General features: G+C 72.3%; 55 protein-coding genes (1 of these 55 only partly in view). 26 read left to right on the top strand and 29 right to left on the bottom strand.

Annotation, left to right across the window (positions count from 1 at the left end; genetic code table 11):
• From VA596_RS49525 to VA596_RS49535, 3 genes are all read right to left on the bottom strand, one after another.
• The coding region (locus VA596_RS49525) for a glycosyltransferase family 2 protein (RefSeq protein ID WP_323337780.1) at nucleotides 1-615 on the bottom strand (615 nt) is incomplete at its 3' end.
• The gene (locus VA596_RS49530; RefSeq protein WP_323337781.1) at nucleotides 612-1,880 is read right to left on the bottom strand and encodes a bifunctional PIG-L family deacetylase/class I SAM-dependent methyltransferase; all 1,269 of its coding nucleotides are present in this window, start codon (nucleotides 1,878-1,880) and stop codon (nucleotides 612-614) included. The genes VA596_RS49530 and VA596_RS49525, both read right to left, overlap by 4 nt.
• Nucleotides 1,877-2,878, bottom strand: a complete 1,002-nt coding sequence (locus tag VA596_RS49535; protein ID WP_323337782.1) for an acyl-CoA dehydrogenase family protein — start codon at nucleotides 2,876-2,878, stop codon at nucleotides 1,877-1,879. Before VA596_RS49535 ends, VA596_RS49530 begins: the two co-directional genes overlap by 4 nt.
• Nucleotides 2,879-2,945: 67 nt before the next feature.
• Here VA596_RS49535 and VA596_RS49540 point away from each other — a divergent pair, with 67 nt between their 5' ends.
• The 4 genes from VA596_RS49540 (at nucleotide 2,946) to VA596_RS49555 (ending at nucleotide 8,250) form a co-directional block, all read left to right on the top strand.
• The gene (locus VA596_RS49540) at nucleotides 2,946-4,049 is read left to right on the top strand and encodes an FUSC family protein (RefSeq protein WP_323337783.1); all 1,104 of its coding nucleotides are present in this window, start codon (nucleotides 2,946-2,948) and stop codon (nucleotides 4,047-4,049) included.
• 304 nt (nucleotides 4,050-4,353) lie between these two features.
• On the top strand, nucleotides 4,354-5,451 hold the full coding sequence (locus VA596_RS49545) for a substrate-binding domain-containing protein (protein ID WP_323337784.1): 1,098 nt from the start codon (nucleotides 4,354-4,356) through the stop codon (nucleotides 5,449-5,451).
• 61 nt (nucleotides 5,452-5,512) lie between these two features.
• The gene (locus tag VA596_RS49550; protein WP_323337785.1) at nucleotides 5,513-6,475 is read left to right on the top strand and encodes a hydroxyacid dehydrogenase; all 963 of its coding nucleotides are present in this window, start codon (nucleotides 5,513-5,515) and stop codon (nucleotides 6,473-6,475) included.
• Nucleotides 6,472-8,250, top strand: coding sequence for a DUF2264 domain-containing protein (locus VA596_RS49555; protein ID WP_323337786.1), 1,779 nt, complete (start codon nucleotides 6,472-6,474; stop codon nucleotides 8,248-8,250). Before VA596_RS49550 ends, VA596_RS49555 begins: the two co-directional genes overlap by 4 nt.
• A 5-nt stretch (nucleotides 8,251-8,255) precedes the next feature.
• Here the strand turns inward: VA596_RS49555 and VA596_RS49560 are convergent, their stop codons facing one another.
• From VA596_RS49560 to VA596_RS49580, 5 genes are all read right to left on the bottom strand, one after another.
• Entirely contained in the window at nucleotides 8,256-9,257 is a 1,002-nt protein-coding gene (locus VA596_RS49560; RefSeq protein ID WP_323337787.1) for a LacI family DNA-binding transcriptional regulator, read from the bottom strand.
• A gap of 55 nt (nucleotides 9,258-9,312) precedes the next feature.
• A complete protein-coding gene (locus VA596_RS49565) occupies nucleotides 9,313-10,635 on the bottom strand; it encodes a GH1 family beta-glucosidase (protein WP_323337788.1) in 1,323 nt (440 codons plus the stop codon).
• Nucleotides 10,632-11,453 (bottom strand): carbohydrate ABC transporter permease, encoded by an 822-nt coding sequence (locus tag VA596_RS49570; RefSeq protein WP_323337789.1) that lies wholly within the window; start codon nucleotides 11,451-11,453, stop codon nucleotides 10,632-10,634. The genes VA596_RS49565 and VA596_RS49570 overlap by 4 nt, the downstream gene beginning before the upstream one ends.
• The gene (locus VA596_RS49575; RefSeq protein WP_323337790.1) at nucleotides 11,453-12,412 is read right to left on the bottom strand and encodes a carbohydrate ABC transporter permease; all 960 of its coding nucleotides are present in this window, start codon (nucleotides 12,410-12,412) and stop codon (nucleotides 11,453-11,455) included. The genes VA596_RS49570 and VA596_RS49575 overlap by 1 nt, the downstream gene beginning before the upstream one ends.
• A 63-nt stretch (nucleotides 12,413-12,475) precedes the next feature.
• Entirely contained in the window at nucleotides 12,476-13,762 is a 1,287-nt protein-coding gene (locus VA596_RS49580) for an ABC transporter substrate-binding protein (protein ID WP_323337791.1), read from the bottom strand.
• 292 nt (nucleotides 13,763-14,054) lie between these two features.
• Between VA596_RS49580 and VA596_RS49585 the strand changes: the two genes are divergently transcribed.
• The 4 genes from VA596_RS49585 to VA596_RS49600 are packed head-to-tail and all read left to right on the top strand — an operon-like array spanning nucleotide 14,055 to nucleotide 19,218.
• On the top strand, nucleotides 14,055-16,262 hold the full coding sequence (locus VA596_RS49585) for a glycoside hydrolase family 9 protein (RefSeq protein WP_323337792.1): 2,208 nt from the start codon (nucleotides 14,055-14,057) through the stop codon (nucleotides 16,260-16,262).
• Nucleotides 16,263-16,292: 30 nt separating this feature from the next.
• Nucleotides 16,293-17,234 carry a glycoside hydrolase family 6 protein gene (locus tag VA596_RS49590; RefSeq protein ID WP_323337793.1) on the top strand — a complete coding sequence of 314 codons (942 nt, stop codon included), beginning with the start codon at nucleotides 16,293-16,295 and terminating at the stop codon, nucleotides 17,232-17,234.
• A gap of 60 nt (nucleotides 17,235-17,294) precedes the next feature.
• A complete protein-coding gene (locus VA596_RS49595; protein ID WP_323337794.1) occupies nucleotides 17,295-18,071 on the top strand; it encodes a sugar phosphate isomerase/epimerase family protein in 777 nt (258 codons plus the stop codon).
• A 7-nt stretch (nucleotides 18,072-18,078) separates the two neighbouring features.
• Nucleotides 18,079-19,218, top strand: coding sequence for a Gfo/Idh/MocA family protein (locus VA596_RS49600; RefSeq protein WP_323337795.1), 1,140 nt, complete (start codon nucleotides 18,079-18,081; stop codon nucleotides 19,216-19,218).
• A gap of 382 nt (nucleotides 19,219-19,600) precedes the next feature.
• Here VA596_RS49600 and VA596_RS49605 read toward each other — a convergent pair whose 3' ends face one another.
• Nucleotides 19,601-20,524: a LysR family transcriptional regulator gene (locus VA596_RS49605; RefSeq protein ID WP_323337796.1), complete on the bottom strand. Its 924-nt coding sequence runs from the start codon at nucleotides 20,522-20,524 to the stop codon at nucleotides 19,601-19,603.
• A gap of 112 nt (nucleotides 20,525-20,636) precedes the next feature.
• Nucleotides 20,637-21,371, bottom strand: coding sequence for a hypothetical protein (locus tag VA596_RS49610; protein ID WP_323337797.1), 735 nt, complete (start codon nucleotides 21,369-21,371; stop codon nucleotides 20,637-20,639).
• A 237-nt stretch (nucleotides 21,372-21,608) separates the two neighbouring features.
• Here VA596_RS49610 and VA596_RS49615 point away from each other — a divergent pair, with 237 nt between their 5' ends.
• The gene (locus VA596_RS49615; RefSeq protein ID WP_323337798.1) at nucleotides 21,609-21,992 is read left to right on the top strand and encodes a DoxX family protein; all 384 of its coding nucleotides are present in this window, start codon (nucleotides 21,609-21,611) and stop codon (nucleotides 21,990-21,992) included.
• 63 nt (nucleotides 21,993-22,055) lie between these two features.
• Nucleotides 22,056-22,799, top strand: coding sequence for an IclR family transcriptional regulator (locus tag VA596_RS49620; RefSeq protein ID WP_323337799.1), 744 nt, complete (start codon nucleotides 22,056-22,058; stop codon nucleotides 22,797-22,799).
• Nucleotides 22,800-22,806: 7 nt separating this feature from the next.
• Here VA596_RS49620 and VA596_RS49625 read toward each other — a convergent pair whose 3' ends face one another.
• The 4 genes from VA596_RS49625 to VA596_RS49640 form a co-directional block, all read right to left on the bottom strand.
• Nucleotides 22,807-23,295: a beta-class carbonic anhydrase gene (locus VA596_RS49625; RefSeq protein ID WP_323337800.1), complete on the bottom strand. Its 489-nt coding sequence runs from the start codon at nucleotides 23,293-23,295 to the stop codon at nucleotides 22,807-22,809.
• Nucleotides 23,296-23,539: 244 nt separating this feature from the next.
• Nucleotides 23,540-24,001: an SRPBCC family protein gene (locus tag VA596_RS49630; RefSeq protein WP_323337801.1), complete on the bottom strand. Its 462-nt coding sequence runs from the start codon at nucleotides 23,999-24,001 to the stop codon at nucleotides 23,540-23,542.
• A gap of 44 nt (nucleotides 24,002-24,045) precedes the next feature.
• A complete protein-coding gene (locus VA596_RS49635; protein WP_323337802.1) occupies nucleotides 24,046-25,749 on the bottom strand; it encodes an MOSC and FAD-binding oxidoreductase domain-containing protein in 1,704 nt (567 codons plus the stop codon).
• A 5-nt stretch (nucleotides 25,750-25,754) separates the two neighbouring features.
• Nucleotides 25,755-26,258, bottom strand: coding sequence for a CGNR zinc finger domain-containing protein (locus VA596_RS49640; RefSeq protein WP_323337803.1), 504 nt, complete (start codon nucleotides 26,256-26,258; stop codon nucleotides 25,755-25,757).
• A gap of 102 nt (nucleotides 26,259-26,360) precedes the next feature.
• Here VA596_RS49640 and VA596_RS49645 point away from each other — a divergent pair, with 102 nt between their 5' ends.
• Nucleotides 26,361-27,248, top strand: coding sequence for a DUF427 domain-containing protein (locus VA596_RS49645; RefSeq protein ID WP_323337804.1), 888 nt, complete (start codon nucleotides 26,361-26,363; stop codon nucleotides 27,246-27,248).
• Nucleotides 27,249-27,250: 2 nt separating this feature from the next.
• Nucleotides 27,251-27,967: an SDR family oxidoreductase gene (locus VA596_RS49650; protein WP_323337805.1), complete on the top strand. Its 717-nt coding sequence runs from the start codon at nucleotides 27,251-27,253 to the stop codon at nucleotides 27,965-27,967.
• Between the two features lie 21 nt (nucleotides 27,968-27,988).
• Here the strand turns inward: VA596_RS49650 and VA596_RS49655 are convergent, their stop codons facing one another.
• Nucleotides 27,989-28,765 (bottom strand): PIG-L deacetylase family protein, encoded by a 777-nt coding sequence (locus VA596_RS49655; protein ID WP_410172004.1) that lies wholly within the window; start codon nucleotides 28,763-28,765, stop codon nucleotides 27,989-27,991.
• 61 nt (nucleotides 28,766-28,826) lie between these two features.
• Between VA596_RS49655 and VA596_RS49660 the strand changes: the two genes are divergently transcribed.
• Entirely contained in the window at nucleotides 28,827-29,243 is a 417-nt protein-coding gene (locus VA596_RS49660; protein ID WP_323337807.1) for a VOC family protein, read from the top strand.
• 9 nt (nucleotides 29,244-29,252) lie between these two features.
• Here VA596_RS49660 and VA596_RS49665 read toward each other — a convergent pair whose 3' ends face one another.
• From VA596_RS49665 to VA596_RS49675, 3 genes are read right to left on the bottom strand one after another with little or no spacing between them, the layout of a single operon-like run.
• Nucleotides 29,253-30,389 (bottom strand): iron-containing alcohol dehydrogenase family protein, encoded by a 1,137-nt coding sequence (locus VA596_RS49665; RefSeq protein WP_323337808.1) that lies wholly within the window; start codon nucleotides 30,387-30,389, stop codon nucleotides 29,253-29,255.
• A gap of 1 nt (nucleotide 30,390) precedes the next feature.
• Entirely contained in the window at nucleotides 30,391-31,896 is a 1,506-nt protein-coding gene (locus tag VA596_RS49670; RefSeq protein ID WP_323337809.1) for an aldehyde dehydrogenase, read from the bottom strand.
• Nucleotides 31,884-32,993: a mandelate racemase/muconate lactonizing enzyme family protein gene (locus VA596_RS49675; RefSeq protein ID WP_323337810.1), complete on the bottom strand. Its 1,110-nt coding sequence runs from the start codon at nucleotides 32,991-32,993 to the stop codon at nucleotides 31,884-31,886. The genes VA596_RS49670 and VA596_RS49675 overlap by 13 nt, the downstream gene beginning before the upstream one ends.
• Before the next feature lie 94 nt (nucleotides 32,994-33,087).
• Here VA596_RS49675 and VA596_RS49680 point away from each other — a divergent pair, with 94 nt between their 5' ends.
• Both VA596_RS49680 and VA596_RS49685 read left to right on the top strand, forming a co-directional pair.
• The gene (locus VA596_RS49680; protein WP_323337811.1) at nucleotides 33,088-33,897 is read left to right on the top strand and encodes an IclR family transcriptional regulator; all 810 of its coding nucleotides are present in this window, start codon (nucleotides 33,088-33,090) and stop codon (nucleotides 33,895-33,897) included.
• A 94-nt stretch (nucleotides 33,898-33,991) separates the two neighbouring features.
• Complete coding sequence (locus VA596_RS49685; protein WP_323337812.1) at nucleotides 33,992-34,663, top strand: hypothetical protein; 672 nt, start codon at nucleotides 33,992-33,994, stop codon at nucleotides 34,661-34,663.
• 5 nt (nucleotides 34,664-34,668) lie between these two features.
• Here the strand turns inward: VA596_RS49685 and VA596_RS49690 are convergent, their stop codons facing one another.
• Entirely contained in the window at nucleotides 34,669-34,803 is a 135-nt protein-coding gene (locus VA596_RS49690; RefSeq protein WP_323337813.1) for a hypothetical protein, read from the bottom strand.
• Nucleotides 34,803-35,105 (bottom strand): hypothetical protein, encoded by a 303-nt coding sequence (locus tag VA596_RS49695; RefSeq protein ID WP_323337814.1) that lies wholly within the window; start codon nucleotides 35,103-35,105, stop codon nucleotides 34,803-34,805. The genes VA596_RS49690 and VA596_RS49695 overlap by 1 nt, the downstream gene beginning before the upstream one ends.
• 128 nt (nucleotides 35,106-35,233) lie before the next feature.
• Between VA596_RS49695 and VA596_RS49700 the strand changes: the two genes are divergently transcribed.
• From VA596_RS49700 to katG, 3 genes are all read left to right on the top strand, one after another.
• A complete protein-coding gene (locus VA596_RS49700; RefSeq protein ID WP_323337815.1) occupies nucleotides 35,234-35,716 on the top strand; it encodes a pyridoxamine 5'-phosphate oxidase family protein in 483 nt (160 codons plus the stop codon).
• Between the two features lie 75 nt (nucleotides 35,717-35,791).
• Nucleotides 35,792-36,223 (top strand): Fur family transcriptional regulator, encoded by a 432-nt coding sequence (locus VA596_RS49705; protein WP_323337816.1) that lies wholly within the window; start codon nucleotides 35,792-35,794, stop codon nucleotides 36,221-36,223.
• A 28-nt stretch (nucleotides 36,224-36,251) separates the two neighbouring features.
• Nucleotides 36,252-38,471: a catalase/peroxidase HPI gene (gene katG, locus VA596_RS49710; RefSeq protein ID WP_323337817.1), complete on the top strand. Its 2,220-nt coding sequence runs from the start codon at nucleotides 36,252-36,254 to the stop codon at nucleotides 38,469-38,471.
• A 34-nt stretch (nucleotides 38,472-38,505) separates the two neighbouring features.
• Here katG and VA596_RS49715 read toward each other — a convergent pair whose 3' ends face one another.
• The gene (locus VA596_RS49715; RefSeq protein WP_323337818.1) at nucleotides 38,506-39,405 is read right to left on the bottom strand and encodes a TIGR03620 family F420-dependent LLM class oxidoreductase; all 900 of its coding nucleotides are present in this window, start codon (nucleotides 39,403-39,405) and stop codon (nucleotides 38,506-38,508) included.
• Nucleotides 39,406-39,507: 102 nt separating this feature from the next.
• On the opposite strand from VA596_RS49715, the gene VA596_RS49720 reads away from it, so the two are divergent.
• A complete protein-coding gene (locus tag VA596_RS49720; RefSeq protein ID WP_323337819.1) occupies nucleotides 39,508-40,380 on the top strand; it encodes a LysR family transcriptional regulator in 873 nt (290 codons plus the stop codon).
• Here the strand turns inward: VA596_RS49720 and VA596_RS49725 are convergent.
• The 6 genes from VA596_RS49725 to VA596_RS49750 all read right to left on the bottom strand — a co-directional run bounded on the left by VA596_RS49725 (nucleotide 40,370) and on the right by VA596_RS49750 (nucleotide 46,506).
• A complete protein-coding gene (locus VA596_RS49725) occupies nucleotides 40,370-41,014 on the bottom strand; it encodes a TetR/AcrR family transcriptional regulator (protein WP_323337820.1) in 645 nt (214 codons plus the stop codon). The genes VA596_RS49720 and VA596_RS49725 overlap by 11 nt on opposite strands.
• A gap of 52 nt (nucleotides 41,015-41,066) precedes the next feature.
• A complete protein-coding gene (locus VA596_RS49730; protein ID WP_323337821.1) occupies nucleotides 41,067-42,374 on the bottom strand; it encodes a lipase family protein in 1,308 nt (435 codons plus the stop codon).
• A 132-nt stretch (nucleotides 42,375-42,506) separates the two neighbouring features.
• Nucleotides 42,507-43,826, bottom strand: coding sequence for an NAD(P)/FAD-dependent oxidoreductase (locus tag VA596_RS49735; protein ID WP_323337822.1), 1,320 nt, complete (start codon nucleotides 43,824-43,826; stop codon nucleotides 42,507-42,509).
• On the bottom strand, nucleotides 43,823-44,380 hold the full coding sequence (locus VA596_RS49740) for a PadR family transcriptional regulator (RefSeq protein ID WP_323337823.1): 558 nt from the start codon (nucleotides 44,378-44,380) through the stop codon (nucleotides 43,823-43,825). Before VA596_RS49740 ends, VA596_RS49735 begins: the two co-directional genes overlap by 4 nt.
• Nucleotides 44,381-44,441: 61 nt before the next feature.
• Nucleotides 44,442-45,419 carry a hypothetical protein gene (locus VA596_RS49745; RefSeq protein WP_323337824.1) on the bottom strand — a complete coding sequence of 326 codons (978 nt, stop codon included), beginning with the start codon at nucleotides 45,417-45,419 and terminating at the stop codon, nucleotides 44,442-44,444.
• 13 nt (nucleotides 45,420-45,432) lie between these two features.
• The gene (locus tag VA596_RS49750; protein ID WP_323337825.1) at nucleotides 45,433-46,506 is read right to left on the bottom strand and encodes a zinc-binding alcohol dehydrogenase family protein; all 1,074 of its coding nucleotides are present in this window, start codon (nucleotides 46,504-46,506) and stop codon (nucleotides 45,433-45,435) included.
• A gap of 81 nt (nucleotides 46,507-46,587) precedes the next feature.
• Here VA596_RS49750 and VA596_RS49755 point away from each other — a divergent pair, with 81 nt between their 5' ends.
• Nucleotides 46,588-47,382 carry a helix-turn-helix transcriptional regulator gene (locus tag VA596_RS49755; protein WP_323337826.1) on the top strand — a complete coding sequence of 265 codons (795 nt, stop codon included), beginning with the start codon at nucleotides 46,588-46,590 and terminating at the stop codon, nucleotides 47,380-47,382.
• On the opposite strand, the gene VA596_RS49760 is transcribed toward VA596_RS49755, so the two are convergent.
• Nucleotides 47,343-47,939: a TetR/AcrR family transcriptional regulator gene (locus VA596_RS49760; protein WP_323337827.1), complete on the bottom strand. Its 597-nt coding sequence runs from the start codon at nucleotides 47,937-47,939 to the stop codon at nucleotides 47,343-47,345. The genes VA596_RS49755 and VA596_RS49760 overlap by 40 nt on opposite strands.
• Nucleotides 47,940-48,008: 69 nt before the next feature.
• Between VA596_RS49760 and VA596_RS49765 the strand changes: the two genes are divergently transcribed.
• Nucleotides 48,009-49,016: a hypothetical protein gene (locus VA596_RS49765; protein ID WP_323337828.1), complete on the top strand. Its 1,008-nt coding sequence runs from the start codon at nucleotides 48,009-48,011 to the stop codon at nucleotides 49,014-49,016.
• Here VA596_RS49765 and VA596_RS49770 read toward each other — a convergent pair.
• Nucleotides 49,007-49,429 carry an alpha/beta fold hydrolase gene (locus VA596_RS49770; protein ID WP_323337829.1) on the bottom strand — a complete coding sequence of 141 codons (423 nt, stop codon included), beginning with the start codon at nucleotides 49,427-49,429 and terminating at the stop codon, nucleotides 49,007-49,009. The two genes, VA596_RS49765 and VA596_RS49770, sit on opposite strands and share 10 nt — an antisense overlap.
• A 354-nt stretch (nucleotides 49,430-49,783) precedes the next feature.
• On the opposite strand from VA596_RS49770, the gene VA596_RS49775 reads away from it, so the two are divergent.
• The 5 genes from VA596_RS49775 to VA596_RS49795 all read left to right on the top strand — a co-directional run.
• Complete coding sequence (locus VA596_RS49775; RefSeq protein ID WP_323337830.1) at nucleotides 49,784-51,094, top strand: alpha/beta hydrolase; 1,311 nt, start codon at nucleotides 49,784-49,786, stop codon at nucleotides 51,092-51,094.
• Nucleotides 51,095-51,274: 180 nt separating this feature from the next.
• On the top strand, nucleotides 51,275-52,408 hold the full coding sequence (locus VA596_RS49780) for an adenosylhomocysteinase (RefSeq protein WP_323337831.1): 1,134 nt from the start codon (nucleotides 51,275-51,277) through the stop codon (nucleotides 52,406-52,408).
• A 77-nt stretch (nucleotides 52,409-52,485) separates the two neighbouring features.
• Complete coding sequence (locus VA596_RS49785; protein ID WP_323337832.1) at nucleotides 52,486-53,358, top strand: LLM class F420-dependent oxidoreductase; 873 nt, start codon at nucleotides 52,486-52,488, stop codon at nucleotides 53,356-53,358.
• Nucleotides 53,359-53,950: 592 nt separating this feature from the next.
• The gene (locus VA596_RS49790; protein WP_323337833.1) at nucleotides 53,951-54,799 is read left to right on the top strand and encodes a carboxypeptidase-like regulatory domain-containing protein; all 849 of its coding nucleotides are present in this window, start codon (nucleotides 53,951-53,953) and stop codon (nucleotides 54,797-54,799) included.
• 115 nt (nucleotides 54,800-54,914) lie between these two features.
• Nucleotides 54,915-54,942: the start of a GTP pyrophosphokinase gene (locus tag VA596_RS49795; protein WP_323337834.1), read on the top strand. Its footprint extends 626 nt past the window's final position; 28 of the gene's 654 nt are visible here — the first part of the coding sequence; its start codon is at nucleotides 54,915-54,917; its stop codon lies beyond the right edge, outside the window.

A 54,942-nucleotide genomic window follows, 5' to 3' on the forward strand; every position in this document is an offset into this window, starting at 1 on the left:
CGCCGCCGGCTCCACCCGGCAGCGGAACCCGGCTTCGCCGAGGCGCCGCCACAGGTCGTGGTCCTCCCCGGTCCGGCAGACGCCGAAGCCGCCGATCGTGTCGAACGCGTCCGCGCGGACGCCGAGGTTGGCGCCGTAGACGTTCACCCCGCCCGACACCACCGCGTGGTAGCGGCGGGCCGCGTGCGGCGAACCGGGGAACGGACCCGCCAGCTCGGCCGGGCCGGTGACCGCGTGCGCGCCCCGCTCGACCCGGCGCAGGTGCTCGCGCGCCCAGCCCGAGCCGACCTGCGTGTCGGCGTCGGTGTTGAGCAGCAGCACCTCCGAGGCCGCGTGCCCGGCCAGCTCGGTCCGCACCGCGTGCACGCCGAGGTCGCGGACCTCGCCGATCTTGCGGGGCCGGCCGGTGACCACGACGCGGCCGGTCGCCCAGCCGCCGAACACGGCACGGGCGCGGGCGGCGGTGTCGTCCGCACACCGGTCGGCGACCACGCACACCGCCCGTTCGACGCGCGCGGGCAGCCGCCACAACGCCCGCCGCAGCGCGCGCAGGCACGGCTCGATCAGGTCCTGCTCGTCCCGGGCCGGGACGACCACGCCGACCGCCGTGATCACCGGCGCCTCAGCACGTGCAGCAGGAACGCCTCGTCCGTGTGGGCCACCACCTGCTCGAACGCCGGGTGCGCGAGAAGCCGTTCGTGCGTCTCGGCGGCGTCGCGGGGTGCCTCCGGCGCCCACGGCCGCCAGTGGAGGGCGACCAGGTCCCCGCCCGGCGCCAGCGCCGAGGCCGACGCCTCGATGGTCGCCGTGAGGTCGGCGTCGTCCAGGTAGTACAGGAGTTCGCTGTACACCAGCAGATCCACCGGTCCCTCCGGGATTCCCGACGGGACAGATCCACTGTGGACGTCCACATGGGACAAGTCGGCGACCGCCGATGCGGCCCGCGCGACAGCCGAAGGCACCGGGTCGAAGGCGTACAGCCGGTCGCAGCGCCCGGCCAGCTCGCGGGTCAGCAGGCCGAGCCCGCAGCCCGGCTCGACGATCGTGCCGTAGTGCTCCCGCGGCAGGGAAGCGAGCAGCACGGCGCGTTTGCGCCGCTCGTACCAGCCCTCGGCGACGTGCCACGGGTCGTCGTCGGCGGCGTAGAGCTGCGCGAACCGGCTCACCGGCGCCGAACGCGCGGGCGGCTCGCGGAAGAACGTCTCGGCCGGGCGGTCGAAGTGCGCGAGGACCTCCGGCGGCAGGATCGGGTCCTCACCCCGCGGCCCGGGCTTGAGCTGGGAGGGGAACGCCGCGACGGCGGCGGCCTTCGCGGCCCGCTCGGCGCCGGTCAGCCGGTAGGACCGGGCCCGCTGCCAAGGAAGCTTGTCGTCCGCGGGATTCCGCCAGTGCCACAGCCAGATCGGGTACGACCAGCGGTGCGCGGACACCGGCGCGGCGGCGAGCGCGGCCCGCCCGGCCGCGCGGTGGTCCGGGTGCGGGTCTTCCGGCCACGGCAGCAGCACGAGGTCGCACCCCAAGGCATGCTCCCGCAGCGCGTCGGTCATCGTGTCTTCGTGCTCGGCGAGACCCGAGTCGGGCAGGCCGAGCCAGACCGGTTCGACGTCGGAAAGTCCTTGCTCCCGCAGGGAATCCCGCAGTTCCCGGCGCCGCGTGCGGCCCAGCTCCCGGCGTTCGTCCGGCCCGGCGTCCGGGAACGCGGCTTCGCCGTCGGTGGCCACCACGAGCGTCACGGCCGTGCCCGCGGCGTGCAGGTGCTGCAACAGCCCGCTCGCGCCGAGGGTTTCGTCGTCCGGGTGGGCGGCGACGACCAGCGCGCGGGTGAACGGATCGTCCGTCCACCCGGGAAACCCCCGGGTCCACGCCGATTCGGGCGTCATACGCTCTCCCCGGCGTCCAGCACCTGACGGCCCAGCGCGGCGAGGTCGCGTTCGGCGTGGTGCTGGCGGACGTAGACCCCCAGGTCGGCCAGCCGCTGCGCGAACCGGCGGTCGCGGCCCAGCGGGCTCGCGCCGGTCAGCCGGGGCGCGTGGTCGAGGATCTCGCGGACGGCGTGCTCCACCCCGGCGCGGCACGTGCTGGCGACGTGCCACGGGTCGGCGGCCTGCTCGATGGTGCCGGCCGCGTGCAGCAGCAGCGTCTCGGCCGAGCGCAGCGCGGCGTGCATCGCGCCCAGGTGGGCCAGCTGGTGGTCGTCGGCGCGGCCGGTCTCGCGCAGGTACGCCACGACGCCGTCGAAGACGCCGGCCGCCCCGCCGAGCCAGACGGCCGCGACCCCGCCGCCGCCGAGGGCGAAACCGGGCCGGCCGATGTACCAGTCCGGCGGGCCGATGAGGGTGTCGGCGGACACCAGGATGCCGTCGAAGACGACGTCGCCGCTGTCGGAGGCGTCCATCCCGACCGCCTGCCAGGTGTCCGGGTGCCGCTGCACGCCCGGGTCGGTGAGGTCGACGTCGACCAGCCGGTCGCCCGCCGCGACGAGCGCCCGGTCCAGGAGGGACAGCCCGGAGCAGAACCGCACGGTGCCGCCGAGCCTGCCGTCTTCGAGGACCGCGCCGGTGCCGCCGGACTTCGCCGCCCAGACGCCGTAGAGCGCGCCGGGCACGGGGGTCAGGCCGGCCTCGCCGAGGATCGCGACGGCGTCGGTGTGCCCTTCGGCCAGCCGCGCGAGGGTCAGGTCGATCCGGCCGATGGCGGCCAGTGCGGCCCAGCGGCCGACCAGCCCGCCCGTGCCGGGCTGCGGCAGGTCGAGCGCGCCCGCGGCGTACAGCGTGCGCAGGTCACCGCCGATCGAAGCGGTGGACCGGGGCAGCGGCAGCGGCTTCGGCGGAGCGGTTTCCAGCAGACCGTGTGCCGGTCTGGCCTCCCACGTGATCATGCGGAGCGAGTACCCCGATTCCGGGCGATCATGCGTGGACCGGCGCCGACACGGGTAGCCGCCGCGGGTGGACCAGACGACATCGGCGGCCGGTGACGACATCCTCGGCCAGGGCGTCCGGACGCCGCTGGGCTGGCTGACGCGCGCGTTCCGCGTCCCGGGCCGGGAACGGTACGTCCTCGTGCAGGCGGCGAAGGCGACACTCGCGGCGACCGGGGCGTGGCTGCTCGCGACGTCGGTGCTGCACCTGCCGCAGCCGTTCCTGGCGCCCTACGCCGCGGTCTTCCTCGTGGAGGCGACGGTCTACCGGTCGGTGCGCGGCTGGGCGCAACAGGTCGGCGCGGTCGCCGCCGGCGTCGTCCTGGCGGGCGTCGCCGGGCAGCTGATCCCGTGGCCCGCGGTGGCGCTGGGGCTGGTGGTGTTCCTCGGCCTGCTGGCCGGGTCGTGGCGCCGCTTCGGCGAATCCGGGATCTGGGTCGGCGTCACGGGCATGCTGCTGATCGCCTACGGGACGCCGACGGTGCTGCTCGGCGACAGGCTGATCGAGACGGCACTGGGCGCGGCGATCGGCGCCTTGGTCAACGCGCTGGTGTACCCGCCGCTGTTCGGGCAGCGGATCGCCGCGGCCGCGGGCCGGCTGGCCACCGCGATGGCCGCGTTCCTCGACGCCACGGCCGGGCTGATCCGCGCGGAGGAGCCGCCCGACGACGTCGAGGACTGGCTCGGCGAGGCCCGCGAGCTGCGCAGCCTGGTCACGGCCGCCGCCGACGCCGTCCGGCAGACGCGGGAGGAGCGCGTCCTCAACCTGCGACGGCGGCATCCCCGCTCCGGCCACGACCACGACCGCCGGACCGAGACGCTGATCGAGCTGTGGCCGCCGATCGAGCAGCTGGTCGGCGCGATCCGCACGGCCTCGCAGCACGAAGAAACCTTCGTCCTCCCGTGGCCGGACGCGCGGGCCGCGCTGGCCGACCTTATCGAGACCCTCGGTGACGTCGTCCGCGCCGTCGGCACGACCGGGCACCCGGTCGACCTCGACCACGGCCGGGCGTTGCTGGCCGAGCTCGAGCGGCGGCTCGCCGCGCCGGACGACGGCGTCACCGCGGCGCTCGGCCTGGGCGCGATGACGCTCCCGGTCCGGCACCTGCTGGAGCGGCTGGGTCGGTGGTGAGCCGGCGCGTGCCGCACGTCACCCCGGGGCGCGGGAACACCACGTTTCCCCTTGCGTTGTAACGGGTGTCGGTACGGGTGGGTTCCCGGGCCTCACCCCTTGCCTTCACGGAATTCCGGTCCGCCGGAGCCGTGTCGTGCCACTCGCCGCGAGGCGACCCCCGTACCGGCCTCGAACTCCCGCTTCCGCTCGCAGGCAACCCCCCTCAGCCTTCGCCGGACGGAAGCGGGACCTTTTGCTGTGGTCCTCGTGTCCTGATCGCTATGCTCGGCCAAACGGTCAAACGAGCAGTCGAGGCGGCGTGATGCGGGAGACGGGTGCGGACCGGCGGCAGCGGGTCCTGGCCGTTGTCGAGTCGCGGGGCGAGGTGCGGGTCACCGACCTCGCCGCCGAGCTGGAGGTCTCGGTCATCACGGCTCGCCGGGACGTCGAAGACCTGGCCCGCGCGGGCCGGCTTCGCCGAGGTCACGGCGTCGCGCGGTCGCTGGTGCCGGCCCGCCGGGCGCCGGTGCCGGGGGAGCGCGGCACGGGGGTCGTCGCGCTGGTCGTGCCCGAGCGGCACGCCTACCTCAACGAGGTCGTGCACGGCGCCCGCGCCGCGCTGGAGGAGGACAGCACGCGGATCGTGCTGCACCCGGCGCCGCAGGTCGCGGGGGCGGAGCGGCCGATCGTGGAGCGCGCGCTCGCCGGCGGCGACGTCCGGGGGCTGCTGATCGCGCCGCGCTGGCGCACCGTCGAGGCCGAAGCCGCGGACGACGGCTGGCTGTCCGGCGTCGAGGTGCCCGTGGTGCTGCTGGAACGCCGTCCCCGCCGCGGAAGTGCTTTGCACGCCAGGGATTCCGTGTGCACCGATCACTGGTACGGCATGCACCTGGCGGTGGCCCACCTGGTGGCGCTCGGGCACCGGCGGCTGGTCCTGGCCGCGCGCGACGACAGCCCGACGGCGCGGGCGCTGCGTGCCGCGTTCGCCGAGGTCTGCGCCGCGCGCCCGGAGGTCGAAGACGCGGTCGCGGTGCTCAGCGCGCCGGACGCGGGCGCCGACCCGGCCGCCGTCGCCGACGGGCCGTCACTGGCCGAAGTCGTGCGCGAGCGCGGGTCTTCCGGTGTGGTCATGCACGGCGACGTCGACGCGCTGATGCTGGTGCGGCAGCTGGCCGAGGCCGGGATCGCCGTGCCGCGGGACTGCTCGGTCGTGGCGTACGACGACGTCGTCGCGGCCCTGGGGAGCCCACCGCTGACCGCCGTCGCGCCGGCCAAGGCCGAGGTGGGCCGGCTCGCGGCCGGGCTGCTGCTCGAACGCCTCGGCGCGGACGCCGGCCCGGTGCGTCAGATTGCGGTGCTGCCCGAGCTGAAGGTGCGAAGCTCAACCCGATCGTTTGACCGAGTTGATCGGAGATATTGACCGAAAAACGTTCAGGTGATCAGACTGAGGGCGTCCCCGAAACGCACCCCAGGAGGCACCGATGCGCGCGGCCCTCGCGATGAGCCGGGAAGCGGCGCACGCCGTCCTCGACGAGGACACGCTGCACGCGCTCCGGAAGGTCGTGGACCTCGCCGACGGCGTCCTCGACGACTTCACCGGCGACCCGCTGCGAGACGTCGAACTGCTGATCACCGGCTGGGGCTGCCCGCCGCTGGACGCCGCAGCGCTCGCCGCCGCCCCGAAGCTGCGCGCGATCGTCCACACCGCCGGCTCGGTCCGCGCGCACGTCACCGACGCCTGCTGGGACCGCGGCATCGAGGTGACGTCGGCGGCCGCGGCCAACGCCGTGCCGGTCGCCGAGTACACCCTCGCCATGATCCTGCTCTCGGGCAAACGCGCGCTCGAACGCGCCCGCGAATACCGGGAAAGCCGCACCCGCGACGACTGGCCTCGGGACGTCGGCAACTACCGGCGGACGGTCGGCATCCTGTCCGCGTCGATGATCGGCCGCCGGGTGATCTCCCTTCTGCGACCCCATGACCTGCGCATACTGGTGCACGATCCGTACGTGGGCGACGTCGAGGGAGCCGAGCGGGTGGGCCTGGCCGAGCTGTTCGCGCGCAGCGACGTCGTCAGCGTCCACACGCCGCTGCTGCCCGAAACCCGCGGCCTGGTCAGCCGGGGCCTGATCGGCTCGATGCGCCCGGACGCCGTCCTGATCAACACCGCCCGCGGCGCCGTTGTCGACCAGGACGCCCTCGCCGAAGCGACCGGTGCCGGCCGTCTCCGCGCGATCCTCGACGTCACCGAGCCCGAGGTCCTCCCGCCCGCGCACCCCCTCTGGGACGACCCCCACGTGCTGATCACCCCGCACCTGGCGGGCTCCCAGGGCAACGAACTGGGCCGGCTGGCCGCACTGGCCGTAGCCGAGGTCACCCGCTGGGCAGCCGGCGACGGCTTCGCCCACCCGCTGCGCCGCGACCGGATGGGACTGATCGCGTGAAGCTGCCGCCCGAAGACCGCACCCTGAGCCCGCACACCGGCTACGCGCGCGCCCACTGGGTCGCCGTCGCGGACGGACTGCTCGACGCCGCCTGGCGCTGGGCGAGCCCGGGGAAAGCCCGGCTCGACCTGCCCGGACCCGCGTCGGCCAGTGGCGTCCGCTCGGACGGTCTCGAAGGCTTCGCCCGCACCTTCCTCGCCGCCGCCTTCCGCGTGGCCGGGGACGGCGACCCGCACAACTGGCTGGAGCGTTACGCCGCAGGCCTCGACGCGGGCACCCGCACCCCGGGCCGTGACGACGCCGAGTCGTGGCCGGTCATCCTCGGCCACGACGTTGCCGGGCAGCCGATGGTCGAGTCCGCGTCCGTGGCGCTCGGGCTCCGCCTGACCCGCCCCTGGCTCTGGGACCGCCTCGATTCAAGAACCCAGGACCGCGTCGAAGCGTGGCTCAGAGGCGCTTTGAGGCACACCCCGGCGCCGAACAACTGGTACCTGTTCCCGTTCACCGTCGCCGGGTTCCTCGACGACGTCGGCCGCGGCGACGCCGAGACCGCCCGAGCCCGCGACCGCGCGCTGGAACTCCTGGAGGGCTGGTACCGCGGCGACGGCTGGTACGCCGACGGCGACGGCCGCGCCTTCGACTACTACAACGGCTGGGCCCTGCACCTCTACCCGGTCCTCGACGCCCACCTCGCCGGGAAACCGGCCCACCACGGCGAAAGGCTGCGAGAACACCTGAACAGCCTGAGACTGTGGTTCGGCGCCGACGGCGCGCCACTCCACTTCGGACGGTCCCTGACCTACCGGTTCGCCGCCGTGTCGGCGATCGGCCTCGGCGCGGTCACCGGCGACACCCCGCTGCGGCCGGGCCTGTCACGACGGCTGCTCAGCGGCGCGCTCAAGTACTTCCTCGACCGCGGCGCCGTCGACGACCGAGGAATCCTAAGCCTCGGCTGGCACGGCCCGCACCCGCCGACCACGCAGTTCTACTCCGGCCCGGGCTCGCCGTACTGGGCGTCGAAGGCGTTCGCCTGCCTGCTCGCCCCGGCGGACCATCCACTGTGGACGTCCACAGAGGAGTCCGACGACACGGACACGATACGCGCGGAGCCCGCACCGGGATTCCTGCTGCAGAAGGCGGACGGCGTCGTCCGGCTGCACAACCACGGCAGCGACCACCTGCGTCCCCACGAAGCCGAGTCGGCCGACGATCCGCACTACAGCCGCTTCGCCTACTCCACCTGCACCGGCCCCACGGCCAAGGACAACGCCGCCGACAACCACTTCGCCGTCGTCGCCGGGGGAGTGCGCAGCGTCCGCCGCCGGATCCACCCGCTCGGCGCGGGCCAGGGTGACGGCTGGGGCTGGGCCGCGTCCTGGCACCGGCCGATCTTCAAGACGGCAGCCGTCCCGGGCCTGCGCGTCGAGAGCGTCACGGTGGCGCGCGGGCGCGACGAGGTGCGCGTGCACCGAGTGGTCGGAGCCCCACCGGGAGCGACCGTGGAACAGACCGGCTGGGCCGCGGAGTCCGTGCTCAAACCCCTCAGCGGCTGGACCGGGCAGGACGAGGTCCGCGCGCCGCACGGTACCGCGTACACGCCATGGGTCTCCCTCCCGAGACTCACCGGCGACCTCGACGGGACGACCGTCTTCATCGCCCACGCCGTGCTCGGCACCGAGGCCACCGACCTGGACGTCACCGAAGAGGGCATCCGCTGGCCGGACGGCTTCACGGTCCGGATCACCTTCGACCCCCTGGAGGTGACCGCCGGATGACGCGCTCAGGCGGACTCGCGGACCACCAGCTCGGTCGGCAGGATCAGCGACGTCGGCTTCTCGCCGTCGATCAGCCGCACCAGCATCCGCGTCATCTCCCGGCCCAGCGCCTCGATCGGCTGGCGCACCGTGGTCAGCGCGGGGTGCGTGTGCTGCGCGGTGACGATGTCGTTGAACCCGACCACCGCGACGTCCTCGGGCACCGAACGGCCCCGCTGCCGCAGGACCTTCAACGCCCCGGCCGCCATCGCGTCGGACGCAACGAACACCGCGTCGAGATCCGCGTGCTCGTCGAGCAGCCGCGCCATCCCCTCGACGCCGCTGGCCTCGCTGAAGTCGCCGTGCGCCACGCGGTGGTCGGGCAGCCCGGCCAGCGCGAGGGCCTCGCGGAACCCCAGGTACCGGTTGACGCCGGCGTGCTGGTCGGTCTGCCCGGTGATCGTCGCGATCCGCTGCCGCCCGAGCGAGACCAGGTACTCCACGGCCTGCCGGGCGCCCCCGCGGTTGTCGGCGTCGACGTAGTGCGGGGGCGTGCGGTCGAGCGAGCGTCCACCGTGGACCACCGGCACCTGGCCCTCGTCGGCGATCTTCGACAGCGGGTCGTTCTCCCGCAGCGCCAGCAGCATGACGCCGTCCGCGGCCCGCGACTGCAGGATGCGCGTCAGCCGCGAGCGGCCGCGTTCGGACGCCGCGAGCACCAGCATCAGCTGGAGGTCGGTCTCCTCGATGACGGCGTTGACCCCGGCGATCACCTCGGCGAAGAACTGGTTGGCGAACAACGCCGGGTCGTCGCTGGAGATGGCCAGCACCACCGCGCCGCGCCGGGCCGTGGCCAGTGACCGGGCCGCGGTGTTCGGCACGTACCCCAGCTCCTCGATGGCCCGCTGCACGGCTTCGCGCGACTTCTTGCTGACGTGCGGGGCGTTGTTGATCACCCGGGACACGGTGCCGGTGGACACCCCGGCCAGGCGCGCCACTTCCTCGAGCGTCGACGGCCGGTTGCTCATCGTGCTCGCCTCCCCCGGATCGATCGGACGGTCAGCTTAACAAGACTGTGAGCGCTCACAGGCCGTGCCGGGCGATGACGGCGGCGTACCAGCGGGCGCTGTCCTTGAGCGTGCGCTCCTGGGTCTTGTAATCGACGTGCACCAGCCCGAACCGCTGCGCGTACCCGTAGGACCACTCGAAGTTGTCGAGCAGCGACCACGCGAAATACCCCTTGAGCGGGACACCCCGGGCGATCGCGGACGCACAGGCCCGCAGGTGACCGTCCAGATAGGTGACTCGCGCCCGGTCGTGCACGGGCTCGTCGAAGGCCGCGCCGTTTTCCGTGACGTACAGCGGGATGGCCGGATAGTCCCGTTTCACCCGCGTCAGCAGGGACAGCAGGCCACCGGCGTCGATCTCCCAGCCGATCGACGTCCGAGGGCGGCCGCCGTCGACCTGCGTGACCCGGTCCGAACCGACGTAGGCCGACGGCCGGGGCGCGCCGCCGCCGGCGACGAGCATGGGCGAGTAGTAGTTGACGCCGAGGAAGTCCAGCGGCGCGGAGACGGTCTTCAGATCCCCCGGGAGGACGTGGTCGAACGACGTCACCCCGGCCAGGTCCGCCTGGACGTCGGCGGGGTATTCGCCGAGCAGCACCGGATCGAGGAACAGCCGGTTCTGCATGCCGTCGATCCGCCGGGCGGCGTCGAGGTCGGGCTCGGCGCGGGACGCGGGGGAGACGTGCGTCAGGTTCAGCGTGAGGCCGACCGTGCTGTCCGGCATGGCTTCCGCGGCGAGGCCGTGCCCCAGCAGCAGGTGGTGGGCGGCGCGCACCGCGGCACCGGGCTCCTGCCGTCCCGGCGCGTGCCGTCCGGTGGCGTAGCCGAGGAACGCCGAGCACCACGGCTCGTTCAGCGTCGTCCAGTGCGTCACGCGGTCGGCGAACGCGTCGTGCACGATCGCCGCGTAGTCGGCGAACCGCTGCGCGGTGTCCCGGTTGGGCCAGCCGCCGGCGTCTTCGAGAGGCTGGGGCAGGTCCCAGTGGTAGAGCGTCGGCCACGGCTGGATGCCGTGCTCCAGCAGCGTGTCGACGAGCCGGCGGTAGAAGTCGAGCCCGCGTTGCTCGACCGCCCCGGACCCGGTGGGCTGGATCCGCGGCCAGGCGACGGAGAACCGGTACGCACCGAGCCCGAGGTCCTTCATGAGCGTGACGTCGTCGCGGTAGCGGTGGTAGTGGTCGGCGGCGACGTCACCGGTGTCGCCCTGGTCGACCTTGCCGGGGGTCGCGGCGAAGGTGTCCCAGATGGACGGTCCGCGTCCGTCCTCGGCCGTCGCGCCCTCGATCTGGTAGCTCGACGTCGCCGCGCCCCAGAGAAAACCGGGTTCGAACGTGCTCACGCCTTGACCGCTCCTTCCATGATGCCGCCGATGATCTGCTTGCCGAAGGCCAGGAAGACCAGCAGCAGCGGGACGCAGGCGACGAGCGCGCCGGCGAACATCAGCGTGTAGTCGGTGTAGTAGCTCGTGGACAGCTGGTTCAGCGAGAACTGCACGGTCGGGTTGTCGTTCTCCAGCACCGCGATCGGCCAGAGGAACTCGTTCCAGGTGCTCATGAACGTGAACAGCGCCAGCACCGACGCGCCCGGCCGCAGCGCGGGCAGCACGACCGTGAGGTAGATCCGGAACGTCGAGCAGCCGTCGATGCGCGCGGCCTCGATCAGCTCGTCCGGCACCGAGCGCTCGGCGTACTGCCGCATCATGAACACGCCGAACGCGGAGACGAGGAACGGCACGATCACCGCCTGCAGCCGGTTCTGCCAGCCCAGCTGCACCATGATCATGTACAGCGGGATGATGCCCATCTGCACCGGGATCATCATCGTGCCGAGGATGACCACCAGCAGCCCGTTGCGGCCGCGGAAGCGCAGCTTGGCGAAGGCGAACCCGGCCAGGGTGCTGAAGAAGACGACGGAGACGGTGACGACCACCGACGCGATCGCCGAGTTCACCAGGCCCAGCAGGAAGTTCGCGTCCTCGGCGGTGAACAGCCGGCCGACGTTGCCGAAGAGGTTGCCGCCGGGCAGCAGCGGCGGCGGCCAGTCGCCGACGATGTCGTTGGTCCGGGTGGCGACCACGAACAGCCAGTACAGCGGGAACGCCGAGAGCGCGATCCCGGCCAGCAGCGTGACGTAGACCAGGGGAGAGGTCTTCCGCATCACTTCGAGGACCTCCGGGTGACGAGGAAGTTGACGACCGCGAGGATGGTGATGAGCAGGAAGATCATCCACGCGATGGCCGAGCCGTAGCCGAGGTCGGCGTCGCGGAAGGCCTTCTCGAACATGTACATCGACACGGTCTGGAACTGGCGCAGCGAGCCGCCGGAGATGGCGTACGTGCCCTGCCCGAAGATCAGCGGCTCGGTGAACAGCTGCATGCCGGCGATGGTCGACATGATCACCGTGAACACGATCGCCGGGCGGATCATCGGCACCGTGATGCTGCGGAACTGCCGGATCTTGGACGCACCATCCACAGTGGCCGCTTCGTACAGCTCACGTGGGATCGACTGCATGGCCGCCAGGTAGATCAGCGAGTTGTAGCCGGTCCAGCGCCAGTCGACCATCGTCGAGATGGCGACCCAGGACGACCACTTGTCGGCGCGCCAGTCGACCGGCGAGATACCGACCAGGTGCAGCAGGCCGTTGACCATGCCCGCGTCGCGGTCGAAGATCTGGCTGAACACGATGCCGACCGCCGCCACCGACGTGACGATCGGCAGCAGCACGCCCATCCGCAGCAGCAGCCGGGCGCGCAGCTGCTGGTTCAGCAGCGCGGCGACCACCATCGCGAGCAGCAGCTGCGGCACCGTGGCCAGCACCAGCATGCCGAGGGTGTTGACGACGGCGTTCCAGAAGTCCGGGTCGCCGAAGAGGGTGGCGTAGTTGCCGAAGCCGATGAAGCCGCCGTCGCCGCCGAGGTCCCAGTTGTGCAGCGAGACCCATGCCGTGTAGAGCAGGGGGAACAGGCCGAAGACCGCGAAGACGAGGAAGAACGGGGCGATGTACAGGTACGGCGAGGCCTTGAGGTCCCACCGGGACAGCAGGCTGCCGCGTTCCCGGGGCCTGGGCGGCGCCGGGGGTTTCGCGGCCGTGCGGGGCCGTTGCTGGGTGACCAACTCGAATGTCCTTAATGGAGGCCGGGCGGGACGCGCGGGACGCCTCGCGCGCCCCGCCCGGGGCTACTTGACCAGGCGCCGGGCTTCGTCGATGGCTTTCGCCCACGCCTCGTCCGGCTGGAGCTTGCCCTGTTCGACGGCGAGCAGCGCGTTGGTGAACCGGTCGCCGATGGCGACGTTCGCCGGGCCGAGGTACACCGGCTTCACGGCCTTCGCGCTGGCACCGAAGATCTTCCCGACCGGCGCGCCGCCGAAGTAGGCGTTGGTCAGCCCCTGGACGACCGGGTCGTCGATGGCCTGCGGGGACGATGGGAAGTTGCCCTTCGCCTGGAACGCGCCGATCTGGCCCTGCGCGCTGGTCAGGAACTTCACCAGCTCGACGGCCTGGTCCTGGTGCTTGCTCTGCTTCGGCACGGCGAGGAACGAGCCGCCGCGCACCGCGCCGTTGCCCGGCACCTTGGCGACGTCCCACTTGTCGGCGTTTTCGGGGCCGGCCTGCTTCTGGATGGTCGCGAGCATCCACGACGGGCACGCGATGGTGGCGAACGTGCCCTTCTTGAACCCGGCGTTCCACTGCGGGCTGTACTGGTCGAGGTTCGCCGACAGCCCGCCCTGGATCATCCCGACGGTCTGGTCGTAGGCGCTGCGCACGGCGGGGTTGCTGTCCGCGACGAAGGCGTTCGCCCTGTCGTAGTAGGTGTGATCACCCTGCTGCATCAGGATGTTCTGGTACATGCCGCTGGAGGAGTCGTAGAACTTCGCGCCGGTGTTCGCGGTGAGAAAGCGCTTTCCCGTCGCCAGGTAGGCGTCCCACGTGGGCCAGAGGGCGCCGACCTGGTCGCGATCCACCGGCAGGCCGGCCTTCTGGAACAGGTCCTTGCGGTAGCACATCCCCTGGGCACCGATGTCGGTACCGAGCCCGATCAGCGTCTTGCCGTCGGCGGTCAGGGCCTGGTTCCACTTCCAGTCCAGGTAGTCCGGCTTGAGGGAGTCCGCGCCCTTGTCGAGGAGGTTGACGAACTTGTCCGGCTTCGCGACGTACTGGCTGATGATGCCCTCTTCGAGCGCCACGACGTCGCCGGCCCCGGAGCCCGCGGTCATCCACTGCTGCAGCTTGGGCGAGTAGTCGCCCAGCTTCCCGATGTTCTCCTCCTTGATGGTGACCCCGGGGTGGCTGGCCTCGTACTGCTTGTACAGGGCGTCGTAGCCGAACTGGCTGAACGTCTTCACCACGAGGGTGACCGGGCCGGACGCGCTCTGCTGATCGTTCGCGCCGCCGCAGGCCGCGGCGGCGGTGAGGGTGGCGGCCATGGCGGTGGCCAGCAGTGTCCGCCTGAGTCTGGCAGGCATGAAATCCTCCACTTGCGAGGCCGATTCCGGAACCGCTAACAGTCCGTTCGGCCTACATCACGACTTTGTGAAAACACCTTCACCTGCTGCGACGCTGCGGCTGTGCCGGTGGGACGCTGGCTGGCTTGCGCCAGAATTGGAAGCGCTTACAGAACTGTAACCCGGAGTTGGCGCGGTTGTGAAGAGGCAGCTGTCAAGACCCCGGGACGGTTGACACACCCGCCGTCCCGGGCGCACCATCCCCGCTGACGCTGTGGCGTGCCGGCTCCTTCAAGTCCCCAGGAGTTCCGGTATGTCCGTAAGATCCAGGCTGCTCGCAGCCTGCTTGCCCGCCGTGCTCGCCGTGACGCTGGCCCCGGCCGCGCACGCCGACGCGCCGTACGAACGCGTGCTCAACGGCACCTTCGACACCACCAAGGCCCCGTGGTGGAGCAGCGGGAACACCCCGTCCCGCATCGACGCCGGTCGCCTGTGCGCCGACGTCCCCGCCGGCACGGTCAACCCGTGGGACTCGATGCTCGGCGAGAACGACATCCCCCTGGAAACGGGCCAGCCGTACACACTGCGGTTCACCGCGACGGCCACCGCCGACGTCACCATCCGCGCCGGCCTCGGCCTCGCGGTCGCCCCGAGCACGACGATGTTCTCGAAGACCGCCGCCGTCACGAGCACCCCGAAGACGTTCACCTTCACCGGCAACTCCAGCCTGTCCACCCTGCGCGGCCAGGTGAACTTCCAGTTCGGCGGCGCCGCCAAGGCCTACACGTTCTGCGTCGACGACGTCTCGCTCACCGGGGGCGCCATCGCCCCGGGCGGCGGCAAGGACTACGGCTCACCCGTGCGGGTGAACCAGGTCGGGTACGCGACGACCGGCCCGAAGGAGGCGTCCATTGTGGATGCTTCGACCAAGCCGGTGCCGTGGGAACTTCGCGACAGCACGGGCAAGGTCGTGAAGAAGGGCCGGACCCAGGTGCGCGGCGACGACGCCGCCTCGGGCGACCACGTGCACATCGCGGACTTCGGCGACTACCGCAAGGAGGGGACCGGTTACACCCTCGCGGTCGGCCCGGCGGTCAGCGAGCCGTTCGACATCGCGCGCAACCCGTACGACGGCCTGCGCAAGGACGCCCTGGAGTACTTCTACCTCGTCCGCAGCGGCACCCCGATCGACGCCGCCTACGTCGGTGACGCGTACGCGCGCCCGGCCGGGCACCTCGGTGTCGCGCCCAACAAGGGCGACACGTCCGTGCCCTGCCTGCCCGGGACCTGCGACTACTCCCTCGACGTCAGCGGCGGCTGGTACGACGCCGGCGACCAGGGCAAGTACGTCGTCAACGGCGCGCTCGCCGCGTGGCAGCTCATGGACAGCTACGAACGGTCACTGTCCACAGGGGACTGGGCGAGCCTGAAGGACGGCCTGCTGAAGGTACCCGAAGCGGGCAACCGCGTCCCGGACGTGCTCGACGAGTCCCGCTGGGAGGTCGAGTTCCTGCTGAAGATGCAGGTCCCGGCCGGGCAGCCCCTCGCGGGCATGGCCCACCACAAGATCCACGACCTCGCCTGGACCGCGCTGCCGACGCAGCCCCAGGCCGACGCGCAGCCGCGCTACCTGCACCCGCCGTCCACCGCGGCGACGCTCAACCTGGCCGCCGCGGCCGCCCAGTGCGCCCGCGTCTGGCTGCCCTACGACCGCGCGTTCGCGGCGAAGTGCCTGGCCGCGGCCAAGACGGCGTGGCAGGCCGCGCTCGCCCACCCGGCGATCTACGCGCCGTCCGACGACAGCGTCGGCGGCGGCGCGTACGCCGACACGGACGTCACCGACGAGTTCTCCTGGGCGGCGACCGAGCTGTACGCGACCACGGGCGACCGGACCTACCTGAAGTCGATGACCGGCCGGATCACCGCCGACGGGTTCTCGTGGCGCGACACCGGTGCCCTGACCGACCTCACGATCGCCCGGCTCCCGTGGCGCTTCCCCCTGGACCGCGTCCTGGGTGCCCGGCAGCGGGTGCTGAGCGTCGCCGACCAGTACGTGCGCAACGTCAACAGCCAGGGGTACCCGAACCCGTTCAAGGCGGCGGCCTACCCGTGGGGTTCGAGCAGTTCCACCACCAACAACGCCCTGGTGATCGCGACGGCCTACGACCTGACGCACCGGCCGGGGTACCGCGACGCCGTCCTCGAGTCGATGGACTACCTGCTCGGCCGCAACGGGCTGAACCAGTCGTTCGTCACCGGCTACGGCGAGCGGGCCAGCATCAACGAGCACGGCCGGATCTGGGCCCACCAGCTCGACCCGAAGCTGCCGCCCCCGCCGCCGGGTTCGCTGGCCGGCGGCCCGAACAGCGGGTTGCAGGACCCCGTCGCCCAGCAGAACCTGCCAGGCTGCGCGCCCGCGAAGTGCTACATCGACGACATCTTCTCCTACTCCACGAACGAGACGGCGATCAACTGGAACTCGTCGCTCGCCTGGGTCGCGGCGTTCGCCGCCGGCAAGTAACCCCTCCACAAGAAAAGAAGGAGGTCCACAATGCCGTGGACAGCCCGCATCCTCGCGGTGTCGGCACTCTTGCTCGTGGGCACGGCCGAGCCCGCGAGCGCGGCCAGTCCGATCGACCTGACCAGCGGGTTCTACGTCAACCCGGGTTCGGCGCCCGCCCAGTGGGTGGCGTCGCACTCGGGTGACTCGCGAGCCTCGAAGATCAACGCGTCCATCGCGTCGAAGCCGATCGCCAAGTGGTTCGGCAACGACGCGAACATCGGCAGCTCGGTGGCGAGCTACGTCGGCGCCGCCGACAGCCACGACAAGCTGCCGGTGCTGGTCGCCTACAACCTGCCCGGCCGCGACGCGTGCGGCGGCGAGTCCGGCGGGGGAGCCGGGAGCCTCGGCGCGTACAAGACGTGGATCTCGGGGTTCGCGGCCGGCATCGGGACCCACCCGGCCGTCGTGATCATCGAGCCGGACGCGCTCGGCGACTTCGACTGCATGAGCAGCGCGCAGATCGCCGACCGGAACACGATGCTCACCTACGCGACGCAGATGTTCCAGCAGAAGGCGCCGAACACCTACGCCTACCTCGACGGCGGCAACGCGGGCTGGGTGGCGGCGCCGACCATGGCCAGCCGCCTGAAGGCGGCCGGGGTGGCGAACGTCCGGGGCTTCGCGGTGAACGTGTCGAACTACTACACCACCAGCCAGTCGGTGAGCTACGCCAATTCGGTGAAGTCGGGGGTGGGCGGCAGCGCGCAGTTCGTCGTCGACACCAGCCGCAACGCCAACGGCTCCAACGGGAACTGGTGCAACCCGGCCGGGCGCAAGCTCGGCGTCACCGCGCAGATCGGTGGTGGCGCGGAGATGCTCCTGTGGGTCAAGACGCCGGGCGTGTCCGACGGCCAGTGCGGCATCGCGCCGACGGTGCCCGCGGGGACGTTCAGCCCGGACCTCGCCGTCCGGCTGATCGACGGGACGTGAAACCCTTGACACACAATACTGTAAGCGCTTACAAAGGAGGCTGAGCGAGGGAGGTCGCCGATGGGCTGGCGGTTCGCCGTGAGCACGCTGGGCATGCCGGGAGTCCCGGTGCGCGAGGCCGCGAGGACGGCGCTGGCGCACGGGTGTGAAGGCCTGGAGCTGCGCGTGCACCCGGACGAAGAAGTCCACTTGGGACTGGCGAACACGGCCGTCGGCGACTTCCGTTCCCTGCTCGACGACCAAGGGCTGGCCGTCGCGTGCCTGGCCGGGTACGCGAAGGTCTGCCGTCCCGGCCCCGACGGGCCGGTGGTCGACGAGCTGCGCGCGCTGATCGAGCTGGCGCACGGGATCGGCGCGCCGTCGGTGCGCGTCTTCCCCGGCGGTGACGGCGAGGCGCGACCCCGGATCGAAGCCGTCCTCGACGACCTGCGCGGCTCCGGCGTGCGGCTGCTGCTCGAAACCCACGACTCGCGGCCGACCGGCGCCGCGGCCCGGGAGGTCGTCGAGCCGTTCGGCGACCCGGACCTGGTCGCCGTCCTGTGGGACGCGGTGCACCCGTGGCGGGCCGGGGAAGAACCGGCCGTCACGCGCGACGTGCTGGGCCGCTACCTCGGCTACTTCCAGGTCAAGGACGCGGTGGGCCGGGACGACCCGACCCCGGTCCCGCCGGGCGAGGGCGCGATCCCGCTTGCCGAGTGCGGCGAGCTGCTCCGGTCGTGGTCGGGCTGGGTCTCCCTGGAGTGGGAGAAGGCCTGGTACCCGGACCTCGCCGCCGTCGACGTTCCCCTGCGCGCGGCCGCCGCCTGGTTCGGCCGGTACGCGCACCCCGATCAGTGAGGTGGAAATGACAAGTCGGACCCTGGGCGTCGTGCTGAACGGCGTCACCGGCCGGATGGGCTACCGCCAGCACCTGGTGCGCTCGGTCCTGGCGATCCGCGAGCAGGGCGGCGTCCTGCTCGCCGACGGCTCCCGCGTGCAGCTCGAACCGCTGCTCGTCGGCCGCAGCGACGGCAAGCTGTCCGAGATCGCCCGCCGCCACGGCCTGACCCGCTGGACGACCGACCTCGACACCGCGCTCGCCGACGCCGACTTCCCGCTCTACTTCGACTCCCAGCTCACGTCGGTCCGCGAGAAGGCGATCGCGCGGGCGATCGACGCGGGCAAACACATCTACACCGAGAAGCCCCTGGCGGAATCGGTCGAAGGCGCGTTGACGCTCGCCCGGCAGGCGGCCGCGGCGGGCGTGAAGAACGGCGTCGTGCACGACAAGCTGTACCTGCCCGGCCTGCGCAAGCTCGCACGGCTGGTGGACAGCGGGTTCTTCGGCCGCATCCTGTCCGTGCGCGGCGAGTTCGGCTACTGGGTCTTCGAAGGCGACTGGCAGAGCGCGCAACGGCCGAGCTGGAACTACCGAGCCGAAGACGGCGGTGGCATCGTCGTGGACATGTTCTGCCACTGGAACTACGTGCTGGAGAACCTGTTCGGCGCAGTCCGCGCGGTGACGGCCCGGGCCGTCACCCACATCCCGTCCAGGGTGGACGAACAAGGTGACACCTACGAGGAAACGGCCGACGACGCGGCGTACGCGATCTTCGAGCTGGACGGCGGGGTGATCGCGCAGCTGAACTCGTCGTGGTGCGTCCGCGTCCACCGCGACGAGCTGGTGGAGTTCCAGGTGGACGGCACCCGGGGAAGCGCGGTGGCCGGCCTGCACAAGTGCGTGGTCCAGCCGCGCGAGGTGACCCCGAAGCCGGTGTGGGACCCGGACCTGCCGGAGACGCGCGACTACCGCGCCCAGTGGCAGGAGGTCCCGGACAACACCGAGTTCGGCAACGGCTTCAAGGCGCAGTGGGAGCAGTTCGTCCGCCATGTAGTCGCGGACGGGCCCCACCCGTACGACTTCCAGGCAGGAGCGAGGGGCATCAGGCTGGCGGAGGCGGGGCTGGAGTCGTCCCGTACGGGGCGCCGGGTGGAGCTGGGCTGATCCGTCGGCACCGCGGTCGGGTGGGGTCGTCCCGGACTGGGCGGTGGGTGGTGCTGGGCTGACTCGTCGGCACCGCGGCCGAGTCGAGCTGTTGGCGGGCGCCGACGTTGCCGGTCGAAGCGATGGCCGCGTGTGGGGCGTTGGCAGGCAGCCACGGTGTGCCCATGTCCGAGCCGACCTCGGCGGTGAGAGCGGCGATTCCAGGACCGCCGCGCGGATTCGTCCTGGCGGTGCCGCGGGTGTGCCTGCCGCGGCCGAGTGGGGCTGTCGGCAGGCGCCGATGAGGTGCCCGCCGAGGGCGAGTGTCAGGCCGTCGAGGCGATGGCCCAGTGCGGGTCGCCGTGCCGAGTGCGCCGCGGTCTCGTCTCGCACCAGCCGAGCGTCAAACCTTCGGCGTAACCGTGGCGTGCGGGTCGTCGGAGGGCAGCCACGGCGTGCCCGTTTCCAGGCCGAGCCCACCGACATCAGCGGTAAGCGCGGCGATCGTCGCCAGGACCGGCGCTCGGGTCTCGTCCTGGCGGGACACCAGCGACCACGTCCAGAACGGCGTCGGCGCCACGATCTCCCGCCGGGCCAGGTCCGGCGGGATCGGGGTGGTCTGGCCCTTCGGCGAGTTGAGCACCGGGCGCCGCAGCTTGCGGGCGTGGTCGAAGAACGCCGGGCCGGTGATGCCGCCGTCGCGGGTGCGGACGATCCGCGCGCCCGTGGCGTCGGCGAACTCCTCGGCGTAGGCGTTCCAGGACGCCCAGCTCGCGGTGTCACCGTCGACGAGCACCAGCGTGTCCGACGCGCGCACCTCACCGGTGCCGGTGCCGACCGCGTAGAGCCGGTCCGCGCCGATCAGGTCGGCGCGCAGGCCGTGTTCGGCCAGGTCGCCGGCGGTCACCCAGCAGATCGCCAGGTCGATGCTCTCGTCGGCGACCCGGCGCACCTGGGCGTGGGACGGCAGCACCCACGTGTCGACGTGCAGCTGCGCCACGCCCGCGACCCGGCCGAGCAGGTCGTCGGGGCGCCAGTTGACGTACCCCAGCCGCACCGGCTCGCGCGCGCCCATCCCCGCCGCCGTCCGGCGCAGGTCGTCCGCCTGCGTGAGCAGCGACTGCGCCTTCGGCAGCAGGGTCTCGCCGCACTCGGTGAGCGTGACCGACCGGCGGTCGCGGTCGAACAGCCGGCAGGCCAGGTCCCGCTCGAGGGCCTTGATCTGCTGGGACAGCGACGGTCCGGCGATGTGCAGCCGCTCCGCGGCGCGCCCGAAGTTCAGTTCGGTGGCGACGGTCACGAAGTAGCGAAGCTGGCGTAGCTCCATGTGCCGAGCTTAATGCGGTGGGAGCGCGGGCTTCCCCGGTGCGAGGAAACCTGGGTTCACGGCTCTGAAACGGACCGCGCCCGGCCGTTGCCGGGCGCGGTCTGCGTGCGGATCAGGCGCCGGGGCCGGAGTAGATCTCCGAGGCCTTAGGCTCGGTGACCGTCGTCGGCTTGTCCCAGTCGGCGAACTCCATCGTGCCGCTCTTCGGGTCGGCCATGCGCAGCAGGTAGTGCGGCTCGGCGGCGGCCACCGTCGCGGTGCCGTCGGAGCTGGTGAAGGTCAGCGCCGGGACGCCGGCCACGGTCGTCTGCTCGCCGCCGGAGAAGCTCGTCGAGTCCAGCTGGCCGATGGTGTTGTCGGTGAAGGTCTTGTAGTCGAGGAACTGCTTGAACGCCTCGCCGACGCCGGCGCCGATCTGGGACGTCGAGGGGACCCACTTGTCCTTGAGCAGCTTGCCCACCGAGGCCGGGATCCCGGCCTCCTTGATCAGCGAGTCGCTGAACCGGAAGAAGTACTTGTCGCCGACGCGCAGGACCGGCACCTCGGTGCCGTCCTTCACGATGGTGCCGCTCGCGCTGTCCGGGTTGAGCTGCAGGTCGAGGTTGATGTTCCCGCCCTCGGAGATGGTGCCCCGGACGTGCACGGCCTTGGCCTGCTTCGCGGCTTCGACCACGGCGGTGCCGGCGACCTTGGCGTCGAGCGCGGGCGCGGCGGAGGTGGAGGCGGCGGCGGGAGCGGCGGACACGGTGGCCGGGGCGGCGCTGCCGGAGGTGCCCGAGCACCCCGTGCAGATCAGGGCGGCGACGGCCCCGGTGGCGATGAGCGCTCCCAGGTGGAGTCGAGACATGAGCGATGGGTCCCCTCGTGAAGGTCCGGGCGTCCCGGACACGAACGGAGTATCGACCAAGCGGGTGATCCGTTACGCCCTGTTGGTGCAGATCACCCTCGTCGCCCGAAAGTGACCGTTCGGGTGTCTCGGACGGGTTCGTTCCGTGACCAAACCTCGGTCAGCACGGGGCCGGTTGTCACAAACCGCGGTCGCGCGGCATCTCGAGGTCGACCACCGAGACCTCAAGGAGAACCCGTGAACCTCGCACTGTGGATCGCCGCCGGACTGCTCGCCGCCGTCGCGCTGACCGGCGGCGTCAGCAAGACGTTCGTGGCCAAGGAGAAGCTCGCCACGATCCCCGGCGGGCAGTGGACCGGCGACTTCGGCGCCGGCTTCGTCAAGACCCTCGGAATCCTCGAGCTGCTGGCCGCGATCGGGCTGATCCTGCCCGCCCTCGCCGGCGTCGCGCCGGTCCTCGTGCCGGTGACGGCGGCCTGCTGGGTGCTGCTGATGATCGGCGCGATGATCACCCACCTCCGCCACGACGGGGCCGCCAAGTTCGTCGCCCTGAACTTGACCTACCTCGCCCTCGCGGCGTTCCTGGCGTGGGGCCGTTTCGGTCCCGCGTCTTTCGCCTGAACGGCCGCACCGGCGAGTAAGATCGCGATCCACATGGCGGAACCAGGTGGGGACAGGGACGACGTGTCGAACCACACGGAAGGCGCGGAGACGGCCCGGCGGGCGCTGCGGCTCGTCGAAGCCGTCGTGGCGGCCGGGGAACCGGTCGGCCTGCCGGACCTCGTCGAGCAGGTCGGCCTGTCGAAGAGCACCTGCTACCGCCTGCTGCGGGTGCTGCAGGAAGAACGCTACGTCGACCGGATCGACTCGGGTGGCTACTTCGCCGGCAGCCGCCTGGTCGGCGTCGCCGCGGCGGTGCTCCCGCAGGCCGCGCTCTACCAGGCGGCGGCCCCGGCCCTGCGCGCGCTCGCCGAAACGACGGGCGAAACGGCGACCCTGCACGTCCGCAGCGGCGGCCGCGCGGTCCTGGTGCTCGGCGCCGAAAGCACCGCCGAGGTCCTCCGCCGCGCGGCGACGATCGGCGAGACGACCCGGCTCGGCCGCGGGGCGAGCGGCCGGGCCATCCTCGCCGCGTTGCCCGTCCGGGAAGCGGACCGCCTGGCCGCCCAGGCCGACGACCCCGAGGAGCTGCTCGCGGCGCTGGCCGAGGCCCGCACCGACGGGTACGTCCTGTCGTTCGGCGAGGACCACCCTGGTGTGCACGGCATCGCCGCGCCCGTTCCGTCCACATTCGACGGTGACGGCGGCATGTCGGTGGCGGTGTCCGGTCCGGCCGAGCGCTGGACGGAGTCCCGGATGCGGGCCTCGGCGCCGTGGCTGCTGGAGACGTGCTCGGAGCTGGGGATCCTGTTCGCGAAAGAGGCTTGAGCGCCGGTCAGGCGACCTCGTTCAGCTTCCCGGTCGCGACGTCGAAGACGAACCCGCGCACCGAGTCCTTCTTGGGGATGTACGGGCTGTTCTTGATCCGCGCGATCGACTGGCGGACGTCGGTGTCGAGGTCGGTGAAGGCTTCGGCGGCCCAGGCCGGCTTGACGCCGACGTCCTCCTGGATCGACTTCTTGAAGTCGTCGTCGGTGAAGGTCAGCATGCCGCAGTCGGTGTGGTGGATGAGGATGATCTCCTCGGTGCCGAGCAGCCGCTGGCTGATGGCGAGCGACCGGATCTCGTCCTCGGTCACGACCCCGCCGGCGTTGCGGATGACGTGCGCTTCGCCTTCGTTGAGGCCGAGCACGCCGTAGACGTTGATGCGCGCGTCCATGCAGGCCAGGACGGCGACGTGCTTGGCGGGCGGCAGCGGCAGCGGTCCGGAGAACTGGGCGGCGTACTCGGCGTTGTTGGCCAGGAGCTCGTCGGTGACCGACATGGTGGTCCTTCCGCGGTAGTAGTGGTTGGGCCGAGTGGACCCTTCCATGCGGTCATGCGCAACAGTGCCCATGACCTGGGACCGCACTCGCCCGAACGGGTGGCCGCACCCGTCCGGGCACCCCGCCGCACCGAACGCCGTCGCTCAGTTGGCGGTGCCGGTCGTCATGGCGTCCGCGGTCTGGGCCTCTTCCCGCCCGTTTCGTCCACAAAGGACAAGGTCCCGCCTGAACGGGCGGATGGGGTCACTCCACGGTGCGGGCCAGGATGCCGAGGGTCGCGCGCAGGGCCGCTTCCGGGATGATCGGGAAGCTGATCTTGTCCCGGTACCGGTCCTCGATCCGGCTCCAGTCGTAGTACGACGTGACCAGGGTGCCGTCGCCGTCCGGTGCCAGCCGGTAGCCGTACAGGTGGCGGATCGGCGGCTGGATCGTGCCGGAGATGGTCCATTCCAGCAGCGCGTCCTGCTCGTACTCGGTGATGATCACCGTGACGTCGTACTTGCCCATCGGCACGTCGTTGAGGGCCTCGCGGTCCATGTGCACGACGAACTCGTCACCCACCCCGCGGACCGGTTCGCCGTCCGCCGACTGCAGCATCCCCGAGCTGTCGATGGCGACGTGCCCCTGCGGATCGCTCAGCAGGGCGAACACCTTCGCCGGCGGGGCCTCGACCTTGCGGGTCACTTCGAACCGTTCTGCCGTCATGCCACCGAGACTGCCACGGCCGCGCCGGGCACGCCGTCCGGAGCTCAGAGGTCCAGGACCAGATCACCTCCCGGCCGGGCGCAGCACACGAGCGCCGTGCCCGGTGGCGGATCCTCCAGGGGAGCGGGCTCGTACTCGACGGCGCCCGACAGGACCGGCGTCACGCACGTCTGGCAGACGCCGGTGCGGCACGACCAGCGGGTCGGCACGTCGCACGCCTCGGCGAACTCCAGGACGTTCGGGTACCGCTCGCTCCACGGCACCGCCAGGCCGCTGCGGGCGAACGTGACCCGGGGGCCGGTGCCCGGCGGGGGCGCCGGCGCGTGGGGCGGGGTGTGGACGGCCCCGACGATCCCGGGGTTGATCGCCGGCAGCGCGCCGAACAGTTCACTGTGGACGCGGCCGGGCGCCAGGCCGAGTTCGACGAGCGCGTCCCGTGTCGCGGTCATGAAGCCTTCGGGCCCGCAAACGTATGCGGTGGCGTCGACCGGCAAGTCCAAAGTAGACAAAGCGGCTCGGTCGAGACGCCCCCGCCGCGCGCCGGGCGTACCGGGCGGCGGGGTTTCGGCCGTGTAGAAGACGTCCTCGCGGGCCTGGGGGAGACTCGCCAGCAGCTTGTGCGCTTCGGTGGCGAACGCGTGCTCGGCGGCCGAGCGGGTGGTGTGCAGCCAGCGGACGTCCCGGGTGCTGCCCGCCGCGGCCAGCGCGTGCAGCATCGCCAGCACCGGTGTGACCCCGATGCCGGCGGAGATCAGCAGCACCGGGGAGTCGCCGTCGGCCAGGACGAAGTCGCCGCGCGGCGCGGCGACCGGCAGCAGCGCGCCGGGGGCCAGGTGGGTGTGGAGGTAGCCGCTCACGGCACCGTCGCGCTTGACGCTGATCCGGTACTCCGCATCCGACGCGCCCGCCGACAGCGAGTAGCTGCGGACCGGCGCCGGGTCGCTTGCCCCGGGGACCCGCAGGGTGAGGAACTGGCCGGGCTCGGGCCGGGAGAGCGGCGAACCGTCGGCCGCGCTCAGGTGGATCGACGTGACGGTGGTGCTCTCCGGCACGAGCTGGGTGACGCGCAGCTCGCGGAACCCGGCCCAGGCCTGGGTTTCCGGCGCCCGCTCGTCGAGCAGCTCGCGGAACGACCCCTGCCAGCCGGGGCTGAGCGCGGGGATGTCGACGGCCTTGCGGAGGTCGGCGGCGTCCCGGCCGGGCAGGTAGAGGAGCGCGTCGATCGCCGCGACGCTCATCTCGTGGCGCCCGGTCCGGGTGCGGACGATCTCGTCACCCGCGCGGACCCGGCCTTCGCGGATCACCCGCAGGTAGAAGCCCGGCCGGTGGTGCGCGACGAGCAGCGCGGGGATCCGCGGCTCGCCGAGGCGCATCCCCACCCGGAAGCACGTGACGCGCGGCTGGGTGACCTCGAACTCGGCCTCCCCGATCCGGTAGCGGTCGCCGATGTGCACCTCGTCGTCGGCCAGGCCGTCGACGGTGAAGTTCTCGCCGAACTGGCCGTACTCCAGGTCGTCGCGGCCCAGCTCGCCGCGCCAGAACTCGTAGGACTGGCGCTGGTAGACGAGCACCGCGCGGTTCTCGCCGCCGTGGCCGCCCAGGTCGCCCTGCCCGTCGCCGTCGATGTTGAGCCGGCGGGCCATCACCGGGCCGTCGACGGGGTACTTGAAGATGCCGGTGTGGACGGTCCGGCCCTGCCAGGGCACGTCCTCCGGTTTTCCGACGTTGAGGGACAGCAGTCTGGGCACGAGCTTCACTCCGTGGATTCGGCGCGGGTGCGCTGGTAGTGCCGGCGCGCCTTCATGCGGTTGCCGCAGACCGCCATCGAGCACCAGCGCGCGCTGTTGGGTTTGCTGTGGTCGATCAGGAACAGCCGGCAGTCCGGGTTGGCGCACGGGCGCAGCCGGTTCCCGCCCGCCTTCGTGAGTTCGGCCCAGGCGAGGACGACCCGGGACGCGGCGGCGTGGCCAGGCGCGGGATCGAGCTGCCACTGGATCTCGTCGTCCGCGAAGAACGCCTTGTAGCTCAGGCCTTCGACGAACGGCGCGGCTGCCGCCGGGGCGTCCTGGCCGCGCACGATCCGCTGCAGCACGGCACGCGCCTCGCGTACCGCGTGCCACTCCTCTTCGGAGTCCGGCTGGTCGTGGGCGGCGAGCCAGCCGCGGCCCGATGCCGCGTCGGCCAGGTCGTCCTCGGGTGCGCCGTTGCGCACGGGGGTGCTGTTCAGCAGGTCGAGCAGCAGCTTCTCGTAGCTCATCGGTCTAACCTCCCAACTCGTGCTTGACAGGTTACACCCTCCCGTGGTTCTGTGTCTAACCAGTAAGGCAATTCAGAACGGTTAGCCGGAAAGGGGCAGGTCATGGGACTGGCATGGCAGCAAGGACCGCTCTCGGAGCGTTCGGTCGGGCACTTCCTGGTGCCGCAGCCGCTGCCGGAGCGGCTGCTGTTCGCCGAGCCGCTCCGCCGCCGGATGCGCGTGCGCTTCGGCGGGCAGTGGGTCGCCGACAGCGAGGACGTCGTGCTCCTGCACGAGCCGAACCGCTACCCGGTGGCGTACTTCCCGCGCGCCGACGTGGCCGAAGGGGTGCTCGGCGCCGAGCCGCGCACGACGACCCACCGCGACCTCGGCCCGGCCGCCTGGTTCACCGTGCGGGCGGGGGAGCAGGAGGCACCGCGGGCGGCCTGGGCGTACACCGGCCTGCCGGACCACGCCGGCGTCCTGCGTGACCGCGTCGCCTTCGCCTGGCGGGCGATGGACGCCTTCTACGAAGAGGACGAGCGGATCCTCGGGCACGCGGCCGACCCGTACCACCGCGTCGACATCCGGCAGACGTCCCGGCACCTCGTGGTGCGCGACGGCGACCGCGTCGTCGCCGAGACCCGGCGCCCCGTGGTGCTCTACGAGTCCGGCTTCGCCCCGCGCTGGTACGTGCCGCGCGAAGACATCGACCTGACGGCCCTGACACCCGTCGAAGGCCAGACCTTCTGCCCCTACAAGGGATTGGCCGGCTACTTCGACATCGGCTCGCGCGGGCGCGCCGCCTGGTCCTACCCCGAGGCCTGGCCCGAGGTGGCCCGGGTGTCCGGGTTCGTCTCGTTCGAACCGGACGTCGTCGACGTGTGGCTCGACGACCGGAAGCTGGCTCTCGAACCCGGCCAGGCCGTGACCCCGCACGGCGTCGACCGGGGCCTCGATCCCGACGAGCTGCGGTCGCGCGCCGCGGCCGTCCTCACCGGAACGGAGTGATCATGTCCACCACCCTGAAAGACCGCCGCGTGCTCGTCGTCGGGCGCGGCAGCGGGATCGCCCGCGCGGTCACACTGGCCCTGCGCGAGGCCGGCGCCACGGTCGTCGTCGCCGGCCGCGACCCGGACGCCCTCGCCGCGGCCTACGACGACCCGGGCGTCACGGCCGAGCAGGTCGACCTCACCGACGAAGCCGGCGTCGCGGCCCTGGCCGAGCGGCTGGGCCGGGTCGACCACGTCGTGTCGACGGCGTCGGCCCGGGCCCGCGGCGCGCTCGGCGATCTCGGCCACGACACCGTGCTGAAGTCGTTCGAGGTCAAGGTGCTCGGCCCGATCCTGCTGGCGAAGTACCTCGCGCCACGGATGCCCGAGGACGGCTCGTTCGTCTTCTTCTCGGGTTCGTCCGCCCGTAAACCCGCGCCGGGCATGCTCGCCGTGGGCGCGACCAACGCGGCGGTCGACGTGGTGATCCGCGGCCTCGCGGTCGAGCTGGCGCCGATCCGCGTCACCGCGGTCTCGCCGGGCACGATCGACACCGGCGCCTACGACGGCCTGGGCGCCGAGAAGAAGGCCGAGCTGTTCGCGGCGCGCACCGCCACCAATCCGGCGCGCCGCATCGGGCGAACCGAAGACATCGCCGACGCCGTCGTCTTCGCGCTCACCGCCGGCTTCCTGACGGGCGTGACGCTGGGCGTCGACGGAGGTGAGCCGCTCGTCTGAACCCGGGCCTGGAGAGCGCGCTCAGTGGTAGTCCATGTCCGGCCCGGCGAGCTCCGGCACCGCCTGGAGGTCGACGACGCGGAACAGCACCGCGTGGTCGACACCCATCGCCTTGCCGCTCAGGGCGGTGAACTCGGGGATGAACTCGGCGGGCGCGGGGTGGCCGGGGAGCGCGGCCAGGTACGCGGCATGGGCCTCGAGAGAGGCGACACCGCGGCGCAGCGGCTCACCGGTGACCTCCACACCGTGGGTGACGTTCGGGTAGCCGGGAAGTCCGGGGAAGGCGAGCCAGCGCACGTCGTGCGGTTCGAGCTCGCCGATCTGCTCCGGGAACACCCACCGGTTGGCCGCGTCGCGCAGGGCGTCGATCGTCGCGAGGGCCACCACCCGGTGGTCGGCGTGGTCGAAGCCCATCGGCGTCTCGACGTCGTGCCCGTAGCCGAGCACCATGTCGGGCTTGAAGCGGCGGATCTCCCGGCAGATGTCGCGGCGCAGATCGAGGCCGTAGACGAGCACACCGTCGGGGTGCTCGAGCACGGTCAGGTCCTCGACCCCCACGATCTCGCACGCCGTCCGCTGCTCGGCCACGCGCAGCCGGGCCGTCTCCTCGGGCGGGTTGGGCATCCCGGCTTCGCCCCGGGTGAGCAGCAGGTAGCCGACCTCGATGCCCTGGGCCGTCCAGCGGGCGACCGCCGCGGACAGGCCGTACTCCATGTCGTCGGGGTGCGCGACGACGCAGAGCACGCGCCGGAAGGAGTCCTCGGGCAGGGCGGGCACTGTCGCTGGCATGCCCGGCATCCTTCCGTACCCCGGTCTCCGCGACCACCGAAACGACTACGAACCGCAAGGAGGAGTACTGATGGACTACCGCATCGAAGTCGTCACGCTGCCCGTCGCCGACGTCGACCGCGCGGCTCGTTTCTACACCGAGCAGGCCGGCTTCACCCTGGACATCGACTACCGGCCGAACGACGAGTTCCGCGTCGTGCAGCTGACCCTGCCCGGGTCGGCGTGCTCGATCCAGTTCGGGACCGGCCTCACCGACGCGGCCCCCGGTTCGGCCCGCGCGGGCTACCTGGTGGTGGCCGACATCGAAGCCGCGCACCGCGAGCTGGCCGCCCGCGGCGTCCCCGTCGGCGCGATCCGGCACAAGAAGTCCGTGGACTGGCAAGGGGACTTCGCACCGGGACCGGATCCGCGGCGGCGGGACCACGCCAGCTTCCTGGACTTCGCCGACCCGGACGGCAACACGTGGATCGTCCAGGAACGCCGGTGACTCGATGCGTCAGAACACCGAACGCAGCAGGTCCACCGTCTCCTCTTCGGACGGCTGCCGCGGGGCGTTCTTGGTCACCGCGTCGGCCAGTGCGCCTGCTGCGATCGCCGGGATCAGGTCCGTCGTGACACCCAGTTCGCGCAACGGGCGCTTGATCCCGAGCGCGCCCGAGATCTCCCGGACCGCCGCGATCGACGCCTCCGCCCAGTCCGGCTCCGGCGTCACGTGGAGCGCGCGGCCCACCGCCTCGAACGCGGCCGGGGCGGAGGGGGCGGTGAAGGCCATGACCTCCTCGAGCACCGCCGCCAGCGCGATGCCGTGGGGAGTGCCGGTGTGCGCCGTCAGTGCGTGGCCGAGGCCGTGGACCAGGCCGAGGCCGGACAGCGTCAGCGCGTGCCCCGCCAGGTGGGCCCCCAGCATCAGCTGCGACCGTGCCTCCAGGTCGCCGCCGTCGCGGTGGGCTACCGGCAGCCAGCGGCCGATCAGCGTGACCGCCTGGGCCGCGTAGGCCGCCGACACCGGGCTCGACCCGCGCGAGGCGAGCGATTCGATGCCGTGCACGAGCGCGTCCAGGCCGGTGGCCGCGGTCACCGCCGGCGGCAGGCTGAGGGTGAGCTCGGGGTCCAGCACCGCGATCCGCGGCTTCACCGACGGGTGGCCGATGTAGACCTTCCGGCGTGCGCACGGGTCTTCGGTGACCCCGAAGCCGTTGGTCTCGGCGCCGGTGCCCGACGTCGTCGGCACGGCGATCAGGGGCAGCCCGGCCTGGGCTTCCCATAGCCGGTCCGCGTCGGCGGCGGCCGCGCCGGGATTGCCGGCCAGCAGGGAGATGCCCTTGGCCGCGTCCAGCGCCGAGCCGCCGCCGAGGGCGATCACGGCGGCGTCGCCGAACTCGCGCAGCCGCGCGGCGCCGCGGTCGAGCTCGGCGGTCGACGGGTTGGGGCCGACGTCCTCGTGGACGGCGTGCTCGAGCCCGGCCGAGGCCAGGATCTTCTCGACGCGCCCGACGATCCCGGTGGCCCGCAGGCCGCGGTCGGTGACCACGAACGCGCGGGTCCGGGTCAGGGTGTCGACGTAGGCGGGGAGATCGGTGACCACACCGGGGCCGAACTCGGTCCGGGCGGTCGGTTCGATGCTGAGTCGCACGCTAATCCTCCGGGAGCGCGAGCCAGGTGGTCTTGAGGGCGGTGTAGGCGTCCAGCGCGTGCAACGACTTGTCGCGGCCGGCACCGGTCGCCTTGAAGCCGCCGAACGGGGTGATCACGTCGCTGGCGTCGAAGGTGTTGATCCACACCGTCCCGGCACGCAGCCGCCGGGCGACGCGGTGGGCGGTGGTGACGTCCCGCGTCCAGACCGACGCGACCAAGCCGAAGTCGGTGTCGTTCGCCAGCCGGACGCCCTCGCCGACGTCGCCGTCGTAGGTCAGCACCGACAGGACCGGCCCGAAGACCTCCTCGCGGGCGATGGTCATGCCGGGCCGCACACCGTCCACAATGGTCGGTTCGAGGTACGTGCCGCCGGTCTCGGTGAGCACCCGGTCGCCGCCGTGGGCGATCGTCGCGCCGTCGGCGCGGGCGCCGTCGAGGTAGCCCAGGACGCGGTCCAGCTGGACGTCGTCGACGAGCGGGCCGAGCACGGTCGCCGGGTCCAGCGGGTCGCCGATCCGGAACGTCGCCTCGGTGATCGAGACGACCTCGGCGAGCAGTTCGTCCTTCAGCGACGCCGGCACGACCAGGCGCGACCCCGCGTTGCAGGTCTGCCCGGCGTTGTAGAAGATGCCCCACGCGACCGCCGAGGCCGCGGCCGCGAGATCGGCGCCGGGCAGCACCAGCTGCGGCGACTTGCCACCCGCCTCGACGGCGACCTGCTTGCCGTTGGACTCCCCGGCGTAGACCTGGAACAACCGCGCGACCTCGGCCGAGCCGGTGAAGGCGATCTTGTCGACGTCCGGGTGCCGGCCCAGGGCCTGGCCGACGACCTCGCCGCGGCCCGGGACGACGTTGAGCACGCCGTCGGGCAGCCCGGCCTCGCTCGCCAGCCGGGCGAGCAGCAGCGTGGCCAGCGACGTCTGCTCGGCGGGCTTGACGACGACGGAGTTGCCGGTGGCCAGCGCCGGACCGAGCTTCCAGGACGTGATCAGCAGCGCGTAGTTCCACGGGACGACGACGCCGATCACGCCGAGCGGCTCCCGGGTGATCCACGCCAGCGCGTCGCCGGGGGTGGGCGCGACCTCGTCGTAGGTCTTGTCGATCGTCTCGGCGTACCAGGCGATCGTCTCGGCGGCCTTGGTGACGTCGACCCGCCGCGCTTCACCGACCGGCTTGCCCATTTCGAGGGAGTCGAGCAGCGCCAGCTCGTTCGCGTTGTCCATGATGGACTCGGCCCAGCGCAGGAGAATGCGTTTGCGCTCGCGCGGTGCGAGGTCGCGCCACCGGCCGTCCTCGAACGACTCCCGTGCCGCGCGAACCGCCCGGTCGACGTCTTCGGTGCTGCCGCAGGGGATCCGCGTCAGCTCGCGGCCGTCACGCGGGGACGTGCTGGCGAACGTCGTGTCCGAAGTGGACGCGATGGCCCGGCCGCCGACGAACGGCCGCGCCTCGAAGGTGAGCTTGTCCGCCAACGCCTGCCAGTCCTGGTGCGTCAGATCCGCCACCGGGCCACCGCCTCCTCGTCCAGTTCGATGCCGAGCCCCGGCCGGGCCGGGACCGCCAGGGTGCCGTCCGAACCGATCATGAGTGGCTCCGCCAGCATGAAGTCGCGCCGCTGCGGCGTCCAGCCAGGCGGGTCCCACGGGAACTCGAAGAACGGCCCGCCGCCGACCCCGGCGGCCACGTGCAGGTTGGCCAGCACGCCGATGCCGTTGGTCCAGCTGTGCGGGGTGAAGGCCCGGTGCTTGAGCTGCGCCACCTCCGCCAGGGTGCGCGCCCGGAGCATGCCGACCGCGAGCACGACGTCCATCTGGTAGACGTCGAGGACGTCGTTCTCCAGGTACCGCAGCAGTTCCGGCACCGAGTGGTGCATCTCGCCGGCCGCGATCCGGACGCCGGGGTTCTCCGCGCGCAGCGTCCGGAAACCCTCGACGTCCTCGTAGGGGAGGGGTTCCTCGACCCAGAAGACGTCCAGCTCGGCCAGCCGCCGCACGATCCCGCGGGTCTTGGCGAGATCCGACGCCGCCGCGGTGTCCCCGGCCATCCGCCAGGACTGGTTGAGGTCGACCATGATCGCGAAGTCCGGCCCGAGCGCGTCGCGCACCGCTGTGACGGCGGCGATCCCGTCCGCGACGTGGTCCCGGTCGATGCGGATCTTCATCGCGCGGAACCCGGCTTCCCGCGCCCGCAGCGCGGTCTCGACGCGTTCGGCGGGCGGCTTCAGCTCGGCCGAGGACGCGTAGGCCGGGACCGCCTTGGCCGTGTTGCCGAACAGGGTCGAAACCGGGAGCCCGGCGACCTGGCCGATGACGTCCCACAGCGCGACCTCCAGCGGCCAGAACCGGCCGCCGTGGAAGTTGGCCGTCTCGATCGCCTTCACGTGCCGCGCGATGTCGAGTGGGTCTTCGCCGAGGAACAGGTCCTTGACCGCGTCGAACCCGGCCATGGTGTCGCCGGACCCGATGCCGGTGACGCCCTCGTCGGTGCGGACGCGCACGATCGTCGCGTCGAAGTGGCGCCGCGGCCGCGGGTCCCACGCCGCGCGCAGCGGCGGGTCGAGGTCGAGCCGCAGCCGGTCCAGGACGATGTCGGTGATCTTCATCGGTCTCGACGTTATGAGCCGCCGCGGGCCGCGGCAAGCGCCGGCGGGACATCGCAACACGCGTTGCGCTGAGGCCAACTGTTAACGTCCGGAGATGACGCTCCCGGACGACGCGGCCCGGCCCCCGGGCCACGGCCTGCGCCGTGACCTGGACCTGCTGGAGGCGCTGGCCTCACCCGAGGCGCAGCGGGCCGGCGGGCTCGGCGTCGTCCGGCTGGCGCAGCTGACCGGCCGTGAGAAGAGCCAGGTCTCGCGGGCGCTGAAGGCCCTCGCCGAGGAGGGCATCGTCGAGCGCGACCCGGACACCCTCGGCTACCGGCTGGGCTGGCGGCTGTTCTCCCTGGTCGCGCGCACGGCGGAGGATCGGCTGGTGCGCGCCGCCGAGCCGGTGATGCACGCGCTGTCGGCGGACCTGGAGGAGACCAGCCACCTGTGCGTCCTGCGGGAGCAGGAGGTGCTGACGCTGCTCTCGGTGTCCGGGCACTCGTTTCGCGCGCACGACTGGGAGGGCCGCGGCGTCCCCGCGTACTGCACGTCGGCGGGCCGGGTCCTGCTGCTCGACGCGAGTCCGGACGAGCTGTACGTCCGCTTCCCGGACTTCGACGCCGACGACCCGCGCTCGGAGGTCCGCACGCTGCCGCAGCTGTGGGCGAAGATCCAGGAGTGCCGCCGCGACGGCTTCGCGCGCGTCCACGAGGAGTTCGAGGAGGGCCTGGTCGGCGTCTCGGCGCCGGTCCGCGACTTCCGCGGCCGGGTGGTGGCGGCCCTCAACGTCTCGGCCCCCGCCGCCCGCCTCGCGGACCGGCTGGAGGCCGCGGGCCGCAGCACCGCGGCGGCGGCCGCGCAGGTGTCGGAGCACCTGGGCTTCTCGGCGACGGGCCCGCCGCGGACCCGGCTCACCTGAGCGCAGTCCATTGTGGACGTGAGTTGACGTTGTAACGGGACTTTCCGCCAGACCGACCTTGGGGTGCCGAACACGCACACCTGAGGCGGAAGCCATGACACAGAACCATCCCGGGGCCACCACCACCGGCGACGATCGCCGCGAAAGAGCGAAGCGCCGGTGGAGCGCGCTCGAGCGGTTCCTGGCTCTGCTCGTGGCTCTTCTCGGCGTCGGGACCGCCTACCTGACCTTCCTGACCGCGACGGCCAACCACGACAAGAACGAAGCGCAGACGTCGGCCTCGGATTCGAGCACCGAACTGACCTCGGCGCAGCAGGAGAACGCGCGGCTCAAGGCCACCGTCGCGGACCTGCAGAAGCAGCTCGGCGAACGGCAGGCGCCGGCAACGACCGGGACAGTTTCGCCGGGCAGCGGGGGAGCGGTGCGGCACGCGGGCACCCTCACTCTGGCGAGGGATCAGCAGGCGGATCTCGACGCGCCGGCGACCGACCCGCAGTGGACGTCACCCGGGCCGCCCGACTTGGCGTACCCCGACCAGCTCATGCCCACGGCTGCCGCGCTCATGCTCGACCTGCGCGGTGTCACGGCGACCTACGAGACGTGCCGGAGCACCACGGGGTACGCCAGAGCCAGTATCAAGCGCGGCGATCTCGTCGCCGGGCAGAACTTGTGCGTCGAGACGTCCGACAAACGCTTCACCGCGATGAAGGTCACGCGGGTCGAGGAGTCCGCCGTGACCATGGAGGTCACGACCTACGAGAACTGAGCCCCTCAGCCCTTCGCGGGCGGGTCCAGCTGCGCCAGGTGCTCGGTGATCTCCGCCAGCAGGCCCGTCGCGGCTTCGCCCAGGGCGGCCAGCTCGGCCAGTGTCTGGCGAGCGGGCGGGGCGTCGGTCGTCGGGGGCATCAGATCTCCTGGAGGGCGTCGGCGAAGGCGGTGTGCACCCGGAGGTACTCGTCGAGGGGGACCGTCGTGACCGCCCACTCGTGCCAGCGGATGTGGGCCTGGCCGACGCCGAGCTTCGCGGCCGTGGACACGCTCACCGGGTCGGCGCCGGCGAGGATCGCGCGGTGCAGCAGCGGCGGCGTCGAACGCCGGGCGAGGTCGGCCGCGGCCGAGTATCGCGCGAGGTCGGCGAGGGGGTCGCCCCCGTCCGGACGGCGCTGCTGCGGGGGTACCCGGCGGGCGCCGGACAGCACGCTGGTCATCAGGCAACTCCTGGGAGAGCGGTAGAACCACCTCGAACGGCTTCCGGTTACCCGGCCCGATCTTGGATAAACGCGGCCGCTGGTGATCTCCGTCTCACCGGATCGGGGTGGTGCGGCAGGATGGCCCGATGACCGACGACCTCCGAGCCCACGCGAGGGCGCTCATCGACGCGAACCTCTACCTGACGCTGGGCACGGCCGACCCGGACGGCCGCCCGTGGCTGGCCCCGGTCTACTTCGCCCCCGCCGGCGACCGGACGTTCCTCTGGGTCTCCGACGTGGAGGCGCGCCACTCCCGCAACCTCGCCGAACGCCCGGCGGTGAGCCTGGTCGTCTTCGACTCGACGGTGGCGCCGTACCACGGCCGCGCCGTCTACGCGTCCGGCGAGGCCCGGGCGCTGGCGGGCGAAGACCTCGACCGGGCCCTCGGGAGCTATCCCCGGCGCGACGCCCGGGGCGCGTCGGCGATCGGCCTCGACGACGTGATCGAGCCGTCGTCGTACCGGCTCTACGCAGTGACCGCGACGGAGATGTGGGTGCTCTGCCCGCGCGAGCCGGGGCAGCCGTGCGCGCTGCACGGCCGGGGTGGCGATCACCGGGCCGAGCTGTAGCGGTCAAGACCCGGATGGGTGGCTTCGCCGAAGTCAATCTTGATTCATTCCAGATTATCGGGCAGACTCGCCGCCGTGCCCACCACTTCGGAGTTCGAGCGGATGCTGCGCGGGGCCTCCCTGCGCGTCACGCGTCCACGGCTGGCGGTGCTGACCGCGGTACACGTCCACCCGCACGCCGACACCGACTCGATCATCGGGGTCGTGCGGGACGATCTCGGGGAAGTGTCCCACCAGGCCGTCTACGACGTCCTGCGGGCGCTCACCGGCGCCGGGCTGCTCCGGCGCATCCAGCCACCGGGCTCCGTGGCGCGCTACGAAGCCCGCGTCGGCGACAACCACCACCACGTCGTCTGCCGGTCCTGCGGGGCCATCGCCGACGTCGACTGCGCCGTCGGCAGTGCGCCCTGCCTGACCGCGTCCGAGGCCCACGGTTTCGTCATCGACGAGGCCGAGGTCGTCTACCGGGGCCTGTGCCCCGCCTGCTCCACCGCGCCCAGTTCCTGAACACCGTTTGATTCCCGGAAGGATTCCTGTGTCTGACAGCCCTGACGCCGTTGTTGGCGAGATGAACGAGGAGACCGCGGGCGGCTGCCCGGTCTCGGCCGGGCGTCGCAACCACCCGACCGAGGGCGCGGGAAACCGCGACTGGTGGCCGAACCAGCTCAACCTGAAGATCCTGCGCAAGCACCCCGCCGTGGCCAACCCGCTGGGCGAGGACTTCGACTACGCCGCCGCGTTCGCGACCGTCGACCTCGACGCGCTCGCCGCGGACGTCGACGCGGTGCTGACCACGTCGAAGGAGTGGTGGCCCGCCGACTTCGGGCACTACGGGCCGTTCATGATCCGCATGGCGTGGCACAGCGCCGGCACCTACCGCATCGACGACGGCCGCGGGGGAGCGGGCGCCGGCATGCAGCGCTTCGCGCCGCTGAACAGCTGGCCGGACAACGGGAACCTGGACAAGGCCCGCCGCCTGCTGTGGCCGGTCAAGAAGAAGTACGGCCAGAAGATCTCGTGGGCCGACCTGATGATCTTCACGGGCAACCGCGCCCTGGAGACCATGGGCTTCAAGACCTTCGGCTTCGCCGGCGGCCGCGCCGACGTGTGGGAGCCGGACGAGGACGTGTACTGGGGCCCGGAGCGCACCTGGCTGGGCGACGAGCGCTACACCGGTGACCGCGATCTCGAGAACCCGCTCGCCGCGGTCCAGATGGGCCTCATCTACGTCAACCCCGAGGGCCCGAACGGCAACCCGGACCCGCTGGCCTCGGCCCGCGACATCCGGGAGACGTTCGGCCGGATGGCGATGAACGACGAGGAGACCGTCGCCCTCATCGCCGGTGGCCACACCTTCGGCAAGACCCACGGCGCGGCCGACCCCGACGAGCACGTCGGCCCGGAGCCCGAGGGCGCCGGTATCGAGGAGCAGGGCCTCGGCTGGAACAACACCTTCGGTTCCGGCAAGGGCCGCGACGCCATCACCAGCGGTCTCGAGGTCACCTGGACCTCGACGCCGACGCAGTGGAGCAACCAGTTCTTCGACAACCTGTTCGGCTACGAGTGGGAGCTGTCGAAGAGCCCGGCCGGCGCCCACCAGTGGGTCGCCAAGGACGCCGAGGACACCATCCCCGGGCCGGAGGCCGGTGACCCGGCGCGCAAGCCGACGATGCTGACGACCGACCTGGCGCTGCGCGTCGACCCGGTCTACGAGCAGATCTCCAAGCGCTTCCACGAGAACCCGGACCAGTTCGCGGACGCCTTCGCCCGCGCCTGGTACAAGCTCACCCACCGCGACATGGGCCCGATCCAGCGCTACCTCGGCCCGCTGGTGCCGGCCGAAGCCCTGATCTGGCAGGACCGCGTCCCCGCCGTCGACCACGAGCTGGTCTCCGACGCCGACGTGGCCGGCCTCAAGGCCCAGCTGCTCGACTCGGGCCTGACCGTCGCCCAGCTCGTCTCGACCGCGTGGGCGTCGGCCTCGACGTTCCGCGCCAGCGACAAGCGCGGCGGCGCCAACGGTGCCCGCATCCGCCTCGAGCCGCAGCGCGGCTGGGAGGTCAACGAGCCGGACCAGCTCGCGCAGGTGCTGCGCACGCTGGAAGGCGTCCAGGAGTCCTTCTCCGCCGGTGGCAAGAAGATCTCGCTGGCCGACCTGATCGTGCTCGGCGGCGTGGCCGCCGTCGAGAAGGCCGCCAAGGACGCGGGTGTCGACGTCACGGTGCCGTTCACCCCGGGCCGCACCGACGCGACGCAGGAGCAGACCGACGCGGAGTCCTTCGCGCCGCTCGAGCCGACGATCGACGGGTTCCGCAACTACCGCGGCAAGGGCCACCGCCTGCCGTCGGAGTTCCTGCTGGTCGACCGCGCGAACCTGCTCAACCTGAGCGCGCCGGAGCTGACCGTCCTCATCGGCGGCCTGCGCGTCCTGGGTGCGAACCACAAGCAGTCCTCGCTGGGTGTCCTGACCTCGACGCCGGGTGCCCTGACGAACGACTTCTTCGCGAACCTCCTCGACATGGAGACCGAGTGGAAGTCGACGTCGGAGGACCAGGAGACCTTCGAGGGCCGCGACCGCGCGACCGGCGAGGTCAAGTGGACCGGCTCCCGCGCCGACCTGGTGTTCGGCTCCAACTCGGAGCTGCGCGCGCTGGCCGAGGTCTACGCGAGCGACGACGCCAAGGAGAAGTTCGTCCAGGACTTCGTCGCCGCGTGGCACAAGGTCATGAACGCGGACCGGTACGACCTGGTCTGAGCTGACTGACCGGCCGCGCCCGCGTCCGGCGCCCTCACCCGAGGGTGCCGAACGCGGGCGCGAGTCGTTCCAGCTCCGCGACGTCGGCGAGGAAGTCGTCGGTCGTCGGGGGCATCAGCAGGACGTGGTCCGCGCCCGCCGCCAGGTGCTCCCGGGCCTTGGCCGCGATCGCGTCCGGGCCGCCGTGGGCGACGACCGCGTCCGCCAGGGTGTCCTGGTCGGACACGTCGAAACCCAGGCGCTCCATGGCTTTCCCGTACCACGGCAGGCCCAGGCTGTTGGACACCTTCTCCCGCGCCGCCGCGCGGGCGGCCGCGGGATCGGTCTCGGTGACCACCGTCAGGCCGACCACCAGCAGCTTGTCCGCACCCAGCGTCTTGCGCGCTTCGGTCGTGTACGCCGGGGGCAGGTTCGCCGGGTACGCGCCGTCCGCGGCCTCCCCGGCCAGCGCCAGCATCTTCGGGCCATTCGCGCCGAGGATCCGCGGGTACGTCACCGACGGCGCGGGCGGCCAGGTCTCCGCCGTCATCCGCTCGAGGTAGTCGCGCAGCGTCTTGACCGGGCTGCCGTATTCGCGGCCGACCCCGGCGGCCTGCGGCGCGTGGCCGACGCCGATCCCCAGCACCAGCCGGCCCGGGTACGCGTCGGCCAGCTGGGCCGCGCCCGCGTGCAGCGTCTGCGGCTCGCGGGCCCAGATGTTCGCGATGCCCGTGCCGAACGTGAGCCGTTCCGTCGCGGCGAGCAGCACGCCGAGCTGCACCAGGGCGTCCTTGCCGCCGACGACCTCGTTGGTCCAAGCGGCCCGGTACCCGGCGCGCTCCAGCCTTCGCGCGCCTTCGCGCTGGTCGTCGGCGGAGGGGGAGCGGGTGAACGAGATCGGCAGGTAGACGCCGAGCGGGCCGAGCGCCGCGCGAGCCGTCGTGATGGGGTCCATGCCTCCACGGTGGCGCCGCCGGAGGGGCGCCGTCCAATGACTGTTTCGCGCCGCGTGTTGCGATCCGTGCATCACCGCAGTTCACGGCGCTAGACTGGTCCGGTGGACGACCTCGATCTCCGGCTGGTGCGCAGCTTCACCGTCGTCGCCGAGCACCGGCACTTCGGCCGCGCCGCCGCCGAGCTGCACCTGACGCAGTCTTCGCTGAGCCGGCAGATCACCCGGCTGGAACAGCAGGTCGGCGCCCGGCTGCTCGACCGCACCCCGCAGGGCACCCGCCTCACCGAGGCCGGCGAGGCCTTCCTGGGGCTCGCCGCCGACGTCCTGCGTTCGGCCGCTTCGGCGGTGGCCCACACCCGGTCGGTTGCGCAGCCGAGCCGGATCACCGTCGGCTACACCGGCAACCTGATCGTCACCCCGGCGGTCCGCGCCCTGCGCCACCGCCACCCCGACGCCGACGTCCGGGCGCTGCACCTGCACTGGGACGATGCGCGGGCCGCGTTGCTCGACCACCGGGTCGACGCGGCCGTGGTCCGGCTGCCGCTGCCGAGCACCGGCCTGCACGTGACCGTTCTCTACGACGAGCCGCGCGTCCTCCTGATCCCGAGTGACCATCGCTTGGCGGGCAAGGAATCCGTGACGCTGGACGACATCGCCGACGAGCCGCTGCCCCGCGCGTCCGACACCGAGTGGGACGCGTTCTGGCGCGTCGACCCCCGCCCGGACGGCCGCCCGGCGCCCGACGGCCCGTTGATCACCGCCATCGAGGACAAGATCGAACTGGTGGCGAGCGGTCAGGCGGTGGCGATCATCCCGGCCGGTCCCGCCGTCCCGACCGGCCTGCGCCCGGACCTGACCACCGTCCCGCTGGAGGACGTCGAGCCGGGGCACGTGGCCGTGGCGACCCGCGCGGGGGACCGCAACCGGCTGGTGGCGGCGTTCCGCAAGTGCGCCGAGGCGTGTCTCACCGGGTGAGGCTCTGGTGGCCGAACAGCCCGAGCAGCCAGACGTGGCGGACGGCTTCCCGGGCCTGCTCGTAGGCGTCTTCGGTGGCCTGCCAGATGGCCTGGGTGATCAGCTCGATCGTGGCGGCGACCACGGCGCGCGCGGTGAACGGCGGCGGCGCCGGCAGCGCGGGTTCGGTGCTGCGCAACCAGAGGACGGTCCGGTCGAACACGGCTTCCCCCGCGCGCAGGACCTCTTCGCGGGCCTGGAGCCCGGCGTCGCCGAGGGCGAAGATCTCGAGCAGGACGGCCCGGACGGCCGTGGGGCGGCGGTGCACGTAGTCGACGAGGAAGTCCCCGCACGCCGCGACCGCCGCGAGCGGGTCCGGGGCCGCGGCGGCCACCGCGACCCCCTGGTCGATGAAGTCGCCGCTGAGCACGCGGTAGGCGGCGAGGAAGGCGTCCTGCTTGTCGGTGAACTGCTGGTAGAACGACGTGCGCGAGACGCCCGCGGTGGCCGTGATGTGCCCGACGGTGGTGCCGAGGTACCCCCGGGAGCCGACGTTCTCCAGCACGGCGTCGACCAGCCGGGCGCGCTGCGTGCCGGCGACCTCGTCACGGCTGAGGCTGTGCGGGCCCTTCGGCAGCTTCCGGTGCGCTGTCACGTGCAGACCGTACTGTGCCCGGCCGGAAGACCCGGCCGGGCACAGCGGTCCGTCAGGAGGTCGGGACCTCCGGGGCGAGCGAGTTGCCCGCCGCGATGTGCCCGCAGCTGGACGGCGCGGCCTTCCCGGCGAACCGGTCGTTCAGCCAGAGGACCGCTTCGGGTGCCCAGCGCGCCGCCCCGCCGACGTGGCTGAGCAGGTCGTACTGCTCGTACTTGACGGCGCGGTTGCCGTCGGCGCAGTACTGCCGGGCCAGCGCCCGGACGTCGCCGGCGACCATCACGCCGTCACCGGTCCCGATCCCCGGCGGGTTGCCGAAGGTGCCTTCCAGGAGCCCGTTGTTGCCCTGGGCGATGAACCCGGGGACCGACGGCGTCGGCGCCGAGCCGATGTTGACCTTGTTGACGGCGTCGACGAACGGGAGCACCGAGTTCGGGTTGGCGTACTGCGGCTTGACGAGCTTCTCCCAGGTGAGTCCCGGGTAGCGGCCCAGCGCGTTGATGATCGACGCGTTTTCGACCTCGGCGAGCACCTTCAGGCCGTACGCGCTCGCGTAGGGCTTGAGGTCGATGTCGTAGGACCGGGCGACCCCGACGAGCGCCATCGGGATGACGCCGGACCACACCGGGCTGCCGGCGACGTACTTCAGGTTGTGCGACGGCGCGACGAGCACGCCGCCTTCGGTGAAGCCCACCAGGTTCTTGTTGACGTCCGGCGCGTAGCTCGGCGCGAGCGCGGCCGCCCAGCCGGTCGCGATGGCACCGCCCGAATAGCCGATGAGCCCGAACTTGGTGCTGTCGGTCAACCCCGTCTCGGCCGCCTTCGTCGCGGCGCGGATCGAGTCGAGGGTGTTGGTCCCGTATTCCGGGCCGGCCGCGAAGTTCGCGCTCTGCCCTTCGGTGTCGGGGATCAGGATGTTGTAGCCCAGGAGCAAAGCGGGCGTGACGAGCAGGGACTCCCCGTTGGGCAGCAGCCCGCCGAGGGTGACGTCGCCGGCGATCGCCCGCGACGGGCTGTCCGCCGGGTTGAGCGAGTCGTAGGCCGACTGGTACGAGATGGCCTTCTTGGTGTCCCCGTTGGGACTGCGCACCACCGACGTGACGTTGGCGGCGGGGTTCCCCCGCGCGTCGGTGGTCCGGTAGAGCAGCTGGATCGCGGTCAGCGGCGTGGGGATGCCGACGATGTGGTAACTCAGCGTCCGGGTCTTGAGCACGGCACCCGGCGCGTAGGACGACAGCGGTTCGCTGCCGCTGTAGGTGTAGAAGGAATCGGCAGCCGGGGCCGCGGACGCCGCCGGCGCGGCGGCGACGGTCAGCGTGAGAGCCGCGGCGACGGCCAGCAAGCGGGCAGGCTTGATCATGACTCCCCTTTGAATCATGAAGTGGATCACAATGGTGAATCGGTAACCTACCAGCCAGTAGCAATGAAGTACAGAGGCGTACACCATTCGGGTCGGGGTCGGGTGACCTGCGGTTACGGGGGAGGGGTCCGGTCAGACCAGCGCGCCGCTCGGGGTGGGGAGGTCGTCGGTCCATTCGTCGGTGAAGCTGCTCTGCTTCACCGACGGCACGGCCGAGCACGCCCGCAGCCACGTCTTCATCCCCTGGCGGGCGAGCACGTTGCCCGAGGTGAACCGGTCGGCGAAGGAGCGTGACGTGTTCACGGCTTCGAAGCCGTAGGTCAGCATCCGGCGCTCGTACTCGCCGATCGCGTCGGTCAGGCCGGCTTCGCCGCGGTGGACGGCCTTGATCTGGTGGGCCAGCAGCGCCGCGTCCCGCAACGCCGTGTTCGCACCCAGGCCCATCACCGGCGTCATGTTGTGCACGGCGTCGCCGAGGACGGTGACCGGGCCGGTCCGCCAGGGCTCCACCGGCGTGGCGGCCTTGAACGCGATCGCGTGCACGCCTCCGGGATCGGACTCGGTGACCAGCCGGCGCAGGTCCGGGTGCCAGCCGCGGATCTGCTCGCCCACGACGTCCTTCAGCGCGGACCCCGCCAGACCCTCCACATCGGACGGATAAGCGGCGCGTTTCGCCGCGAACGCCCAGAGCACGTAGTCCTCGACGTCGTCGAGGAGGTCACGGCCGCTCAGGCCGTACGCCGTCAGGTCGATGCCGCCGCCGACCGCTTCGGCGGTGCGTGTCCGGCCGTCGAACACCGCGGTGAACAGGAAACTGCCGGCCGGCGGCAGCACGATGTTCAGCCCGCCGCGGATCCGCGGCGGCAGCCACGCGCGGGTCTCGTCGGTCAGCGCCAGCCGTCCGGCCACGCCGACCGCGCCCGTCGGCACCCGGTGCGCGTGCGGCAGGAGCTGGCCGCGCACCCGGGAGTTGGCGCCGTCCGCGCCGATCAGCAGGTCACCGGTCGCGGTGGCGCCACCGGCGAAGTGGGCCGTCACCGTGCCGTCCGGGTTCACCTCGTACCGCTCGAAGGTGTGTCCGAAGTGGACGTTCGCGCCGAGGCCGGCCAGGAGCAGCCGCCGCAGCGCGATCCGGCTGACCGCGCGGTGGTCGCCGGTCCCGCCGGTCATCAGCTCTTCCTCGACGAAGAGCAGTTCGCGCAGGTGGTGGGTCTGGAAGCTCATGCCCGCGCCAGGATCGCCGGCGGTGGCGGCGAAGGCGTCCCAGAGCGGGGCCGGCAGGCAGCGGCGCAGCGCGCGGCAGCCGAACCGGTTGAGGTGGATGCGGTAGCCCTGCAGCCAGTCGGCCGCCTCGTCGTGGCGCTCGTGGACCTCGACGTCCACGCCGGCCGCCGTGAGGGCCTGGGCGGTCGCGAGCCCGCCGATCCCGCCGCCGATGATCAGTGCTCTCATGTCCGTTCTCCCCGGTTGGCCAGCAGATCCGTCAGTTTGTCCAGCACCCGGTCGTGCCAGGTCACCTCGGCTTCGAGGCGGATGATCACGTGGTCGAACCCCAGCGGCTCCAGTCCGTCGAGGTACGGCGCGGCGTGTTCCTGAAGGTGCTTCCAGGACGCCAGGTCCGCGACGAGCGCGGCCCGGCGGTCCTCGATCAGCGCCCGCAGGGCCGGTTCGTCGAGGTCCTCGGTGTAGGCCAGCGCGAGGTCGACCGGGTCCGGGCGCAGCTTGGTGGTGGTGAGGATGGTGTGGCGCAGCACGGAAAGCTCGCGCCGGCCCTCGTCGGTGATCGTGTAGACCGTGCGTTCGGGCATGTTCCCGACGCGTTCGGTGCGCAGCGCCTCGATGACGCCCTCGTCCGCCATCCGCCGCAGCGCGGCGTAGAGCGAGCCGGGTTTGACGTCCGCCCAGAGCTCGGTGCGGTCGACCTGCGCCGCCCGCCGGATCTGGTGCCCGTGCATCGGGCCGCCCCGCGCCAGGGCGCCGAGGATGAACAACCGAACTGATCCCATGTGACTACTCAAACACGAGTACTAGGGACTGGTCAAGCGCGAGTAGTCCGCGAGGGGTGGCTCAGACCGAGGCGAGCAGCCGGGCGATTTCGTCCGCCGGGTACGGCGTCTTCCGGCTTTCGCCGTGCAGCGCGAAGTAGAAGTCGTTGACGACGGTGGCGAGCGGGGCGTACCGGCGCAGGAGCGCGGCCGCGTCCGGCGGCAGCTCCGGCACCGGCCGGCCCTCGGCGCAGGCGCGCACGAAGTCGTTGCGGACGCGCGGGTGTGGCCACTCCCGCAACGGCCGGACGATCCGGTTGACCAGGTGGGTCAGGACGTAACCCCGGTCGTGCGTGGCGTGCTCGGCGAGGAACTCCGCCTCGGCGTCCGACAGCTCGAACCGCGACGACAGCGTGAGCCCGAAGTCGGTGAGGCAGAGCCGTTCGCCGTCGGTGACGATGTTGGCGAAGTGCGCGTCGAAGTGCTGGACGTCCTGGGTGGCGAGGAACCCGGTGACGTGCCGCAGTTCTTCGTCGACCTGTTGCAGCGGGGCATCCGGCCACTCGGCCAGCGTCTTCGGCAGGTGTTCGAGGAACAGCACGAGGTCGGTGGCCGACGCGTCGAGGGCTTCGAGCCGCCGCCGGACGCCCGGGTCGCCGTGCCAGAACGCGACGTCCCGCTCCAGGTCGGTGGCGGGACGCGGCAGGCCGGGCCGGACGCACCAGCCGTGCAGCAGCGGGAAGTTCTCGCACGCGCCGGTGCGGACCCACTCGCTCGCGTCGCGGTGGGCCGCCAGCTCCCGCCACGCCCCGCCGCCCGCGGAACCGACGCCGTAGTGCGACCACGGCGGCAGGCCGTAGAGGTCGGCGGTCGACCCTTCGTGGCGCTGCTCGACGTCGGTGAGCGCGATCCGCTTCACGAAGACGGGCTCGCCCGCCACCCGCAGCAGCCAGGTCGTGCCGCCGATCCCGGTGCCCAGCGGCGTGGCCGACGCGAGGAGGTCCGGGGCGGACAGCTCCGCCGCGATCCGCTCGTGCCGGGCCAGCCGCGTGGTGATCACGGTTCGACGGTACTCACGGCCGGACGACGGTGAGCGCGAACCGCGCCTGCTCCTTCTCCGCGTGGCCGACGGCGTCGGCGATGTCGTCCAGCCCGAACTCCGTGACGGCGAACCCGCCCAGGTCGAGCAGGCCGGCGCGGGCCAGCGCGATCAGGCTGCCGTTCGCCTCGCGCGGGGCCAGCCACTGCCCGCGCACGGTGATGTTGTTGCGCATCAGCCACGGGTAGGGCAGCGCGAGGTCGTCGCCGCCGAGCATGCCGACGCCGCCCATCAGCACGACCCGGCCGTACTCGCGCACCGTCATGGCCGCGGTCCGCGTGACACTCGCCCCCGCCGACGGCGGCAGCAGGTCGAGGACCACGTCGATCGGACCGGGTGCCGCGTCTCGCATGCGTGCCGTGTCGTCGTCCCCGGTGAGCCGGACCGTCCGGACGCGCGCGCCGAACCGGCGTTCCAGATCGGCCAGCACCTTGGTGTTGCGGCCGGGTGCGACCACGCACGCGGCGCCCATCGCGAGCGCGACGGCCACCCCGGCGCTGCCGAACGTCCCGGTCGCGCCGCTGACCAGCACCGTTTCCCCCGGCTGCAGCTGCGCGGCGAGCAGGCCGCCGTAGGGCACGAGGCAGAGCGAGAGCGCGGCCCACCGCCCGGCGTCGGCGGCGTCGATCAGGCCGAGCGGGACGGCGTTCTCGGTCGGGACCAGCACCTGCTCGGCGTAGGCGCCGTGGCCGAAGTGGCGTTGCAGGAACAGGCCGCCCTCGCCGCGCGCGCTCAGGCCCTGCAGCGTGATGTCCGGCGTGCGCGCGTCGTCACGGGAACGGACGGTCGGGTCGCACAGCACCCAGTCGCCGGGCTTGAGCCGGGTCGCGTCCGGGCCGGTCGCGCGCACCCGGCCGACCGCCCCGGCGCCGGGCACGACGGGCAGCGTGAGCAGGTAGTTCCGCTCGCCGCGGAAGACCTCCCCGGCGTAGGGCAGCACGGGCGCCGCGACGACGTCGACGACCACCTCGCCGGTGCCCAGCACCGGGTCGGGCAGTTCGCGGACCGACGGCAGGGTACCGAATTCTTCGAGTACGGCAGCTTTCATGAGACCAGCCTTCGCGTTCCCGGACGTCATATCCAGGCCTGGTATCATCCTGGGACTACTGCGTGCCACCCGGAGGTCGTCATGGCGGACGTGGCCCGCGCCGGGCTGGGGGAGTTCCTGCGGTCCCGGCGGGAACGGCTGAGCCCGGTGGCGCTCGGCCTGCCGGACCGGCGCCGCCGCCGGACACCCGGGTTGCGCCGCGAGGAGGTCGCCGAACTCGCCGGCATCGGCGTCGACTGGTACGTCCGGCTCGAACAGGGCCGCACGGTCAGTCCGTCGACGGAGACGATCGAAGCGCTGGCCGGCGCCCTGAGGCTGGACGACGCGGAGCGCGCCCACCTGCGGGAACTGGCCCGCAACCCGGCGCGGACCGCGTTCACCCGCGAGTCCGTCCCCGACGCGACGCGGCGGCTGATCGAGAGCCTGTCGCAGCCCGCGTACGTCACCGGCCGCCGCTGGGACGTGCTGGCCTGGAACCGCGCGGCCGTCTCGCTGTTCACCGACTTCGGCAAGCTGCCCGAAGAGGACCGGAACGTGCTGGTGTTCCTGCTGCTCGGCGAGCGGGGGCGGCGGCTGTTCGGGCCCGGCTGGGCGGCGCAGGCCGAGCACACGGTGGCGCAGTTCCACGCCGCGTACGACCTGTGGGCGCCGGACCCGGCGTTCACCGCGCTGGCCGGCCGCCTGCGCGCGGGCTGCCGCGAGTTCGCGGGCTGGTGGGAACGCCACGACGTCGTCCACAGTGGACCCGGCCGGAAGACGTTGTACCGCCCGGAGCCGTCGGTGTACGAGTACGCGACGTTCCAGGCCAACGAGGACCCGGCGCTGCGGCTGACGCTCTACGCGCCGGTGCGGCGGCCGCGGATCAGCGGCAGGTAGACCTCGTCGACGATCTCCACGAGCACGTCGTCGTCCACTGTGGTCAGACCGTGCGTGAGGTATTCGTTGCGCAGCAGGGTGAGTGCGGCGGTCGCGACGCGCGGGTGGCGGGCCTCCGGTGGTGCCTCGCCGCGGGCGACCGCGCGTTCGAGGAGCGTGAGCCACGCGGTGGTACCGCCGTCGCCGGCCTGCTCGTGCAGCTGGGCCAGCAGTTCCGGGTCGTCACTCACGCCGGCCAGCAGGCCGCGCAGGATCCGCGCGGTGGGGGAGGAGCTGTCGCAGTTGATCGCGCGCAGCAACCCGAGCGCGTCCCCGCGCAGGGTGCCGGTGTCGGGCGGCCGCCGGGTGTCCTCGGCCAGGTGCCGGTAGGCGGCGACGCCGAGTGCGGCGCGGTTCGGCCAGCGGCGGTAGATCGTGTTCTTGTTGGTGCCGGCCCGCTGGGCGACGCGCTCCATGGTCAGGCCCGGGTAGCCGGCCTCGGCCAGCTCGTCCGCGGCGGCCAGCAGGATCGCCCGTTCCAGTTCGGCGCCGCGCCGCCGGGTCTTCGCTTCGGTCATCGGTACTCACCGTACCTTGCCGATAGGGTACGGTACGTACCGTACTCTATTTCTTCTGGAGGGCACCCCATGCGAGCCAAGGGCATCGGTTACGACACCGGCATGGCGGTCGGCGGCACCATCCGCCGTCCGTTCGAACCCGGGCTGGTCCGGCGTGAGCTGGCGATCATCCGCGACGACCTGCACTGCACGGCGGTCCGCCTGTTCGGCACCGACCTGGACCGGATCGAGTTCGCCGCGCGCGAGGCGGTTGCGCTCGGCCTGGAGGTGTGGTTCTCGCCGTTCCCGTGGAACACGCACCCCGAGCAGATCCTCGAGCAGCTCGCCGACGCCGCCGAGCGGGCCGAGCGGCTCCGCGTCGCGGGCGCCGAGGTCGTGTTCGTCACCGGCGCCGAGCTGAGCCTGTTCAACCACGGTTTCCTGCCGGGTGACACCCTCCCCGAACGCGTGGCGGGCCTGGTCTCGCGGTCGCCGGAGTCGCAGCAGGCGCTGGCCGGGCTTCCCCGCCGCGTCAACGACTTCCTCGCCCGCGTGGTCGAGGCGGTCCGGGCGCGGTTCGGCGGCCAGGTCACCTACGCGGCGGTGCCGCTGGAGCGCGTCGACTGGACGCCGTTCGACATCGTCTCGGTCGACGCGCACCGCTCGAAGGAGGTCGAGCACCTCTACCGGGAGGGCATCCGCACGCTGGTCGCGGCGGGCAAGCCGGTGGCGATCACGGAGTTCGGCTGCACGACCTTCCGCGGCGCGGCCGACCTCGGCGCCCGCAGCGGCGAGATCCTCGAATACGACGGCGACGTCCCGGTCCGGCTGAACGGCGACTACGTCCGCGACGAAGAAGAGCAGGCGGGTTACCTCCGCGAGCTGCTGGAGGTGTTCACGTCGGAGGGCGTCGACGCGGCGTTCGCGTGCACCTTCGTCTGCTACGGCCTGGTGTACCGCCCTACGCCCCGCGACGACCTCGACATGGCGAGCTGGGGCGTGGTGAAGGTCCTGGAGGAAGGTTCGGGGGAGACGTACCCCGGGCTGCCCTGGGAGCCGAAGGCCGCGTTCGGCGCGCTCGCTGCCTGCTACGCCTGAGCCAGGAACCGCGCCGTCGCCGCTGTGAACTCGGGGCTTGACCAGGCCGTGAGGTGGTCACCGGGCACCCGGGCGAACTCGCCGTGGGGCAGGAGCCCGGCCAGCTCGTCGGCGGTGGCGTGGCCGTGGTCCGCGGCGCCCACCGCCACGAGCGTCGGCGTCGTGACCGCGCGCAGGATGGCCTCGTCCGTCGCGACGTGGGTGCCGAGGACGTGCCGCAGCGCCAGCGGGTCGCCACCGGAGCGCGTGATCCAGTCCGCCGGGCCCGGGCCGGGATCGCGGCCCTCGACGAGCGCCGTCAGCACGCGGTGGTACTCGCCGGTGCGGGTGGTCGACCGCCGGATCGCGTCGAGGCCCTGGCCCGCCACGATCGCGCGGCCGGGGCGGGCGCCGCGGGCGAGCAGGCGCAGCACGACCCGGCCGCCGAACGAATAGCCGCCGAGGTCGTAGTCGTCGAGCCCGAGGTGCTCCAGCAGCGCGAAGCCGTCGTCGGCGAGGACGTCGGGCGGGTAGGCCGCCGGGTCGTGCGGGCGCGCTCTCGCCGTGACCGCGCAGGTCGGGCAGGACCAGGCGGCGGTCCAGCGTGGCCGCCCGCCCGACGTCGAGCCAGTCCCGGCCGCGGCCGAGGAACCCGTGGAACAGCCCGAGCGGACGGCCGCTGCCTACTTCGCGGTAGGCGAGTTCGACGCCGTCGCGGCCGGGGAAACGGGGCATGGGCCGAGCGTAGTGAGTGGCCGCGCCGCGCCGTCCGGGGTGACACTGGGCTCATGAAGGTCGTCGACGGGCAGCGGACGCGCCCGCTGTCGGCGACCTCCCGGTACGACGCCACGCCACCCCTGAGACGCGGTGCGCTGCTGGTCACGGCGTCGCTGGCCGCTCTCGGCGGCGCGATCATCCCGGCCGCCGCGGTCCCCGCGCTGTGGCGGCTCTGGCAGCTCTACGCGATGTTGTTCGGCGCGCTCGCGGCGGTCGAAATCGTCGCCGTGATCGCGGTGCTCGGCTGGCCCACGCGTAAAACCGCCCGGTTCGCCGCGCTGACCGCGGCCGCGTCGCTCGCGCTGTGGGTGGTCAGCCGGCCGCTCGGGCTGCTGACGCGGTTCGACCCGTGGCAGCCGGCGGACACGGTGGCCGGTTTCACCGACTACGTCGCCGCTGCGCTGCAGGTCATCGCCCTGTTCGGGCTGCTGGCCGTCGCCCGGCGGCGGGCGCACCCGAGGCCGTCCACCCTCCGGCGCGTGTCGGCGTGGATCGTGCTGTTCCCCGTGCTCCTGCTGGTCCTGGCGACCGGCACAGCCGGAGCGGTGGCTGCGGGCGACGGCGTCACCGGCACCAACGCCTCGACGCTGCTCGACGGCGCCTCGAGCACGGTCGAGTACTGCCGTCCGTCCGGGATCCCGCTGGCCATGGACGTCTACCAGCCCCGGACGTCCGCGACACCCGCGCCGGTGGTGCTCTCCCTGCACGGCGGCGGGCTGGTCCTCGGCAACCGCCGGCCCACGGGCCCGGGCGCGCTGCTCGACGGCCCGAAGTTCACCGCCGTCCGCGACGCGCTGACGGCGAGCGGCGTCGCGGTCGCGTCGATCGACTACCGCCTCGCCCCGGCGGCGCCGTGGCCCGCCCCGCTCGCCGACGCCCAGTGCGCGGTCCGGTTCCTGACGGCCAACGCGACGGCCCTGCACCTCGACCCGGCCCGCATCGGGGCCTGGGGCATCGGCACGGGCGGCACGCTGGCGGAGCTGCTCGGCACCGCGCCGGCCTTCGGCACCGGCCAGTACGGCGGAGTCCCGGGCAAGGTCCGCGCGGTCGCGGCGGTGTCGGCCCCGGCGGACTTCACGGACTTCACCGGCCTCGACCCGGTCACCCGCGCGTCGATCCTGCTCGCACTGGGCCGGGCCCCGGCCACCCTGCGCGCGGCGAGCCCCCTGACGTACGCGGGCCCGGGCGCCCCGCCGACCCTGATCGCCGACGGCGGCCGCAAGGCGGACGACTACGCGAACCGCCTGCGCACAGCGGGAGTCGCGGTCACCACCGGCGGGTCTGCCGAGGTGACCGGCTTCCTGGTCACGGCCCTGCGCTGAACGAGGAGGAGGACTGCAAACCGTCCAGCTGATAGCTTGACGGCGTGAGCAGCGGACGGGGACTCGTGGCGCCTATCTTCGGCGACCACTCCTATCGCTGCGACTTCTACGGTTGACCGATCCCGCTCCGGATCCCTTTCACCGCCTCGCGCGGTTTCTTCGTCAACCGTAAGGAAAGTCATGACTCTGCCTGCCATCGGCTGGGCGCTCAAGCACATGCCCCTGACCGCCGCCGCCGTCGAAGAGAACACAGAGCTGCTCGCCGGGCGCCGGCTCGCGATGTGCCTGCACGTCGAGCCCAAGACCGGCGCGCTCGTCACCCTCCTGGCCCGCGCCGGGGTCGACGTCACCCTCACCGGCTCGCCCGGCACGACCCACGACGACGTGGCCGTTGCCCTGCGCGAACTCGGCGTCACGGTGCACACCCGCCGCGCCGACGACGACGCCGACCACGCGCGCAACGTCGCGAAGATGCTCGAAAACGAGCCGGACCTCACGCTCGACAACGGCGCCGACCTCACCCTGTCGCTGCTCGGCTCCGGGACACCCGCCGGCTACCTCGGCGGCACCGAGGAGACGACGACCGGCGGCCTCCGGCTGCGAGAACACCCAATCGGCGTCACCCATCCGGTCGTCGTGATCAACGACTCGCGGCTGAAGCTCCTGGTGGAGAACGAGTTCGGCGTCGGCCAGAGCGTCGTGCAGGGCTTTCTCAACGCCACCAACCTGATGCTGCCGGGGATGCGCGCCGCCGTGCTCGGTTACGGGCCGTGCGGCAAGGGCGTCGCGGACACCCTCGCGCGGCTCGGCGCCCGGGTCGCGGTGTGCGACACCGACCCGATGCGGGCGCTGCAGGCCATTTTGGACGGTCACCGCGTCGGCCCCGCCGTGGAGGTCCTCGAAGACGCCCAAGCCGTCTTCACCGCCACCGGCGCTCCCGGTGTCGTCGGCGCGGCCGAGCTGGCGGCCCTGCCCGACGGCGCGGTCCTCGCCGGCGTCGGCCACTTCGCGTGGGAGATCGACGCGGACGCGCTGCGGGCGGCGACCGTGCGCACGGTCGAGTACGGCGAACCCGGCCGCCGCACCGGGCACGTCCTGACCGGCGGCCGCGAGGTCGTCGTGCTCGACCACGGCCGCATGCTCAACCTCACCGCCGCCAACGGGAACTCCGTCCAGGCCATGGATCTCGGCCTGACGCTGCAGGTCCGCAGCCTGGCGGCGGTGTGCGCGGGCGGCCTCGCGCCGGACGTCCAGCCGGTCCCGGCGCCCGTGGAGCGGCGGATCGCCACGGACCTGGTGGCGCGGCTGCGCTGAAACCCGGGACTTGCCCTGGAGCGCACTCCAGGTCCTAACGTGGCGGGTACGCCGACCGCACGTCAGGAGAACGCTTCATGGAGCTCGGTTTTCACCTTCCCGTCTTCGACATCGAGGGCGGCACGACCGCCATCGCCGGTGAGCTCGCCCGCGTGGGCGCCGTGGCGGAGGAGGCCGGTGCGACCTGGTTGTCCTTCATGGACCACTACTTCCAGATCGAGCCGACCGGCCTCCCCGCCGAGTCGAACATGCTGGAGGGCTACACGACCCTCGGCTTCCTCGCCGCGCACACGTCCCGGATCGAGCTCGGCCTGCTCGTCACGGGCGTGACCTACCGCCACCCCGGCCTGCTCGCGAAGATCGTCACCACCCTCGACGTCCTCTCGGGCGGCCGCGCCGCGCTCGGGATCGGCGCCGCCTGGTTCGAGCGCGAGCACCGGGGCATGGGTGTGCCGTTCCCGCCGGTCGCCGAGCGCTTCGAGCGGCTGGAGGAGACGCTGCGCATCGCCGGGCAGATGTGGGACCCGGAGAACAACGGGCCGTTCGAGGGCAAGCACTACCAGCTGGCCGAAACCCTCTGCTCGCCGCAGCCGATCCACCGGCCGAACGTGATGATCGGCGGCAGCGGGGAGCGCAAGACCCTGCGGCTGGTCGCGCAGTACGGCGACGCCTGCAACATCTTCGGCACCTCGCCCGAGGACGTCGCGCACAAGCTGGACGTGCTGCGCCGCCACTGCGACGACGTCGGCCGCGACTACGACGAGATCCGCAAGACGATCCTCGCCAACAACCCGCGCCCGACGCCGGACACGCGCGACGACTTCGTCCGCAGCATGGCCGACTACGCGAAGCTGGGCATCCAGACGGCGATCATCACCCCGACCACGGGTGCACCGGCGTCCTGGATCGAGGGCATGGCACCGGCCGTACCGCAGCTGGCGGACCTCTAGCCCGGCGGGGACGGCGCGATCGCGGGTGCCGGCCGCGCCGTCCCGAAACGGCTATCACGCTTGAACCGCGGGACCGGTTGCCGGGCTTTCCTCCCGGAATGTTCCGTGCTGCCGGATCGCCCCCGTTCCGCCCTAGTTTCGGCTGGACCACGCGAAACAGGGGGAACCACCATGACATCGGGCAGATCCGCCCGGTCGGTCCGCGCTGCCTGCGCACTGACCGCGGCACTCACCCTCTCCCGGTCGAGTTGACGGTCGCCAACATCGGAGACACGACCGCGGATCACGTTTCGGGAAGTGCCGGACGGGAGTCCGGCGCCCACTTCTTGATCTCGGACGGGTGGGGCGACCTGCGGTCGGCGGACGGCGTGTCCTTCGCGCCGGGGGAGAGCCGGACCTACCAACTGCACGGGAAGCATCCACACCCTCGACGAGGTCGATCCGTGGTGGACTTCAGCGCGTACGCCGAGAACGAAGCCGACCACGCCGGCGAAGCGACCCCGGGCACCTCTACGGTGACCGCGACCGCGACGGGAAGCCGTCGCCCGGCGAGGACATCGCCGGCGCCGAGGCCCACCTGATCGGCATCGGCATGTCCCACGACCTGGTCGTGACCACCGGCGCGGACGGCCGGTTCGCCTTCGACGGGATCCCCGTCACCTCGAGTGCCTCCGTGCACTTCGAGAAGGTGCCCGACGGCTGGGTGGTCCCGTACCTCCCGTCGCTGCGGCTGGACGGCAGCGGCGAGCACACCGCCCTCGAGGTGCGGGCGACGCGGCCGCTGACCGACGTCCTGACCGAGACGATCACGCTCGACAAGGCGAGCTACGCCGTGGGCGAGACCGGCACGGCGACCGTCACGCTGCGGAACACCGGCGACCGGCCGCTGACCGGCCTGTACGCGGGCTGCGACCCGGGTGGCTTCGGCCGGGAACTGGAGATCCCGCACGAGCAGTGGGGCGCCTTCGACCCCTGGCACCCGGCGGGCACGCCGGCCCCCGGCGAGCGGCTCGTGCTCACGGTCTCCGGGAAGGTGCCGGAGCGGGCGAGCTACTTCGGCCTGACCGGGCTCAGCTGCTACATCGACCACCTCGACGGCGAGTCGTCCGGCTCCGGGCCGTACACGTCCGCCGAAGCCCGGGTGCCCGGCCGGAAAGCCGATGCGAAGGGCCAGGTGTGGGTGGACAAGAACCACAACGGGCAGCCCGACGCCGGCGAGGGCCTGGCGAAGACGAAGGTCGTGCTGACCGCCGACGGCACCCACCCCGTCGCGCAGGCCCGGACCGACGCCGACGGGTTCGCCACCTTCCGCCAGGTCGACGTGGGGGAGTACACCTTCCGCGCGCGGGGCCCGTGGGTGACGGTCGGTGAAGGGGACGTCTACGTCGTCGCGTCGCCCTACGGTTACGGCGACTGGAGTGTCCAGGTCGCGCCGCGCTGACGGCCCCCGATCCGGTGACCGGCGGGAACTCCGGCCCGTCGCGGTCCGTTGATCGGGTAGCGCACAGTAACCTGGTGAGCGGAAAACGACCGACGACTCCTACGACGAGGGTTCAGTGACCACCGATCCGGCGGCCGAGCAGG

The organism is Amycolatopsis heterodermiae, assembly GCF_034929455.1.
Classification (GTDB): Bacteria; Actinomycetota; Actinomycetes; order Mycobacteriales; family Pseudonocardiaceae; genus Amycolatopsis; species Amycolatopsis heterodermiae.

Excerpts from the sequence above, each read along its gene's own strand:
- VA596_RS49530 (WP_323337781.1), bottom strand. The coding sequence starts at position 1,880 with ATGACGCCCGAATCGGCGTGGACCCGGGGGTTTCCCGGGTGGACGGAC.
- VA596_RS49535 (WP_323337782.1), bottom strand. The coding sequence starts at position 2,878 with ATGATCACGTGGGAGGCCAGACCGGCACACGGTCTGCTGGAAACCGCT.
- VA596_RS49545 (WP_323337784.1), top strand. The coding sequence starts at position 4,354 with ATGCGGGAGACGGGTGCGGACCGGCGGCAGCGGGTCCTGGCCGTTGTC.
- VA596_RS49550 (WP_323337785.1), top strand. The coding sequence starts at position 5,513 with ATGCGCGCGGCCCTCGCGATGAGCCGGGAAGCGGCGCACGCCGTCCTC.
- VA596_RS49560 (WP_323337787.1), bottom strand. The coding sequence starts at position 9,257 with ATGAGCAACCGGCCGTCGACGCTCGAGGAAGTGGCGCGCCTGGCCGGG.
- VA596_RS49570 (WP_323337789.1), bottom strand. The coding sequence starts at position 11,453 with ATGCGGAAGACCTCTCCCCTGGTCTACGTCACGCTGCTGGCCGGGATC.
- VA596_RS49580 (WP_323337791.1), bottom strand. The coding sequence starts at position 13,762 with ATGCCTGCCAGACTCAGGCGGACACTGCTGGCCACCGCCATGGCCGCC.
- VA596_RS49585 (WP_323337792.1), top strand. The coding sequence starts at position 14,055 with ATGTCCGTAAGATCCAGGCTGCTCGCAGCCTGCTTGCCCGCCGTGCTC.
- VA596_RS49590 (WP_323337793.1), top strand. The coding sequence starts at position 16,293 with ATGCCGTGGACAGCCCGCATCCTCGCGGTGTCGGCACTCTTGCTCGTG.
- VA596_RS49595 (WP_323337794.1), top strand. The coding sequence starts at position 17,295 with ATGGGCTGGCGGTTCGCCGTGAGCACGCTGGGCATGCCGGGAGTCCCG.
- VA596_RS49600 (WP_323337795.1), top strand. The coding sequence starts at position 18,079 with ATGACAAGTCGGACCCTGGGCGTCGTGCTGAACGGCGTCACCGGCCGG.
- VA596_RS49605 (WP_323337796.1), bottom strand. The coding sequence starts at position 20,524 with ATGGAGCTACGCCAGCTTCGCTACTTCGTGACCGTCGCCACCGAACTG.
- VA596_RS49610 (WP_323337797.1), bottom strand. The coding sequence starts at position 21,371 with ATGTCTCGACTCCACCTGGGAGCGCTCATCGCCACCGGGGCCGTCGCC.
- VA596_RS49625 (WP_323337800.1), bottom strand. The coding sequence starts at position 23,295 with ATGTCGGTCACCGACGAGCTCCTGGCCAACAACGCCGAGTACGCCGCC.
- VA596_RS49630 (WP_323337801.1), bottom strand. The coding sequence starts at position 24,001 with ATGACGGCAGAACGGTTCGAAGTGACCCGCAAGGTCGAGGCCCCGCCG.
- VA596_RS49640 (WP_323337803.1), bottom strand. The coding sequence starts at position 26,258 with ATGAGCTACGAGAAGCTGCTGCTCGACCTGCTGAACAGCACCCCCGTG.
- VA596_RS49645 (WP_323337804.1), top strand. The coding sequence starts at position 26,361 with ATGGGACTGGCATGGCAGCAAGGACCGCTCTCGGAGCGTTCGGTCGGG.
- VA596_RS49650 (WP_323337805.1), top strand. The coding sequence starts at position 27,251 with ATGTCCACCACCCTGAAAGACCGCCGCGTGCTCGTCGTCGGGCGCGGC.
- VA596_RS49655 (WP_410172004.1), bottom strand. The coding sequence starts at position 28,765 with ATGCCGGGCATGCCAGCGACAGTGCCCGCCCTGCCCGAGGACTCCTTC.
- VA596_RS49660 (WP_323337807.1), top strand. The coding sequence starts at position 28,827 with ATGGACTACCGCATCGAAGTCGTCACGCTGCCCGTCGCCGACGTCGAC.
- VA596_RS49675 (WP_323337810.1), bottom strand. The coding sequence starts at position 32,993 with ATGAAGATCACCGACATCGTCCTGGACCGGCTGCGGCTCGACCTCGAC.
- VA596_RS49680 (WP_323337811.1), top strand. The coding sequence starts at position 33,088 with ATGACGCTCCCGGACGACGCGGCCCGGCCCCCGGGCCACGGCCTGCGC.
- VA596_RS49685 (WP_323337812.1), top strand. The coding sequence starts at position 33,992 with ATGACACAGAACCATCCCGGGGCCACCACCACCGGCGACGATCGCCGC.
- VA596_RS49690 (WP_323337813.1), bottom strand. The coding sequence starts at position 34,803 with ATGCCCCCGACGACCGACGCCCCGCCCGCTCGCCAGACACTGGCCGAG.
- VA596_RS49695 (WP_323337814.1), bottom strand. The coding sequence starts at position 35,105 with ATGACCAGCGTGCTGTCCGGCGCCCGCCGGGTACCCCCGCAGCAGCGC.
- VA596_RS49700 (WP_323337815.1), top strand. The coding sequence starts at position 35,234 with ATGACCGACGACCTCCGAGCCCACGCGAGGGCGCTCATCGACGCGAAC.
- VA596_RS49715 (WP_323337818.1), bottom strand. The coding sequence starts at position 39,405 with ATGGACCCCATCACGACGGCTCGCGCGGCGCTCGGCCCGCTCGGCGTC.
- VA596_RS49730 (WP_323337821.1), bottom strand. The coding sequence starts at position 42,374 with ATGATCAAGCCTGCCCGCTTGCTGGCCGTCGCCGCGGCTCTCACGCTG.
- VA596_RS49735 (WP_323337822.1), bottom strand. The coding sequence starts at position 43,826 with ATGAGAGCACTGATCATCGGCGGCGGGATCGGCGGGCTCGCGACCGCC.
- VA596_RS49740 (WP_323337823.1), bottom strand. The coding sequence starts at position 44,380 with ATGGGATCAGTTCGGTTGTTCATCCTCGGCGCCCTGGCGCGGGGCGGC.
- VA596_RS49750 (WP_323337825.1), bottom strand. The coding sequence starts at position 46,506 with ATGAAAGCTGCCGTACTCGAAGAATTCGGTACCCTGCCGTCGGTCCGC.
- VA596_RS49755 (WP_323337826.1), top strand. The coding sequence starts at position 46,588 with ATGGCGGACGTGGCCCGCGCCGGGCTGGGGGAGTTCCTGCGGTCCCGG.
- VA596_RS49760 (WP_323337827.1), bottom strand. The coding sequence starts at position 47,939 with ATGACCGAAGCGAAGACCCGGCGGCGCGGCGCCGAACTGGAACGGGCG.
- VA596_RS49765 (WP_323337828.1), top strand. The coding sequence starts at position 48,009 with ATGCGAGCCAAGGGCATCGGTTACGACACCGGCATGGCGGTCGGCGGC.
- VA596_RS49775 (WP_323337830.1), top strand. The coding sequence starts at position 49,784 with ATGAAGGTCGTCGACGGGCAGCGGACGCGCCCGCTGTCGGCGACCTCC.
- VA596_RS49780 (WP_323337831.1), top strand. The coding sequence starts at position 51,275 with ATGACTCTGCCTGCCATCGGCTGGGCGCTCAAGCACATGCCCCTGACC.
- VA596_RS49785 (WP_323337832.1), top strand. The coding sequence starts at position 52,486 with ATGGAGCTCGGTTTTCACCTTCCCGTCTTCGACATCGAGGGCGGCACG.
- VA596_RS49790 (WP_323337833.1), top strand. The coding sequence starts at position 53,951 with ATGTCCCACGACCTGGTCGTGACCACCGGCGCGGACGGCCGGTTCGCC.